The organism is Chryseobacterium sp. RU37D, assembly GCF_900156075.1.
Classification (GTDB): Bacteria; Bacteroidota; Bacteroidia; order Flavobacteriales; family Weeksellaceae; genus Chryseobacterium.
In genome coordinates, this window is sequence record NZ_FTMM01000022.1 from 1 (window position 1) to 54,170 (window position 54,170).

The window sequence follows — 54,170 nt, forward strand, 5'->3', positions numbered from 1 at the left end:
TACTGATGAGTTCCAGATTATTAGTTTTTTAAATTGCAATCCAAAATTGCTAATTTTCTTGGAACTTTTTTGTCTAAATAAGTTTAAACAACTTCTAAGTTTATTTTTAGGAATTATGATTAATGCTCAAAATCAAAGTTTTGTGTATGAATACAAGTACATTTCAGATTCTACCAAAAAAGATGAATCCAAAGTAGAAATGATGTTTCTCGATGTTTCAAAAAAAGGCTCCAAGTTTTACAGCAGGGATATGTTTGTTTCGGATTCATTAGTTCAGATTCAGAATAAAATGGGGAATAGGGATTTTTCAAAAATCAAATTCGGAACAATTTCTTTTGTAGTCGAAAAGTCGTACCCTGATTATAAAACTTTATTCTTTAACCGGCTTGATATGGATCAATATAAAGTTTCAGACGAGAGAAAAATAAGCTGGAATATTCTACCAGAAAAAGAGAAGATTGGTGAATTTAATACACAAAAAGCAAAAGCAGATTTTATTGGAAGACAATGGACAGCTTGGTTTGTTACAGATATTCCTATTCAGGATGGGCCATATAAATTTTACGGCTTACCAGGTTTAATTATAAAAATTGAAGATAAAACAAAATCACATTCTTTTATCTTAAAAGAGATCAGGAATTTGAGAGCAAATGAAGAGTGGATAAGTGAAGAGAACAAACAAAGATTCGGAAACATGATTCAGCTAAATGAAAGAAAATATAAAAAAGCATTCATCGAAAACAGGAATAATCCAACAAAAGGTATACGTCAAATGATGGCTGGCGGAACGAAAATAATGATGACCGATGAAAATGGAAAGCAATTAGATATAGAACAACATCTTAGAAATCAGGAACGAAATGTGAATGAAGAAAATGCAAAAAACAATAATCTCCTGGAGCTTGATCTTTTAAAATAAATTTCGGCGCGGAAGCAAAGCTTCCGCGCCGAAATTTTATCTATATTATAAATTCCTAAGCAAGCTTCTGAGAATCGGCAATAAACTGAGCCAGTCCGGTATCCGTTAAAGGATGCTTTAATAAGCTCAAAATTGGAGGAAGCGGTGAAGTGATTACATCAGCACCAATTTTCGCACAGTCGATAATGTGCATAGAGTGACGGATAGAAGCCGCTAAAATTTCAGTTTCATACATATAATTGTCAAAAATCAATCTGATTTCCTGGATTAAGTTCAATCCGTCTGTTGAAATATCGTCTAATCTTCCCAGGAAAGGAGAAACATAAGTTGCTCCCGCTTTAGCAGCCAAAAGAGCCTGTCCTGCAGAGAAAATCAAAGTACAGTTGGTTTTGATTCCTTTATCGGAAAAATATTTTAAAGCTTTGATTCCGTCTTTAATCATTGGGATTTTTACCACGATATTCGGGTGGATTGCTGCCAGCTCTTCACCTTCTTTAATCATTTCTTCGTACGTAGTAGAAAGTACTTCGGCAGAAATATCACCGTCTACAATTTCGCAGATGGTTTTATAATGATTTTTAATTGCTTCGGCTCCCTGAATTCCTTCTTTAGCCATTAATGAAGGGTTGGTTGTTACTCCGTCAAGGATCCCAAGGTCTTTAGCTTCCTTGATTTGCTCTAGATTAGCAGTGTCAATAAAAAATTTCATTTGTTTTACAGATTTATTTCGTGCAAAGATAGTCATTCCATTTTGAGTGGAAAATTTTGTTTCTAGTTTCTGTTTCCTAGTTCTTGGTTCTTGATTCTTTGCTCTTTATCTTGGGAAGGGTGACAAAATTCAAAGAGTTTTTGACAGGGTGGTTTTATTGTAATAATAATTATTAATTTTAGCCTATTGCATAAAGCCTATAGCCTGTAGCAAAAATCAATGAAAAACTCATTCATAGCCCAACTGAAAATCATCGGAATCAATCCTTTTGTATACATTCCTGAAGAAATTTTAAATGAAATTTTCGAAAGATCGGGGAGAAATAAAAGCCCGATTCCTGTAAAAGGAACGGTAAATGATAAAGAATTCAGGCAGAATTTGATGAAATATATGGGAGAATGGCGGCTGTACATTAATTTAACCATGCTTAAAAACTCTCCAAAAAGGATTGGTGAAATCATCGAGGTTTTTGTGGAGTATGATGATTCAGACAGAATCATTTCTATTCATCCAAAATTGGAAAAAATGATAAAGGAAAGCCCGATGGCATCAGAAAATTTTGAAAAATTGAGTCGTTCCAGAAGGTTGGAATTAATCCGGTATATCAATAATTTAAAAACCGAAGAAAGCATCAACAGGAATATTAAAAAAATCCTCAGTCATCTAAAAGGAGAAACCGATTTTTTCGGTAAAACAATCAAGTAAATTTATTTATATTTAAACTCAAAGGCTCAATTTTAAAACTTGTTTTTAAGCAACTTCCCACCAGTAAACTGGTAATTAAAGCTTCAATTAAAAAGTTTCTAAATTAAACCATAGTTTGTCATACCGAAAGGAATCTAGACTTATTTACTAGCAGTAGAATGGTAAAATCTTACTTTGAAAATATTAACGAAATTAATGATTTTTTTATCTAAATTTTTGATTCGTTGCTCTTTCCGTTATCTTTGTAGTAAATGATTTAAAGAAATATTTTTTTATGAATATAATACTGGCTTCCACTTCCACACTTTTCGGAGGAGAATATTTAGAATATTTAAAAGAAGAATTAATTCAGCTGTATAAAGACATTGACGAGATCATTTTCATCCCGTTTGCACGTCCCGGAGGAATTTGCCATGACGACTATACGGCAAAAGCCCGCTCGTTTTTTGAAACCATTAATATTAAGGTAAGGGGAGTACATGAATTTGAAGATAAAATCGAAGCCCTAAACAATGCAAAAGGTTATTTCACAGGCGGCGGCAATACTTTTTTACTGGTAAAAACATTACACGAAGAAGGCCTGATGTCTGTATTAAAAAAAAATATAGAAGCCGGAAAGCCATATTTAGGATGCAGTGCTGGAAGTAATATCGGTGGCCAGAATATGAAGACCACGAATGATATGCCGATCGTTTATCCGTCAAGTTTTGATTGTATGGGATTAGTTCCGTTTAATATCAACCCGCATTATCTTGATCCTAATCCTGAACTAAAACATAATGGAGAAACCAGGGAAACAAGGATAAAAGAATTTCTGACTCAAAATAATTTAAAGGTTGTCGGACTTCGGGAAGGAAACTGGATTAGGAAAATAGGTGTAAAAATTACCGTTGAAGGAAGTGAATTCACAAGGATTTTTGAAAAAGGAAAAGAACCTTACGAGATTGAGGTCGGTTCTGAACTGTAATTTTATTTTTAATTATATTTGAATTAAAGAATTTAATTAATATTGAAAATGCTTCGACAGGCTTAGTATGACAACGCTAATGCTAACGGTTTCAATTAACGTCGAAGCATCTCCCATGTAAAGTTTATAAAACAAAACGCAATGAGAAAAACATTCGTAGTTTTTGCATTATCAGCGCAAATTATTTTTGCCCAAAATATTACTCAAAAGCTTGATGCGGCTACCAAAGATCTAATGAATTCTTCGGAAGCTGTTTCCTCAAGCTTATCCTTTTATGTTTCTGATGAGAGTGGAAAAATGATCTATGATTATCAGGGAAGTAAAGGCCTTTCTACGGCTTCAACGCAGAAAATATTTACTGCAGCAGCGGCTTTGGAAACTCTAGGAAAAAATTATACTTATAAAACAACTTCAAGCTATTCAGGAACAATTTCAAACGGAAATTTAGAAGGAAATTTATTCGTGACTTCTACAGGAGATCCAACCTTGGGAAGCTGGAGATATGAAGCTTGCAAGCCTGAAAAATTTAAACAAAAATTAATAGAATCCATAAAAAAGTTCGGAATTAAAAAAATCTCCGGAGACCTCATTATTGATGATTCTTATTTTGACCACCAAACCATTCCCGGAGGATGGCCGTGGAACGATCTGGGAAATTATTACGGAGCCGGAGTCTGGGGGATCAATTGGCGTGAAAATCAATTTGATATCAATATTAACGGATCAGAATTCAAGAGCTTTTCTTATCCGCTGGAAGGGGTAAACTGGCTGAATGACCTTAAAGTAGGCGGAAATTCTGACCAGAGCCTGATCTTCACGGCACCGCATTCTAACGTAGCTTTGATCAACGGAACTTTGCCTTCAAAAACGGTTACCGTTTCAGGTTCTACCCCCAATCCACCTTTACAGCTGGGTGTAGAAATCAGAGAATCGCTGAAAGAGGCCGGAATTGATTTTTCAGGTAAAGTAATAACCAATTCCCAACTCGAAATCGAAGGAAAAAAAGCATTAGAAGTTCCAAAAGAAAATGTAATTCTTACCAATGAATCTCCAACTTTAGATAAAATTATTTATTGGCTTTTAAGGAAAAGCATTAATTTTTACGGGGAAACCATTATTAAAACATTAGGTAAGGAGAAAAGTGGAAATCCTAGTTTTAACAGCGGAGTAGCCTTTCTAAAAGACTTCTGGAAATCAAAAGGAATTAACCAGAATATGATTAATTTTGCCGATGGAAGCGGGCTTTCACCACAAAATTATGCATCCGCAAAAGCAGAAGTCCAGGCTTTACTCTACGCAAAGAAACAGCCTTGGTTTGAATCTTATTTTGACGGCTTCCCGATACATGAAAACGGAATGAAAATGAAAAGTGGAACAATGAAAGATACAAAGTCTTTTGCAGGTTATCACACATCAAAAGAAGGAAAAAAATATGTATTTTCAATCATTATCAATAATTATCAGGGAAGCGGAAGTTCAGAGCTGCAGAAAATCCTGAATGTTTTAAAATAAACTGCTTTGAGAAAATCAATATTTGCAAGGCTTAATAACTGGATTATTTTTTCGTTAATGACAATTGTTGTTCTCACGATTGTTATTGCTTTTACCGTTCTTATTAATTTCCTTCGTAAGGAGGAGATTAAAAGGGTTGATATTTTGGTAAGTGCATTAAGGTTTCAACAGGAAGTAGAAAATCCCAATCTGGAAGTCCAGGCATTGCTTCTTCAGATTTATAGCTCGAATACGACGATTCCGTTGATTATTTTGGATAAGAATGATCAGATTATGGTACATAAAAACATTCCTCAGGATATTGAAAATGATCCCGGCCAGATTGTAGCATTAGCAAAGAAAATGTCGAAAAGCTATACACCCATTGAGATTGAAATTGTAAAAGGAAACAAGCAGCTGGTTTTTTATGATAATTCGCGGTTACTAAATAATTTACGCTATTCTCCATATATTCTGGGATTTTTTATTTTGTGTTATTTCCTGTTTTCATTTTGGTTTTTGAGAACAATAAAAAAGACGGATGAAGGTTATCTCTGGGCCGGACTGGCAAAGGAAACGGCACATCAGATTGGGACTCCTTTATCTTCGATGATCGGATGGCTGGAGATTATGAAGCTCGATACTCCTGATTCTGAAGGTGTTCATGAGATAGAAAAAGATATAGAAAGATTAAAGACCATTTCCGAAAGATTTTCAAAAATCGGTTCTGTACCTGAATTAAATGATATGAATTTCAATGAAACAATCCAGGAGAATTATGATTATTTAAAAACAAGAATTTCAAAAAAGATCAACTTTGGGCTGCATTTTCCCAATTATAATATTTTAGTTCCGCACAACAAAATCCTGATGAGCTGGGTAATTGAAAACCTGGTGAAAAACGCTGTAGATGCAATGAAAGGGGAAGGGGCAATTTCGATTTCTGTTTTTGAAAGAAATAAAAATATTTTGATCGAAGTACAGGATACCGGAAGCGGAATGACAAAGCAACAGGCCAGAAATGCCTTTAAACCCGGGTACTCGACGAAAAAACGAGGCTGGGGATTAGGATTGTCTTTAGCAAAAAGAGTAGTGCAGGAATATCATAACGGTGATATCAGGATTGCTCAGACAGAAGTGGGAAAAGGGACTACTTTTAGAATTATTATTAAAAAAGCTTAAGCTTAAATACCAATAATACAAATTATTTTTATCAATAAACACAATTAAATATTCTTGTGATTAGCAAAAAAATATTAGCGATATTCGTGTCTAAAAATAAAAAGCGAAGAAAAAATTCCCCACTTTTCATTGTTTTACTACTTATTTCTTCCCCGTCAGCCACTGATTTTGTAGTTTCTGTTCTTCCGGAGTAGGGTTGGCTTTAAACTGAAATGATATTTCTTCCGTCATTTTATCTAAAATGGCTTTTCCTTTAAGGTCGATTTTATCTGTTTTGTCGCCATTTTTTCTTAAAACGGTTAATGTCACATCCTGTCCTTCCTTAATGGTTTTAGCATAATCAATAAAATTCTGAATATTCTGAATGTCAATTGTTTTACCGTCTAAAGCAACAATTTTGTCTGTGATTTTAAAGCCTATACTTTTTGAGAAAGATGATAATGCAGATTTTTCATCAAATATAAAAGCATTATCCTTATCATCATAAATTGTCTGCTGAGGATTTTTAATAAACCAGAAAATAGATGGAGCTTCCTGTTTTTTTAATTCTACACCTACAATATTCAGGTATTGTGTGTATGGCGTAGGCTGACTTCCTGCTATGTATTTATTGTAAAAATCTCTCACCTGGGGGTAGCCCGTAATGGCAACCAGCTCATCAATCAATTTGTCATCCTTAAAAGGCTTGTTTTCGCCAAATCTTTGAGACAGTTTTCTGATCATGTCACGGTAACCCATCTCTCCGTTTGATAATTTTCTTAGCTCAATATCAAGACACATTGCAAGAAGAGCGCCTTTTTCGTAGACATTTCTATACTGGTTCTTATATTCATCTTTAAGAACATTTTTACTCATTTCCGTGAAAGGCATAGTATCGTTGAAATTCCTGGAATTGCTGATTTTCTCGTTAATTCTTTCAAGAAACTCATCTTTATTAATTAAGCCTTCCTGGATCTGAAATAAATTGGCAAAATATTCGGTTCCTCCTTCATACATCCATAAATGCTGAGACATTTTCGGATCAGCATAATCGAAATAATGAATTTCTTCAGAATGCGTTTTCAAAGGATTTACCGTATGGAAAAACTCGTGGGAAACTACATCCGTAATAGTTTTGTCGATCGCTTCCTTCGGCATTATTTCAGGTAAAACTACACTTGTGGATTCATGGTGCTCCAGTGCTCCGAAACCTGTGACCTTCGGACCGTCACCCCCGGAAAGGTAAAGCAAGATTGCATATTTTTTATTGGTATTCATATCGCCCAAAAATTTTTTTTGAGCCACTACCATTTTTTCCAGATTATCTTTAAAATCAGAAGCCTTATATTTTCCTGTTGGGGAATAAACTCCCAAAACAAGATCCATCCCGCCTGCATTGAATGTGATATAATCGGGTTTTGTATACATCAGCGGTGAGTCGGTAACTTTTGCATAGTTAGCCAGAGTGAAAGTATCTGTAGATTCAGATTTATCCTGGTCTACCAAAGCTGTTGTGCCATAGAAATCTGTTGGCTTCTGAATCACGAGCTGATAAGGTACATCCTGCATATTGTCTATATATCCTATAAATCCGTGAGTATTGATCAGGTAAACCTTCCCGGCTTCAATATCAGTACCCGATGGGGAAAACACGGCTTCATGCTCTGAAGATTCTCTTTCATCGTCAAAACTGTCATTGACTAAATAGGTGATCTTCGTTAGAGCCAGGGCATTTTTAAGAGAGTAGGTATTGTCATTCATTTTTGTGAATGCAAGCTCTTTTCCTTTATTATCAAAAAATTTAATGCCTTCCACGAATCTTCCGTAATCATCTACAGAATATGTTCCGGGAACCGTTTTGGGAAAATGAAATTTTACATCGCCTGATTTCATTTTAGGAAATTCCATAGTAACTGCCACCTTATCGTTCTTTACATGAACGAGGTCGATTGTTGTTTTGATAGATTGGGCATTCACAAGGAAAGCGGCGGCTATCCCTAAGCTTACTGCAATTTTTCTCATTGATTTAAATTATATGCATAAATAGTTGCATATAAATTGGTTTTGTTACAAATATTCAGCAATTAATTACAAAAAATGATATAATATGTTAAAAACAACAACAAATAAAAGATTTAAATAAACAAAAAAATAATAAAAATTTTTAAAATAAATACTGTTGTTAATTATTTAATAAAGTATCCTGTTTTTTTTACTAATAATAAATAATTTTATAGAAATTTAAAGTTATCAATTTTAAATTAACAAATTTTTTATACACAATATAATTTTAAACGGGTCGTTTTACTACCGTAATTAAAATTTAAAATTATGAAAAACAATTTTTTAAAACTCGTACCTGGAGTGGCAAGGTCTGAACTATCAGAAGCTATGGTAAGGCAAAAGATGAAACGATTAATCTTGGCACAAATTTTGACAACAAAAATTAACGTAAAAATACAACAATGAAAAACAATTTTTTAAAGTCTGCTTCTATTGCAGCAAAATCTGCATTATTTGCAGGAGTATTATTAATGGGAGTAACATCTTGCGACAGATCAGACGATACTCCGGAAGTGAACCATAAAATAACATATAAAGCCGAAGTTACCGGAGGTACTATTACAAACGGAAAATATGCGGCATTTCCGCTAGAAAGAAAAAGTGATGGCACACCTGTATTGTCAGATATTCCTGCTGGTGGTGATAAATGGTCTAATGAACAATCAACCTCTTTGCGACAAGGAACTAAAAATCCTGCTATATTACTGGTAAACGCTACAGGAGCTAATGCCTCTTCTAAATTGAAGATTCAAATTTATGTAGATGGGCAGCTAAAATCTGAGAAGGTAGCTACCGGGCAGAATTTGAGCGCAGATACTCAAATAGAATTTGTATACTAAAATTAAAATAAGGAAATAGGCCTCTTTCTTTCATAGAGGCTTTTTATAAACCTGACAGTTTTTAAATTGTCAGGTTTTTATATTCATTTTTGTTTAACATAAAAGATGAATGTGAATTTTTTTTCCATATTAAAAATATTTTTTTTCATATTAATTTATTTTATCGTAAAAATAATTATCGAAATTTTCTTAATTAAATAATAATTATCTAGATTTATATAATTTTATAATAAATTAAGATATTTTGTCTAAATCATAAACTTTCATTAAAATGTGATATAAATGTCCAATGTTTTGTTTCTTTGTGGTAAAATATAAATTATGAGACAAAAATTATTAAGCTCAAGTCTTTTTAGAGGAGCACTGACTGCCGTTGTAGCGGGTGCATTATTCACAACAGCTGTATCGTGTTCAAATGATGACTATCAAGTAACTCCGTCAGCTACCCACAAAATTACCTACAAAGCTGAAATCTTTATGGGAGGTACCATTACAAGCGGAACATACTATGATATTGTAGAAATGTCTGACAAAGCTGTAGTTGCTAATGTTCCAGTATTTTCTACTCAGTATTATACTAATGCCAGTATGGGAACAACAAATACGGCATCATTAAATATAAAAGCTACCGGAACAAATCCTGCATCGATCATCAAAGTACAAATTTATGTAGATGATAAGCTGATGAGTGAAAAAACGGCTATGGGGCAGAATCTTGATGCTTCTACAACGTATAAATTAACTTATTAATAAAAAAGATTATTAAAAAAAGAAAAGACCGTCTCTTCCAAGAAACGGTCTTTTTATTTTATTGAATTTTATTATAATTGATGTAATAAGCTTCATTAAATTTTACAGGGCTGCCCTTTTTCAGCTTGATGGTCTGCCATTGTTCTGTCGGGTTAATAGTTTGCTCACCGTCGATTCTGATAGGCAGCTTCAGATTTTTAATAGTATTGGTATATCGGAACTTCAGATCTTCTCCTTTCTGAGAATATTCTAATATCGGGATTTTTGTCGTTCTTAAATACTGATTAAAAACACTTGAAAAATCAATCCCTGATTTTTTTGAAATGTAATCTTCAATTTGTTTCGTATTTACCGTCTGATGATAAAAATCTTTGTTCAGACCTCTTAAAATTTGCCTGAATTTTTCGTCATTATTGATAACCTGACGAATGGTGTGGATCATGCTTGCGCCTTTTGGATACATATCTCCACTGCCTTCATTTCTCACTCCATATTTTCCGATAATCGGTATATCATTGTTTATGTCTCCTCTAATTCCGACAGCATAGAGATCAGCAGATTTTTTGTCCATATATTTTTCGGTAAATAAAACCTCAGAATAGTTGGTAAAACTCTCATGAATCCACATATCCGCCTGATCTTTTGCCGTAATATTATTGGCAAACCATTCATGCCCACTTTCGTGGATAATAATAAAATCCCAATTCAACCCAACGCCTGTTCCTGAAAGATCCCTACCAAGGTATCCGTTCAAATATTTATTTCCATAAGCCACATTGCTTTGGTGTTCCATTCCTAAGTACGGCGAATCTACCAATTTATAAGAATCTTCGTAAAAAGGATACGGCCCGAACCAGTATTCAAATGCGGAAAGCATTGGTTTTACCTGCTGAAACTGTTTTTTAGCTTTATCTAAATTATAATCCAGCACCCAATAATCAAGATCCAGCTTTCCTTTTTCTCCGTTATAGGTATCTTTAAAATTCACGTATTTTCCTATGTTCGGGATAATAGAGTAGGCGTTGATTGGGTTTTTGACTTCCCAGGTATATGTAGTTTTGTCGCCGTTCGTTTTCTTCTCGGTCAGCCTGCCGTTTCCTACACCTACAAGGTCTTTTGGAGTGATAATTCTCATAATAACACCATTATCCGGTTCATCACTCCAGATATCTTTTGTAGGAAGCCAGATCGAAGCACCGATTCCTTCATCTGCCACACTCATCCACGGGTTTCCTTTTTCATCTTCGGTAAAAACCCATCCTCCGTCCCACGGTGCATTTTTTGCAATGGTTGGGTTTCCGGAATAGGTTACATTAATGGTGTATTTTTCTCCTTTTTTAAAATTTTTATTGGTTTTGATCCAAATAAAATCGCCTTCCTGGTTATATTCTGAAACCGGAAAACTGGCTTCTACTTTATCAGCCTTCATTGGCTGCTGGAGGTCAATTTGGAAAGTAGGGCTGGTAACGTCTCTGATGATCTCAAAGCTAATGATATTGTTTCCTTTTATACTTTTTTGTACAAAGTCGGGTTCTACGGAAAGGTTATATTTCCTGACATCCCAGAAATCTCGGAATGATGTGTTGGAACCCTTTAAGGTGTCCTGTTTTGTAAAGGTCTTATTCTTTTCAAAAAACTGCCCGAAAACCAATCCCGATGCAAACAGAAGTGTATAGGAAAACTTTTTCATTTGAATTTAACTTAATATTTCAAAAATAAAGAATTAATTGATTGTAAAATTTAGAAATATAAATTATTACCGTCTTTTAAATTAGACGAAAAGAATAATTTTTTGTTACAGGTAAACAAACCTTCAAGGCTTCGAAAACCTTGAAGGTTTAAAAAATCCCGCAGAAAAATCTACGGGAAAAATATTTTAAATTTAAAAATTTACTTTTGAACTACTGGTAGATTTCCTGCTGCTTTCTGTACCTTTTTATAGGTATATGAACACATTAAAATACTGAATTCATACAATAAAACCAATGGAAAAGCAGCCATTAGCATACTCAGGACGTCTGCAGGAGTGATAATTGCAGCTACTACCATAATCAATACAATAGCATGCCGACGATAAGTTTTCATAAACATCGGGGTCAGAATCCCAATTGTGGTAAGGAAATAGATAAGTATCGGAAAAAGGAAGATGACTCCCATACCCAAAACGACCTGCAGAAACAAAGTAGTATAATCACTCAGATCGTAAAGAGGAATAATAATATCTGAAATTTTAAAAATAACCCCAAAATTAACAGCAAAAGGAAGGATTAAAAAATATCCGCATAAAACTCCGGTCATAAATAAAATCCAAACAGAATTGATAATAAAAATTGAATTTTTTCTTTCATTGGGATGCAGGGCAGGACTGATAAACCTCCACAGTTCCCAAACAATATATGGAAATGCAGCGACAATTCCGCCAAAAATAGAAACTGCCATCATCACATTAAACTGTTGGTAAAGCTTGCTGGCACGCACCGGGAAATCTTTCGGAAGATGGATGCTCTCTTCTCCTAAAATCAATTTAGAAAAATGATTGACCACTTTAAAGGTTGCAAAATCATTTCTGGTAGGCCCGAAAAAAATGTGGTCCATGATCCAGTTAATATTAAAGCCGATAGCAATTGCAGCAATAATAATAGCAATAATGGATCGGATGAGGTGACCTCTTAATTCTCCAATATGTCCCCAGAAAGACATGTCTTTAGCATCACTCACAGAATTATATTTTTTAAGGCTTCAAATTTATGAAATATTTTATTAGAAGTTAGAAATTAAAGGTTAGCTTGGAATATTTATTACAGCTAAATTGTATACTTACTAACTCTAACTTCTAACCTTTAATCTAGTTTCTAATTAATCCCCTCATCCAGCAGCTTATGGAGATCAATAATCCCGAAATACTTTCCGTTTTCCGTTACAACAAGCTGTCCGATATTGTTTTCTTTTAAAATCTTCATGGCTTCTTTTGCCAGAGTAGTTCTTTCAATCGTTTTTGGATAGGCAGACATGATGTCTTTTGCTAAAACTTTAGAAATATCATCCCCTTTCAGAAGCATTCTTCGAAGGTCTCCGTCGGTAATAACGCCTATAATTTCATTTTCATTGGTCACTACGGTGATCCCGTGCCTGGAACCGCTGATCGAAATAATGACATCTTTCACCGTATCATTTTCCGTTACTTGGGGCTTTTGTGAAGATAAAAAATCATCCACTTTTGAAATGAGGTTTTTTCCCAGACTTCCTCCCGGATGGAATTTTGCAAAATCATTTGCTTTAAAGTTATTCATTTCCATTAAAGAAATTGCTAAAGCATCTCCCAGAGCCATTTGAAGGGTTGTTGAGCTTGTCGGGGCCAGTTTGTTCGGGCAGGCTTCCATATCAACGTGAGTGTCTAATATAATTTCAGAAAATTCTGCCAACTTGCTTGATTTATTTCCTGTCATTCCTATTAATGAAGAAGAATAATCTTTCAGATAAGGAACAAGATTTACAATTTCCGGAGAATTTCCGGAATTTGAAATACACAATACTACATCCTGTTTCTGGATCACTCCCAAATCTCCGTGGATGGCTTCCGAGGCATGAAGAAATTGGGAAGGCGTTCCCGTAGAATTGAGTGTTGCAACAATCTTATTTCCGACGTGGGCAGATTTTCCGATACCTACTACAATGAGCTTTCCTTTTGCGGAATGTATGATTTCTACTGCTTTTGCAAATTGATCATCAAGTCTGTTTTTAAGTTTTTCAAGTTCCGAAATCTCTATTTCTAGAGTAGTTTTCGCAATTGAAATAATGTTGGCTCTTTCCATTTTACTTTTATTGGCTATACAAAAAAAATCTTAAAAAATGTTATATTTTAAAAAGAATAATTAATATAAGTTTTATTTTTATAAACTAAATCACTTTTATTTTAAGTGAAAAATTCATAACTTTGGGTTAGATGCAAATTTAGCAATAGAAAATTAGATGAGCGCAAAAAATGCCAATTTATCAGGCGAACTGAAAAAATATTTCGGGTTTTCTACTTTTAAAGGCCAGCAGGAACAGATCATAGAAAACCTGTTAGATGGTAAGGATATATTTGTCCTGATGCCGACAGGTGGGGGGAAATCTCTCTGTTATCAGCTTCCGGCACTTATTTCCGAAGGTACGGCAATAGTGGTTTCGCCCTTAATAGCGTTAATGAAGAATCAAGTGGATGCAGTAAACGGTCTTTCACCTGATGATGGAGTAGCACACGTTTTAAATTCATCATTAAATAAAACACAGACTAAGCAGGTTTTCGATGACATCAAAAACGGTAAGACAAAGCTCCTTTACGTGGCTCCAGAATCATTAATTAAAGAAGACTATCTTGACTTTCTGAAGGAAGTGAAAATTTCTTTTTTTGCTATTGACGAAGCGCACTGTATTTCAGAATGGGGCCATGATTTTAGGCCGGAATACAGGAATTTAAAATTGATTATTGATAAAATTGCTGATGTTCCGGTAATTGCTTTAACTGCTACTGCAACGCCTAAAGTGCAAGATGATATCCAAAAAACCTTAGGAATGGTAAATGCTTTGATATTTAAAGAAAGCTTCAACAGGCCGAACCTGTATTATGAAGTAAGGCCAAAGATCAATGTCGATAAAGAAATTGTTAAATTTATTAATCAAAATAAAGGAAAATCGGGAATTGTTTATTGTCTAAGCCGAAGAAAAGTTGAAGAGTTTGCCCAGCTTTTACAGGTGAACGGAATTAATGCTCTTCCTTATCATGCAGGTTTAGATCAAAAAATGAGGGTGGCCAATCAGGATAAATTTTTGATGGAGGAAGTAGACGTAATCGTAGCAACCATCGCTTTTGGAATGGGAATCGATAAACCTGATGTACGTTTTGTGATTCATTACGATTTTCCAAAATCCCTGGAAAGCTATTACCAGGAAACAGGCCGCGCAGGCCGGGATGGGGGAGAAGGTCATTGTCTGGCATTTTACGATCCTAAGGATATTGAAAAACTGGAAAAATTCCTGGCACAAAAACCCGTTTCAGAAAGGGAAATCGGATTGCAGCTTTTGAATGAAGTCGTTGGCTATGCCGAAACTTCAATGAGCAGAAGACAGTATATTTTACATTATTTTGGGGAAAATTTTGATCCAGTAAATGGAGAGGGTGCCAAAATGTGTGATAATTCTTCAAACCCACCTAAATTAAAGGATGCCACGGATGATCTGAAAAAAGTTCTTGAACTGATTCGGGATACGGGAGAAAAATTTAAGGCTAAAGATTTGATTTCTGTGATTGCAGGAAAAGAAACTGCGGTATCGAAATCTTACAAGCTGGAACAAAGCTCTTATTTCGGCTTCGGAAAAGAGGAAAAAGATAACCACTGGAAAACTATTTTAAGACAGGCAACGGTTCAGAATTTTTTACAAAAAGATATTGAAATGTATGGTGTTTTAAAAATTGTTCAAAAAGGGAGGCTGGTTTTAAATGGTAAACTGGAACATTCTTTCCTGATTGCGGAAGACAAAGAGTTTGATCTCACTCAGGCTAAAGCAGAAAGTGATCAGACCCAGCAGCAGTCTGGAAGTGGATTAGACAGGAATTTATTTGCATTATTAAAGGATTTACGTAAAAAAGTTGCAAAAAATCACGGAATTCCGCCTTACACGGTTTTCATGGATCCGAGTTTGGAAGATATGACGGTTCAATATCCGATTACAATTGAGGAAATTACAAAGATTTACGGAGTTGGTGAAGGAAAAGCAAAAAAATACGGTAAAGAATTTGCCGATTTTATCAGCAAATATGTAGAAGATAACAATATCGAACGTACTCAGGATATGGTACTGAAGCAGGTTGCGAATAAATCCAGCCATAAAGTTTTCATCATTCAGAGTACCGATAAAAAAATTGATCTTGAGGATATTGCAAGGGCCAAAAATCTTTCAATGGATGAATTATTGAAAGAAATGGAAAGTATTGTATATCAGGGAACTAAAATAAATATTGATTATTATATTGAAGACAATTTTGATGAAGATATTGTGGACGGTTTCATGGAATTCATGACTGAATCTGAAAGTGACAGCATGAAAGTTTTACTGGATGAGTTCGGAGATGAATTGTCTGATGAAGAAGTAAGAATGTTGAGAATAAAATTCATTAGTGATGTAGCGAACTAAAATTATTTTAAATAGTAATGATATAATTTTGAAAGAAATTCTTCCTTGGAAAGAGTTTCTTTTTATTTGAAAGAAATAATGATTTGATGAAATTTGACATATAGTTTGTCATTCCGATTTTTATGACAAGCTTGATGATAGAAAAATTTAAATTGTATTTAGTTTTTTAGTTAAAAATGATTAATTACAAGTTGGGATCAGAAGTTACCAAAACTTTTTATTAATTTTACATTGATGAAAAAGATTTCCGTAATTTTTATTCTGCCGGATTTGGAAACCGGAGGCGCAGAAAGAATTGTAACCACTATTGCAAATCACCTCTCCCGAGATCGATTTGAAGCCAAAATTTTGCTCTTACGCAAGCAGGGAGGTTATCTCAATTTCGTAAAAAAAGATGTGGAAATTATTGATGTAAATACCGAAAGGATCAGGCATTCCTTAAAACCGATTCTACGAGAAATTTATCGAAGAAAACCAGATATTGTTTTTTCAGGATTTGGAGAAGTAAATGCATATTTATCATTGTTTATCAAGCTTTTTTCGAAGACGAAATTTATAGCAAGGGAAACCAATGTCGTTTCGGAGCACGTCACCCGAAAAGAGATAAAATTTTTCTATAATTTTTACAATAATTACGATAAGATTATTGCTCAAAGTGATGATATGATGAAAGATTTAATGAAGAATTTTAGAATTAAATCAAGTAAAATTGTCAAAATAAATAATCCCGTAGATTTTGATTTTATTGATGAAAAGCTGGCTGCTTCGTCTAAACCTGAATGCTTTAAATATAATTATAAACATGTTGTAGCTATCGGGAACTTATCCGCCAGAAAGGGCTTTGATAATTTGCTAAAAGTTTTTTCCAGACTTAAAAATGAGAATATTATGCTTCATATTTTAGGAGATGGTAAAGACCGGGAAATGCTGCATCAGATGAAGGATTTTCTGGATCTTAAAAATGTAATTTTCCATGGAAAACAGGAGAATCCTTACCAGTTTTTGAAGTATGCAGATTTGTTTATCCTTTCCTCCAGATACGAAGGTTTTCCAAATGTTTTACTGGAAGCCGGAGCCTGCGGAACTTATGCCCTGGCCAATAATTGTCCGGGTGGGATTAACGAGATCATCCAGAATGACATCAACGGGGAAATAGCAGACATCGACAACCACGAAGATTTTTCACAAAAGATCATGAGAATACTTCATGGAAATTATGATAAGGAAGCCATCAAAAGTTCTATAAAATCAAGATTTTCTAAGCATATTATTTTAAATAAATACGAAAAGGTTTTATTAGATCTAATGAAATAATTATTCAGGTTTAAATTTTTCTTATACTAAAAAATCGTCAATGAAGAAAATTCCTAGAATAGGATGTGTGTGTGAAAAACCAGATTTATCAGCCGATACCGATTTCAGAAGCTCAGAATTAGGAATACATCATACGAACGGAAGATATGCGAAAGTAAGTATTTTACAGTGTAAACTATGCCAGAGGATATGGATCAATTATCTTGTTGAATATGAGCATTATTCACGCTCCGGAAGATGGTACAGAGGAATAGTTTCCAAAAAAGAACGCCCGGAAATTACTCCCAAAAATGCAATAGAATTCTTAGAAAATCTTGAATGGTATCTGTATGGAGGTTCTTATTTTAACAGTACAGGTATATTCGGGCAGGGAAAATTGAATGTGGATTCGTATATGTTATAGAGACTTCGACAGACTCAGCATGACATCTCTAATACTAACTGCTTAATTCAGCGGCTTAATTGCAGAGGTGTCATGCTGAGCCTGTCGAAGCATGTCAAACTTAGTTTTAATTTAAAATATATAATTTTAAATCATCTCAAAAAAATTGCCAAATCTCACTTTCTCACATGGTAATTAATCGTTAAATTTGTAAGAATTAAAGAGATAATAATAAACAAATTCATAAAATAATATGAGTCAATTCGATGTTACCGTAATCGGTTCTGGTCCTGGTGGTTATGTTGCAGCAATCCGTGCTGCACAATTAGGTTTCACAGTAGCAATTATTGAAAAATATCCAACTTTAGGAGGTACTTGTCTTAACGTAGGATGTATTCCGTCAAAAGCGCTTTTGGATAGTTCTGAGCATTTTGAAAATGCAAAACACAATTTTGCAGATCACGGAATCATTATCAATGAACCTCGAGCTGATATCACAAGAATGATTGAACGTAAAAATGAGGTAATCAAACAAAATACAGACGGGATCAGCTATCTGATGAACAAAAACAAAATCACTGTTTTTGAAGGAGTTGGAAGCTTTGAATCTGCCACTCAGATCAAAGTAACGAAAAACGATAGTTCTACAGAAACGATTGAATCTAAATATACAATTATTGCAACAGGTTCAAAACCATCTACTTTGCCTTTCATCACTTTAGATAAAGAAAGAATAATTACTTCTACGGAAGCTTTAAATCTTAAAGAAATTCCTAAACATTTGGTAGTTATCGGAGGTGGAGTTATCGGTCTTGAGCTTGGTTCAGTTTATTTAAGATTAGGCGCTCAGGTAACTGTGGTTGAGTTTATGGATAAAATTATTCCTACAATGGATGGAGCTTTAAGTAAAGAATTAACTAAAGTTCTTAAAAAACAAGGTATGAAGTTCATGCTTTCTACGGCGGTTTCTGCGGTTGAAAGAAATGGAGATACAGTAAAAATCACAGCAAAAGATAAAAAAGGAGATGAGGTAATAATAGAAGGTGATTACTGTCTGGTTTCTGTAGGTAGAAAGCCTTACACAGACGGGCTTGGACTTGAAAAAGCCGGTGTTGAGCTAGATGAGAGAGGAAGAGTAAAAACAAATGATCACTTACAGACCAATGTTGCAAACATCTACGCGATCGGAGACGTTATCAAAGGGGCAATGCTGGCTCACAAAGCTGAAGAAGAAGGAGTTTTCGTTGCTGAAACTTTGGCTGGACAAAAACCTCATGTTAACTATAATCTAATTCCTGGTGTTGTTTACACTTGGCCTGAAGTTGCCGGAGTTGGTAAAACCGAAGAGCAATTGAAAGAAGAAGGTGTAGCTTACAAAGTTGGAACTTTCCCAATGAGAGCATTAGGAAGAAGCCGTGCAAGTGGTGATGTTGATGGTTTGGTTAAAATTATCGCAGACGGAAATACTGATGAAGTTTTAGGAATGCACATCGTAGGAGCAAGAGCTGCTGATCTTATTGCAGAAGGTGTAATTGCAATGGAATTCCGCGCTAGTGCAGAAGATATCGCAAGAAGTTCTCACGCTCATCCGACGTATGCCGAAGCTATTAAAGAAGCAGCATTGGATGCTACGGAAAAAAGACCAATTCATATGTAATATTCGATTAAAAGGTTTAATCATTTAGATATTTAAAAGTAAGAGAGGCATTTGTCTCTCTTTTTTGTTTTTAAATGGTGGCTTCAAGTGCCTATATCACTAAGATGATTCTGAGTTTGAAAATATCTCGTTGGTGGTTGAGATACTCGAAGCTACATTCCAAAGCTTCTTCACCTTCTTTGCCGTTAGCTTAAAATTTCCGTACCTTTGCAGACTAATTTATCATTCATGAAAATAGGGAAAACTCAGACTTTAAAAATTTCAGACAAAAATAATTCAGGATGGATCTTAACGGACGAATCAGGAGAAAAAGCTTTTCTTTCTAAAATTTTCATTCAGGATGATAAAGAAATTGATGATGAAGTTGATGCTTTTATTTATCAGGATGATAATAAGTTAAAGGCTACAACGGAAATACCTTTAGCGGAAGTAGGTGAATTTGCGGTGATGAGTTGTGTTCAGAGCCTTCCAAGCGGTGCTTTTATGGATTGGGGAATTATTAAAGACTTGTTCATTCCTTACAAGCAGCAGAAAACAAAGATCATTGAAGGTAAAAGATATCTGGTTTATATTTATATTGATGAAGAATTAGAATTAATTACCGGAACAACAAAGTTTAAGCGAAACCCACAATATCAGGATTTGCCATTCAAAAAAGGAGATAAAGTTGATCTGATCATGATGAATGAAAGTGAATTAGGGTGGAATGTGGTGATCAATAAAGAATATATAGGGCTTATCTATGCTTCCGACGTTTTCAAAAAATTATATCCCTTATCTGAAGAAGTGGGTTACATTAAAGAAATCAGGGAAGATGGGAAAATAGATGTCTCTTTACAGCCGCAGGGCTTTGAAAATATTGATGAATTTAAAAAGAAGATCGTAGATAAATTAGAAGAAAACTACGGTCTGCTTTACATTTCAGACAAATCTTCTCCGGAAGAGATTAAAGATGAACTTCAGATGAGTAAAAAGAACTTTAAAAAGGCGATCGGAGGACTTTATAAAGATAAAATCATCGATATTTTAGACGATAAGATTAAATTACTATAAAATAAAAATAGGTAGAAATTTCGGCTATTCAAGTTGTAATGCTTTTTACTTAAGAGGAAAAGATTATTAGGTTACCGAAAAAGATTCCTTGTTGTTTAGTAAATCTTCTTTGTCGATCATAACTATGTAATGGTTAAAAATAATAAAAAGTTATTTCCGTAAAAGTTTTTGAGCTATAAGGGCTCAAAATTTTCCAGAATAACTTTTTAACTTACACAGTTAGGGAGACACTACCCATATATAAAAAAGAAGCCGCCTTATTCCTTTTAACTTTATTTGTCACTTCAAAATTTTTTGTATCTAATTTATTTAGCGAACTCTTCCAAAGAAACCGTTTTCTGTTTGCCAGTCAATAGATCTTTGTAGGTAACCTTTTTATTTTTAATTTCTTCTTCTCCCAGGAAAACAATTTTTTTAATGCCTTTCTTTTCTGCATAAGTGAATTGTTTTCCCAACTTTGCATTTTCAGGATAAATCTCTGCAGAAATACCTTTTTCTCTTAATTGTCTGATCACTTTTAAAGCTTCCACAATTTCATTACCTCCAAAATTTACAAATAAATATTCTACTTTCGAAGTTGCTTCCTCTGGGAAAAGTCCCAACTCTTCCATGACAAGATAAATCCTGTCCAATCCGAAAGAAATCCCTATTCCTGGAATATTTTTCACTCCAAAAACTTCCGTAAGATTATCATATCTACCACCTCCGCCGATTGAGCCCATCTGGACATCATTGGCTTTAACCTCGAAAATCGCTCCGGTGTAATAATCCAGTCCTCTTGCTAAAGTAATATCAAATACAAGATTTTTTATATCCACTCCAAGGTTTAAAGATTGAGTAATCACTGTTTCCAGCTCTTCAACGCCCTTTAATCCTATTTCATTTTCCGCAAACTTTACTTTTAACTGATTAAGATTTTCCAAAACATCATCAGACTGTGTGAACAGGAAGTCAAGCTTATCGATTGATTCCTGAGAAATCTCTCTTTCCAGCAGCTCTTTGATAACTCCTTCTTTTCCTATTTTATCCAGCTTGTCAAGAGCTACCGTGAAATCAATTAATTTGTCAGTAATACCTGCATATTCGGCTAAACCTGAAAGAATTTTTCTGTTGTTGATATGAACAGTTACAGAAAGATTTAAATCTGCAAATGATTTTAAATACAGCTGAATCAGCTCTACCTCCTGCAAAAGACTTTCGCTTCCTACAACATCTGCATCACATTGATAAAACTCTCTGAACCTTCCTTTCTGAGGACGGTCTGCTCTCCAAACCGGCTGAATCTGATAACGTTTGTAAGGAAAGGTCAGCTGCCCGTGATTCATCGCCACAAATCTTGCAAAAGGTACGGTAAGGTCATAGCGAAGGGCTTTATCTGAAATCTGGGCAGTCAACTTTTGATGATGCTTATTTTCCCAGTCTTTCGGATGTACTTTTGAAGTGTAGTCTCCTGAATTTAAAATTTTAAAAATCAGGCGGTCACCTTCTTCCCCATATTTCCCTGTCAATGTTGAAAGATTTTCAAAGCTTGGCGTTTCCAATGGCTGGAACCCGAACAATTCGAAGTTTCTCTGTAAAGTATTTATGATAAATCTTCTTCTTGCAACTTCCAGTGCCGTAAAATCTCTCGTCCCTTTTGCTAAACTTGGCTTCATTTTTATAATAGATAAATGATAATTAATTTATAAGTACTGCAAAAATAAGGAATTGAAAAGACTTAAGTACAAATAACCTGTATTATAATTCATTCAATAAAAGCCAGAGATATTTATTCTCCCCGGCCTTTCTATATTGATTTACTTGTGTTTCCGGCCCCAATCAAATACTTTCTAAAATCTCAAGAATTTCTTCACCATAATTTTCTATTTTATGCTTTCCAAAGCCTTTAATATCACGTAATTCTTCCTTTTTCGCCGGCTTATATTTTACAACAGACATCAACTCTTTGTTGGTTGCAATAAAATAAGACGGGAGGTTCTGCTCTTTTGCTTTCTCAGATCTCCATTCTTTCAGGGCATATAAGATTTTATCCTCATCATTAGAAAGTTCATCGTTATCCGCAGAGTATTTTACTGCTTTAGATTCTTTTACTGTATTTTGTACAACTTTTATTTCATCAAAATACAAGACCACTGACCAATAATTCTCATCATTTACAAAAGCCGTTTCCACTTTTATAATATCGTTGGATTCTAAGAAAGCGTCCAGCGATCTCTGATCATCATAAAGAAAATTTTCTTCCAATCTGATTTTAAAAATTTTTACTTTCATCATTTGCGTTTTTGCCATTATTTGCCTCCTAAAAGAAGAATTTCATCCACCCTTATTTCAGTTATATATTTCTTTACACCATCTTTATCATCATATGATCTGTACGTCAGTTTTCCTTCCACGGCAATTTCCTTTCCTTTTGGGACATACTTTTGAAAGATTTCCGCCGTTTTCCCAAATGCGATTATATTATGCCATTGGGTTTCTTCTACTTTTTCTCCTTTTGCATTGGTATAATGATCGCTGGTAGCCAATGATACACTTGCTTTTATACTTCCGTTATCGAAGTTTACCACTTCTACATCTCTTCCTGTGTACCCGATCAGGGTAACTTTGTTTCTTAGTGACATATTATATTTTTTTAAGTTAAATTAATAGATAAGAGACGCTCACTATTTTCTCAAATCTCTGATGCAAAGATGGTAAGCGTGGGAAGTCTTAACCGGTAGAAAACTATTTAAATTCATTTGTAGTCGTTTGCAAACGGATAATTTTGTATCTTTGAGGCTATATTATATGAAAAAAGACATCAATATTTTTGAGTTTCCGTTTAATCTGGGCCTTATTAAAAAAGAACACGATATTGAACCAGGTGTGAAAAATCCCCGAACTTGGCTTTTGGTATATGGTTTCACCGGTTTTGACGGGCTGTATTATATTATTGCTTGTGGCATTATTTTTTAATAATATTACCTCAAACAGGAGCTATCCTTCTCACTTCAGGTTCAAACAACTGCTTAAGAAAAAACACACTCATCCGCACAAAATGAAAAAATAAAAAAATTATGAATTGTCTCGAATGTGGCGAAAAAATTATTGGCCGGTCAGATAAAAAATTCTGCAACGATGCCTGCCGGAACGCCTATAACAATAAGCAAAATAAGGATTCCAGCAATTTGATGCGAAATATTAATAACAAGCTTCGTAAAAATTACAGAATTTTGGTGGAAATAAATGTAGATGGTAAAACCAAGGTTTCAAAATCTAGACTAGAAGGCTTAGGTTTTGATTTTGAATATTTTACAAATTTAAGAGTTTATAAAAACGGTTCCGAATACAAATTCGTTTATGATTACGGTTATAAACTTTTAGATGACGACTTTGTTTTGATTGTAAAAAATCAAGCATAAAAGTATTTAAACTTAAAATTATTAAGATGAAAGAAAATGTCCTGATCACCGGAGCCGGCGGAATGATTGCCCAAGAGCTTTCAAAGATGCTCGAGAAAGAGTATACCATCCGTTTTCTAACTCGAAAAAAACGCCGGGAGAATGAATTTGAATGGAATATTAAAAATAAAACTGTTGATGAAGCTTCTTTCGACAACGTTTCCCATATTATTCATCTTGCAGGAGCAAATATCGCCGAAAAACGCTGGACTGATGAAAGAAAAAAAGAATTAATCTCGAGCCGTGTAGATTCAGCTGAATTAATTTTAAATATTTTACAAAAAAAGAATATTAAACTAAAATCTTTCATTTCTGCGTCAGGAATAAATTACTACGGTACAAAAACTACAGATAAAATTTTTACAGAAAATGATCCTCCGGGAAATGATTTTCTAAGTGAAGTGGTTGTTCTCTGGGAAAGGGCAGCAGATCAATTTAAGGAACAGAATCTTGCGGAAAGCGTTGTAAAGATACGGACTGCCGTAGTGCTTTCAGAAAAAGAGGGTGCTTTAAAAAAAATGATTCCCACTATAAAAATGGGTATCGGATCACCCTTGGGAAGCGGAAAGCAATATATGCCCTGGATCCATATTAAAGATATTTGCTCTATGTATGAATTTGCTTTAAAAAATTCACATCTTGACGGAGCTTATAATGCTGTTGCGCCTGAGCATATTACCAATGTAGATTTAACCCAAAAAATAGCCACAATTCTAAACAAGCCTTTATTTATACCGAATGTCCCCACGTTTGTTTTAAAAATGATATTCGGAGAGCTAGCGGATGCTTTGCTGGAAGGCTCCAGAGCTTCTTCAGAGAAAATTCAAAAAGCCGGTTTCCGGTTTGAATTTCCTGATCTTGCAATGGCTTTGAAAGATTTGCTTAAAAATAATGGTTGATAAATGATGTTGAATATTCTTCCGAAATGAAAATTGCTGATGGCAGGGACCTTTTTGAGGAAGGGAAAAGATATTAAAGTTCTGCAAATTCCCATTGATTAGGCCTATTCGATGATTGAAAGTGGCAAAATCAAATATGCAAAAATCATTATGGTGCTTCAAAACATCAGAATTTAAAATATTATATAAAAATTATTCAGGTCTTTGTATAAAGTCTTTGTTAAAAATTTTCGATTCGAAAGGATTGGCAAATGCTTTGCTGGAAAAAGAGAAATCCATTTAAAACAAATTGTATGAAGCTGCTACTATCGTTTAGTCTCTCTTTGGCATTATCTTTACCTGCTTTTGGACAAAAAACCGAAAAGCCAGGCCCAAAAGATAAGGCTGTTATTGAACATTTTAACAACAATTATAAAAAGAAAAATTATAAAAAATTTTCAGGAAATATTGCTGTAAAAGATAATCAAGTATTATTTGATACTAAGATTATTAATTATGATAAATCTGATAAAATTACCAAGTTGATATTACAGCAGGGCTTGGTATATCCACAGCTTTTGACGGAATTTCAAATCGATAAATTTGAAAATGAAGACAGTGACAGGACTCAGAAAAGGTTTGCCCGGCTTCAGAAAAACTGGAAAGACGCCTTCGAAGTGAATAATATTAAATTAAGCGATGCTTCTGAACTACTATACTTAAGTCCGGATCCAACAGTAAAAAGATTTAAAATTTTCTGCAAAGACCCAAAATTTCCGAATATGGAGGTTTATTATTTTGAATTGACGAACAAAAATGCAGATAAAAATACTTCTATAGAAAGTTTTATAAAAGATTCGAAGCTAAGTCATATTTATCAGGATTAGTTTATTATTTTAAAAAAAGGCAGAAGTTTTGGAAACTTCTGCCTTTTTTTATTGGAAAGCCATTCTTTCTGTTTCTTTTCCGTTTACCTTTTTTATGAAAATAGCGGTTCTTACTCCATTTACCATTTGAAGAGTACAGCTCCAACCTGGTTGTATATCTACCGAATTGGCCAATGTTTCATCATCAGGACTTTCAAAATGTGCTATGGGTTTTGCTGACAGCTTTATTTTTGAAGCTTCTTCTGAAGACAACTGCCCTCCAAACAGAATATATTCTTCGGTAATAAGCCCATTTTCCCATTTTGCTACAGTAGCCATTTTTTCTTTTCCAGGATATTGGATTCCTACTACTCCTACCCATTTTCCTCTGGCAACATTAGGGCTATGCTGTCCTAGTTTGATGCTGGTTCCCACTTTTTTTATCAATGGCTCAAAACTTTTAATATGGTCATGCAGCCCTACCGTATTTATCCCGCCGGAATTAAAGGCCTTAATGTTCTTAGAATGGTAATATTCCAATGCTTTCATATTAGTATTCCATCCTACGAAATCTACCAGGTGGAACCTAATCATATTTTGCTGTTCGGTTTTATAATCATCTTTTTTATTTTTGAAAGAGAATATTGCAGTAGCCGCTGAAATACATATTACAGCCAAAATCATTACTTTGTTAGACTTTTTAAGTTTCATATCTATGTTCTATTAATGTTAACAGGACAAAGATAGGTTTGCAGAAATCGGAAAAAGTTCGCTTATGCTAATAAATTACTTTTGACTTCTGATACGGCTTAGTGATGATGGTAAAATACCCAAATAGGAGGCTATCAGATATTGAGGGACGCGTTGTATAAGATCTGGATATTTATCCAATAATCCTTTATATTTTGAGGCTGCATCGGTAGAATAGATTTCTGAAATTCTCAGAATTGAATTTGCATATTCTGACTGGAACAGAACCCTTGAAAATTTTTCCATGCTAGGAACAAGCTGATGAATTATTTCAAAATCAGTTTTAGTAATAGTTCATAATTCACAGTCTTCAAGGGACCTAACGCCATAAGGTGTTTTAGGATCAGTCAGAGTACTACATAAAGTAGACATCCAATCTGTTTCTTTAGCAAATTGAATGACCTGTTCTTCTCCATTTTCTAATGTTTTATAGGTATATAAGAATCCTTTTTCAATAAATATCAATTTACCGTTATATTGATTTTCCAATAACAAATCTTTTTTTCTTTTCACAATAAGAGGCTCAAAGAAGGATAATATTTTTGGTATGTCAGATTCTTCTAAATTAATTTTGGATTGTATATTTTTTATCAGTCTTTCTGCATTCATATTATTTTTTATTTACTATATCATTCTCTAGTTATATATTGTAAATATATAAAGTTTAAATGAAGTGGTTAAAAATCTGTAAATAAAAAGCCGTATCTCTTTGATACGGCTTAGGTTAATTAAGATTAGTATTTTAAGCTTCTATAATAGGATCGTCACCTCCCTTTTTCTTGTGATACTCTTCAAATTCTTCAGGATACAATTTTTTCAATCTTTCCTGTTCTTCTGCCTCTTTTTCGGCGTCATGAGCATGTTTTTCCACATATTTTCTTCTTCTGCTGATCTTACGTTTTGAGATAATGTAGAACATTACCGGAACAATGATCAGGGTAAGGAAAGTTGCAAACGAAAGCCCGAAAATAATGGTCCAGGCCAATGGCCCCCAGAACATTACGTTGTCACCACCTACAGAGAAATGCGGATTCAATGTTGTAAGGAAAGAGAATACGTCGAAGTTCAGACCAACTGCTAATGGAATCAAACCTAAGATCGCCGTTGTAGCCGTTAATAATACGGGTCTTAAACGTTCTTTTCCGGATTCTATGATGATTTCTTTTACCTCTTCAAGTTCCAGGTCATCATGTGTCTCAACACCTTTTTTATGAACCAGCTCATCAAGTTTAAGAACAAAGAAGTCCATCAAGACAATACCGTTTTTGACCACAACCCCAGCTAAGGAGATAATACCCATCATTGTCATTAGAATTACGAAGTCCATTCCGAAAATTGATAATCCTAAGAATACTCCTGCAAAACTTAAGAAAATGGTAGTCATAATAATTAAAGTTTTCGAAAGCGAGTTGAACTGGAATACAATAATAGAAGTTACTAATGCCATTGCCAGGAATAATGCAAACAATAGGAAGTTCATGTTTTTACTTTGCTCTTCCTGCTCTCCACCAAAACTATAGGTAATTCCATCTGGGGTTTTATAACTTTTCAATGAAGCTTGAATTTTCTTAACGATCTCATTTGCGTTGTATCCTTTTAATACGTTAGAATAAACCATGATTGTTCTTGTATTATCTTTTCTCTTAATTTTATTGAAAGTGTTTTCTTCTTTCATCGTAGAGAAAGTGGACATCGGAACCTGAATTACAGATCCGTTTGGCCCTTGCAATGTAATCGGCTGATTGAATAATATACTTGTATTTCTCCTCTGATCCTGTTGCAACCTTACAGAAATATCATAATCATCCTTTACATCTTTAAAGGTAGAAATATCTTGTCCAAACAAAGCTCTACGAAGCGTAATTCCTGTATATGCTGTCGTAACCCCCATATTTCCTGCTGCTTCCCTGTCAATATCAATAATAAGTTCCGGGCTTTCCTTATTGATATCAGACTGTAGTTTTTCAATTCCTGAAATACCTTGTTTATTGATATAAGTAATCATCTTATTCGCTTCCGCCAGCAGTTCATCATAATTGTCTCCTTTAAGCTCAATAGAAACCGGATAACCAACAGGCGGACCGTTTGCATCTTTTTCTACCGTAAATGTGAAACCAGGAATATTAGGAATCGCCTTTCTGATCTGCTCCATTACCTCACCTGTATCTACACCGTGACGTTTTGCAAACTCTACAAAAGTGATTGTAGTTTTTGATTTAAAAGGCGTATCAGCTTCTGAACCTGCATCAATTTGGGGGTTGATTGCTCCTTTTCCAACCTGTGTTACCATAGACTCTACAAGGAAGTTTTCACCAGTCTTTTTGTCTTTATATTGTTTAAGAACATTTAAAATTCTTGCTTCAACCTGCTTTGTAGCGCCATTTGTTTTTGCAATATCAGTACCTTGAGGATATTCCATATAGATAATCACCTGTTTAGGAATGTTTTCTGGGAAGAAAAGAACTTTTGAACGTCCTACTCCCATCATCACTCCATACAAAAAGAATGAAAAAATAAGTACCCCAACAACTCCTAAGAATGCATTTCTAGGTTTTTTACCTTGTAGCAGGCCTCTTAAGAATGTCTGGTATTTTTTAGCCAGATTTGGGAAGAATGTATACTGAAAATGCTCAATTCTATCATGGAAAAAGTTTTTATACAACCATATTGCAATAATTGCTAATACGGAAAGGGTAACAATTGCCATAAAAAATTCTACTCCTGTAATTAATCTTAACCCTCCGAAAACAATTGCTAAAATGGCAAAAATAATGGTATATTTTTTGGCCTGAGAGCCAGTAATGTTTTTATTATCCAAAGTCATTCCTCCACCCGTCATGGAAGCATTGATAATTAATGCGACGAAAAGTGAAGCTAAAAGCGTGACACTAATTGTAATCGGGAAATATCTCATAAATTTACCCATAATCCCCGGCCACATCAACATTGGTAAAAATGCACAAACTGTCGTTAAAGTAGACGTAATTACCGGAAAAGCAATCTCACCGATACCGAATTTTGATGCTTCTCTCCTTTTATAACCTTTCTCCATATTGGCGTAAACGTTGTCTACAACCACGATCCCATCATCCACCAACATCCCGAGACCCATTACCATTGCAAAAAGTACCATGGTATTCAATGTAACGCCAAAAGCACTCAGTACAGCAAAGGCGATTAACATTGAAAGCGGAATCGCCGTTCCTACGAATAATGCATTTTTAAGTCCCATTGAGAAACTTAACACGCACATTACTAGAAGGATACCAATAAGGATGTGGTTTGCCAATTCGTTTACCTGATGTTCAACGTCTGTAGACTGATCGGATGTTAATGAAATATCAAGATCTTTTGGAAGGTAAGTTTCCTGAGCTTTTTTAATTTTTTCCTTTGCCTGTTCAATGGCTGCAATCATATTGGTTCCTGATCTTTTCTTTAGATTGATCATTACCACATCTTTTCCGGATTCTCTTGCATAGGTAGTTTTTTCTTTTTCTTTAAACTCTACTTTTGCAATATCCATTATTTTTACTCCCGGCTTTACGATGAAATTGTTGACATCGGTAGGAGTTGAAATTTGTCCTTTAATTCTTACATTTTCACGGTTTCCTTCTGTAATGAGACTCCCTCCGGAAATGGTAATATTTTCGTTTCGGATCGCATTAATAACCTGATCAAAACTTACTCCCGCGGCATTCATTTTATAGATATCCAATGCAACTTCCACTTCATTGTCATCAACCCCCAAAACCGTTGCTTCTTTTACTTCAGGAATGTCTTCAAGATCGTCTTTGATATCATCTGCATATTGTCTTAGCGTAAATTTCGGATAATTTCCTTTTAAATTTACGTTCAGAATAGGCATTTCTTCAGAGATATTAAGATCAAAAACACTAGGTTCTACTTTGGAACCGGAGTCTACTGTTGGCCAGTCCTGATCTCCTTTTGCTTCGTCTACTTTATCTTTAATCCTTTGTTTCGCTTCTGCTAAAGGTACTTTTTCATTAAATTCTACTGTAATAAGACAGTAATCCTGGAATGAATTTGAAGTTACCTTATCTACCCCTGAAACGTTCTTGAATTTATCTTCAAGCTCTTTCGTAATAAGCTTTTCAACATCTTCCGCTGAGTTTCCAGGGTAAACAGAAGAAATATATATTTTGTTTTCTACCACTTCTGGAAAGCTTTCTCTTGGCATTGACATATAAGCAAAGATCCCCAGAATTACAATAATAAATGTAAGTACATATACCGTGGTTCTATTGTCTACCGCCCAGCTGGAAAAGAAAGACTCTTTTTCGTGGTGTTTATTTTCGCCCATAATTATTTATTTATTTCAAATGAGTTTATTTTTAAGAAATTTTAATTTTCTGTCCTTCTATAAGCGTTTTAGAACCATCAGTAATTATCATATCTCCAGATTTAAGACCTTTTGTAATTTCTACACTATTTTCAGACTTTTGTCCGGTTTCTACATAAACTTTTTTAGCAACTCCATTTTCTCCGTTGATGTTGGTTGCAACAAAAACATAGCTCTTGTGTGCCGCATCTTCATAAATATACTGAGCTGGGATCTGTAAGGCGGAAGGATTCACATAATCCTGGATTTTGATCTGGGCCAATAAATTTGGTTTTATATAGCCTCCTTCATTCGAAACAGGAACCTGAATGATGAATGTTCTTGTAGCTGGATCAATATAATTACCAACCAATCTCACGCTAGATTTAACAGATTTATTAAGTGCCGGAAAGTTGATTTCTACACCTGTCCCCGGTTTTACGTTTGCAAGGTATGTTTCAGGAACTTTAGCTTCTACACGCATGACTCCTAGACTTATTAATTTAACAATATCTGTAGCTGGTGCTGCGGATACAGCTTGCCCGTTCTGTGTAATCACTTTATCGATTACACCGCTAAACGGAGCTACGATGGTTGTTTTCACTAAATTTGCTCTTATGGCATCAGCAGCTTTTTGCGTAGCAGCGACTTGGCTTTGAGCGGCAGCAATCTGTTTCTGAGCAGACTCATAATTGGTTTTTGCCTGAAGGTACTGATATTCTGAACCGATTTTTTGTTTCCAAAGAGCACTTTGCTTTTCATAGGTAATTCTTGCCAAATTAGCCTGAGATTTTATCTGCTGAAGCTGTGCATTTGCTGCAGAAACCTGAATTAAAGCTTGTTTATGCTGGTCGTTCAGGCCTCCGTCTGCGATTCTCCCTATTACCTGACCTTTATTTACTCGTTGACCTTCTTTTACATAAAGCGTTAATGTTCCATTAAACTGGGATTGTACTTTTACGTCCTGGTCTGTGATAACACTTCCTTGTATTTCAACATTATGGGCAAATGAAGTTTCTTGTAACTTCAGCACGGACACATATCCTGTAGTCTGATTTACTCCTAATGCCGTAAGATTTTTGTCTACTTCAGACATAATATTGTTCAGACTGTCCAGTTTTGCTTTCTGACGGTCTTTGTATGCTTGTAACCCTTTTACATCTTTAGTTTTGATAAGGGCTTGTAAAGTTTTATTTTGTGTAGCACCTTCCTTTTTGCAGGCTGCAAGAGTAAGTAATAATGCTATTGGAAGAAATATTTTTTTCATGTGTAATATTATTTTATTAAATGATTTAAAGATTGGGAAACTATAACTCTCCTTTTGCTTTATCTAAAGCCACTTTAGCCTGAATTAAATTAATTGCAGATTGATAAAGTAATGATTGAGAATTATATAATTGTGTCTCACTATTCTGAAGATCAAAACTACTACCCAAACCTTCCTTGAATTTGATCTGTTCTTTACGATAGATACTCGATGACAGTTTAATCTGCTCCTGAGCCGTTTTGTAGCTCTCAAAAGCGTTGTTGTAATCAACTGATTTTTCGAAATAATCTTTCTTAAGGCTTTTTTCAGTATCTTCTTTATCCAGCTGAGCTTTGGTTACATCCAGCTGAGCTTGCTGAGTTTGCCAATGTCTTTGTAAACCACTGAAAATAGGAATATCCAATTGTAAACCTAAAATAGATGAGTCAAACCATCTTGTTTTTGTATCAAAAACATTAAACTGATTACTTCCTGTATTAATACCATAGTTTGCAATTCCTGTTAATGAAGGTAATGCTTGAGATTTTTGGTATTTTAACTGTAATTCAGAAACTTTTAATGCATTATTTTTCAATCTCATATCAATATGATTTGTGATATCTACACTTGCATTTTGATCTACCAATACCTGATTTTTCTGAACCATTTCATCAAGAGTGGTAGAAAGCTCAATTTCCTTCTCCAAAGGATAACCCATTAGATATTTAAGAGCCATCAAAAGTTTGGTTCTTGTTCTTTTCAAATTTTCTTTATTGGTTTCCAGGCTTTTATAGCTAAATTCTAATTGTTCTACATTTTGTTCTTCTGTAAGACCTACTTTATAGGTTGCTTTGGTATCATTTAAAGTTTTTTCCGCCACCTTCATATTTTCTTCCAGCGTTTTGATGTTTTCATCGGTGGAAATTACCGCTGCATAAGCCATCATAATACCTTCTTTAATACTTATTTCGGTTTTTTCTTCTGCTAAAGCTGCCGTTTCTTTGTATGCTTTTGCAGATTTTAATCCTACCAAATAAGAACCATTAAAAAGAATTTGGGTCAATGTAACTCCAGCATTAGTATTATGCTTCAATCCCTGCGGGAATTCCTGTATCGAGCCAGCTGGAACACTAGGGTCAAAAACACTTGCATCGATCAGCATAACAGGTGTTTTTAAATAATAATTATACTTTGCTTGCCCGCTAATCTGAGGAAGCCCTATTCCGGTAGTTTCTTTAACCTTCTGAGATGCTTTTATCTGATCAATTCTAGCTTTTTTTACGCTGACATTGTTATTGATAGCATAGTCTAAACTCTGCTCCACAGTAAAGCTTTGCTGAGCCTGTAAAAAGCCGGAAATCACAAATGCAGCAGCTATCCCAATTTTTAGCTTTTTTGCAGTTATACTTTGTTTTTCCATAATTTTTTTATACTTCGTTTATTTTTTTAGTTTAATTTTTTTAATGTTTTATTTCTAAAGAACGAATTACTTTTTAAAATACTTTAATGTTTATTTAATTTTTAAATAACATATTTAGAATAATGTCTTTTCTTGCAGAAATAATTTTATCAAATTTTTTTTCACTAATCATAAGATTTTCCATTAATAAAGGTCTTACTGCACTTGGAAAAACCAATAAAGAAACCATATTTAAGAGAAACTGCACAGGTTCCATTTTTTCAATACTTCCTAGTTCCATTTCAGCTTCTATGTCTTTATAAAGTTTATGAAGTTCGTCTTCTTCGATATCTTTTTTATGACAATTTCCTTTATTGATTTGCGAAACAATATATGTTTCTAGATAGGGATACTGAAGGCTTGTGGATAAACTTCCTTCTATAAACTGACCTATTTTTTCTTTGAAAGGTAGATCAGAATTCATAATAATTTCAGATTTTTCGTGTTCTACTTTTTGCGCTTCATCAAAAATAATCTGGATTAGGTTGTCTCTTGAGCGGAAATAATAGTTTATAAGTGTTCTGTTGACACCGGCTTCATCGGCAATTTCTTGGGTAGTGGCATCAAACTTACCTTTTACAAAGAATAAATTCTTTGCTGTCTCCTTGATCAAGTCTTGTGTTTGGTCTTTTTTTGCTTGATTTGACATTTTTGTTAAACAAATTTGTGCAAATTTATGTCAATTTTTACTTTTGACAAAGCTGTTAAACAAAAAAATTAATGGTGATTATTATGATTTGCATCAGTTTTTCTGAATTTTATGCAGATATTATTGTCATTCTCATCAGATATTCTGTTAAAATATGACCATTATATTAAAAAAAATTCAATTTCTAATTGTTAATTTCTATTTAGGTGAAAATTTATTTATGAGCACAAATAATCAAATACATAACACCAATCTAAAGAATAACCAAAGCATAGACACCATCTGGAACGTCATAAAGAACTCTTCTAAAAACGACTAAAAGTGAAGAGGCATAGAAATAAGTAAAAAAGATGTGAGATGTAGAAACTGTGTTTGTAAGTCTTAAAAACAAGCATCATTTTTAGCAATTTATAGTAAAATTGTAAAAAAAATAGTTTAGCATACAAATTAAAAAAGAAAGTGACATAAAAGGTATATCAATCAAAACAATCATCCTAAAATAATAGGGACAATTTACAAACAAAAAAAACCACCTCAAGGAAAATAAGGCGGCTTCTTTTTTATATATGAATGTTAAAAATAAACTAGTTTTAATTGTTATAGGTTTCCTGTACTTTGTTTTTTAATTCATCAGCTTTCTCCTGAACCTGAGAAGTAACATTATTGGCTTTATCTTTAAGGTCATTTCCCCATTTATTTAGGTTGTCTTTTGCATTATTGATCTTATCTTTTACAGCTTGTTGTTCTTCAGGAGTAGAATTTTTATATTTCCAATATGCTAATGCTCCTAAACCTAGTAGTGCTAATAAGCCCTTTGCTTTGTTTCCCATGATTTCTATTTTTTAAGTGATTAATAATTAAAGTTTGTTATAATGAATCATGTAAAATGTGTGCCAAAAAAAATATCCATACTTATAAAATAATGTTAAAGTTATTTGAAAACTTCAAAATTTTCACCATCAAAATTTGCGAAAACCATAGTAGGATAAGAATCCTGATGGTACATATTTCCATTTTTATCAATAGCAATAGCCCCTGCAAAACCATCGATCGCTTTCAACTCTTCAAAAGTTTTTGAGAATGCATTTTCTAAAGTCATACCATCTGTTACCCGGGTAACAATTTTTGCTGCCGTAGCATTACTCACAATATCTTCTCCAACTCCTGTACAGCTTACCGCACAGAAAGAATTAGCATAATTTCCGGCAACTGTTGCAGAATCAGAAATCCTTCCCGGAATTTCAAAACCCTTTCCTCCGGTAGACGTTGCAACAGCTAATTTTCCGTCTTTGTCAATAGCCACACATCCCACAGTACCTTTTCCGCCGTTTTTTAGTTTTTCTTCATATTCTTTTCTTCTTTGCAGAATTTCGGTTGAAAAATTTTCAAAACCATGTTCTGTAGCATAGTTTTTTGCACCATTTCCACCTAAAACCCTGTCGTCTTCATTCATTAATTCTTTAGCTACCAAAACTGGGTTTTTTACATCCTGAATATTGATAACTCCGCTTAATTTCTGAGTATCACCATTCATTATGGCGGCACTCATCCTGATCACGCCATCACTTTGGATTTGAGAGCCTGTTCCTGCATTGTATAACGGATCATTTTCTAATAGCGAAACGGCATAAGCAACAGTATTAATTGCAGAATTTGACTGAAGGTATTCAAAAGCTTTTTTAGCTATATTTTTTAAAGATTCTTGTTTAGCTGTTTTTACTTCGTTACTTTGGTCACTTTCAGAGAAGAAACCACCGTGGATGATTATTTTCATAATGTTTTGGATATCAATTGTGAATAGTCAGTTGTGAATTTTAAAATTAAGATAAAAATTGAGTTTCACAAAATTCGGACTTTTTAATTTTTACTTTGCTTTTTGCATTTCGTGTAAATTTATCTACATAAAGTTCGTCATTCCGTAAGGACCTAAACTTAGTATTAGATTGATTTATAGAAAGATTCGGGCCTAGATTCCTACAGAATGACAAATTTTACGGATATTTTTAAAAAAATTAATTGATGATTGCGACCCTAGGCCCGTTGTAACGGCATCCTTTTGGGTTACAGACTGCGCTGCGCTGCGCCCGCAACCCAGAAGATATAGTGAGAAGAGGGAAATAGCTTCTAATAAAATTAAAAACTTTTGCACAATCAAAAGCTTGGACCACAAAACTCGTAGGTTTTACCGGTCCTGCGGTATCGGGTTAAATTGAGAATTTTCGATGGTTAACGTCTTTGTAATCAAATCATAATGATCATTCATTGACATAACGTGAACCGTCAAATTATCAATAGAAATAGGCTCACCAAGATTAATATTCGTAAGATTGGTGTCTTTTATAAATCTTCCGTCCACTAAAATTACTAGCCCTGAGCCCACTGCTGTCATTACATCATTATGAATGAAAAGTCCTGTATCTTCTCCCAATCCTATTCCCAACGTTCTCGGATTATTCACAACAGCCTGGAAAAGCCTTCCGATTCTTCCGCGCTGTACGAAATGAGTATCAATAATCACATTATCAATTAAGCCTAAACCCTGGGTAGTTTTAATTTCTCCTTTCAGGAGAGCTTCAGAGCTGCTTCCCTGATAGATCATATTTTCAGATGCAGCAGCAGCTCCGGCAGAAGTCCCGGAATAGATGAAGTCCTGCTCCTGATATTTAAATAAAATAGTATCGTGAAACCTTGTTCCGCCAAGAATTGATGTCAGTCTCAATTGATCTCCTCCGGTAAACATAACTACATCTGCAGCATTGGCTCTGGCAACCATTGCATCAGAATTAGCTTCCTCACGATTATGAATGTCGAGAATATTCACATTTTTTGCACCTAGAAATTCGAATGCTTTTTTATATTCGGTACCTACTATCTGCGGAATTTGAGAGGCTGTGGTTACAATTTCAATGACAGAATCTTCTTTAAGCTTAGATTCATTAATAATTTTTCTTAAAATACCTCTCTCAAAAAAGTTAAGATTTTTTTCAATATTTTGATCAAAATCGGTTTCGGCAAAGCTTCCTTTGTTTACAGCGCCTCCGATTACAATTAATTTTCCAACGGGTTTCATCATAGTGTGCAAATTTAAAAAATATTTAACATTTGGCGAAATTCGTGCCATATTTAGATTGATTCTGAGTATTTTAGAATTGTTAATAAAATTTCTAAAATTTTTACTAAATCTTATGTTATGATATAGTTTCGTTTAGGGTTTTACATTATCTTTGATTTTAAATGGGGTTATTATTAACAGTCAAATGCAAAATTAGTCTATGAAAATCGAAAAAATACAGGCATTGCGAGGCCCGAATATTTGGAGTATCAGAAGAAAAAAGCTGATACAGATGAGGTTGAATCTTGAGGAAATGGAAAATTTTCCTACCAATAAAATTGAAGGTTTTCGGGAAAGAATAGAAAAACTGATCCCATCACTATACACCCACAGATGTTCTGAAGGCGTAGAAGGCGGTTTTTTTCACAGGGTAGAAACAGGAACATGGATGGGGCATGTTATTGAGCATATTGCTCTAGAAATCCAGACGTTAGCCGGAATGGATGTAGGTTTTGGAAGAACCCGCGAAACAAAAACTCCCGGAGTTTATAATGTAGTTTTCAATTATTTGGAAGAAAATGCGGGAATTTATGCTGCTGAGGAGGCCGTGAAAATTGCAGAAACATTAATCAACGATACTGAATATGATTTAAACGCATGTATTCAAAAATTAAAGGAAATTAGGGAAAGGGTTCGTTTAGGACCATCCACAGGAAGTATTGTCGAGGAAGCCGTTTCCAGAAAGATTCCCTGGATCCGGCTGGGAACAAATTCTCTGGTACAGCTCGGATATGGTGTAAATCAACAAAGATTTCAGGCAACGATTACCGGGAAAACCAGCTCTATTGCGGTAGATATTGCCTGTAATAAAGAATTAACGAAAAGAATGCTCCACGATGCAGCAATCCCTGTCCCGATTGGCGATTTGGTAACTCATGAAGAAGAACTGGATGCTGTGGTGAGAAAAATAGGATATCCGGTAGTTATTAAGCCTTTAGACGGAAATCACGGGAAAGGCTCATCAATTAATATTAATGGTTGGGAAGCTGCAAAAGTAGGCTTGGAACATGCTCAGAAATATTCCCGGAAAGTAATCGTCGAAAAATATATTACAGGCTATGATTTCCGGCTCTTGGTCATTAATAATAAAATGGTGGCCGCAGCCCGAAGGGTTCCTGCACACATTGTAGGTGACGGGGAGCGGAACATACGACAGTTAATTGATAAAGAAAATAAAGACCCGAGAAGAGGATACGGGCATGAAAATGTTTTAACCGAAATTGAAGTAGATAAAGATACTACAGAGCTTCTTGAAAAGCTTCAATATACTTTGGAAACGGTTCCTCAAAAAGGAGAAGTGGTATATTTAAAATCAACCGCAAATCTTTCAACGGGAGGAACTTCAATCGACGTTACCGATATGGTTCACCCGGAAAATATCACAATGGCAGAAAGGATCTCAAAGATCATCGGTCTGGATGTCTGCGGGATTGATATTATGGCTGAAAACCTTACCCAGCCTTTAAAGGAAAGTGGAGGGGCTATTATTGAGGTTAATGCAGCACCGGGTTTCAGGATGCATCTTGCTCCGAGCGAAGGACTACCGAGAAATGTTGCTGCACCGGTTGTCGATATGCTGTATCCCCCCGGAAAACCTTTTACAATACCGATTATTGCCGTTACCGGAACAAATGGAAAAACAACGACCACAAGATTAATTTCACATATTGTTAAAAGCAACGGGTACAGGGTAGGATTTACCACTTCAGACGGAATTTATATTCAAAACACCATGCTGTCAAAAGGTGATACTACAGGCCCTCTTTCTGCAGAATTTATCTTAAAAGATCCTACTGTAGAATTTGCTGTTCTAGAAACCGCAAGAGGCGGGATTTTACGTTCCGGGCTTGGTTTTTCGCAATGCGATATCGGGGTTTTAACAAATATTGAGGAGGATCATTTGGGAATGAACGATATCCACAATCTGAAAGATTTAACAAGGGTAAAAAGGGTAGTCCTCGACAGTGTAAAGAAAAATGGATGGAGCGTTCTGAATGCAGATAATGAATATTCTATGAAGATTATAAATGATCTGGATTCTAATGTAGCTATTTTCAGTATGAATGAGAATAATCCTCACATTCAGAAGTTTGCAAAGGAAGGGAAAATCACTTGTGTTTATGAAGAAGGTTTTGTAACCATCAAAAAAGGTGACTGGAAAATCAGGATCGGAAAAGCAAAAGATTTCCCGATTACCATGGAAGGGAAAGCTAAGTTTATGATTGAGAACGTTTTAGCCGCAAGTTTAGGATCTTATTTATACGGTTTCGGGATTGAAGATATTTCAAATTCTTTAAGAACCTTCATTCCGAGTGCGCAATTAACGCCGGGAAGGCTGAATGTTTTTAAGTTCAAAAATTTTAAAGTATTAATTGATTTTGCTCATAATCCGGCAGGCTATCAAGCTATTGAAGATTATCTTAAAAATATAGAATCCAGTAAAAAAATCGGAATTATTTCCGGAGTAGGAGACCGACGTGACAATGATATCAGGGAATGCGGGAAAATTGCCGGCAGAATGTTTGACCATATCATTATCCGAAACGAAAAGCATCTTCGCGGAAGAACGGAAGATGAGATCAACGGCCTTATCATCGAAGGAATGCAGTCCTCAGGAAGAAACGTAAGCTACGAAATTATTCCTAAAGAAATTGAAGCCCTGAAACACGCCATCGGAATGGCTGAAGAGGGGACTTTCATTACCGCTTTAAGCGATGTCATTTCTAATGCCATTGATCTTGTTCAGGAGTATCAAGCGAGAGAATTGCTTGAGGATGAGAAGATGTAAGAATTATGATTTATTAGTTTCGGCGGCGGCGAAGCCGCCGCCGAAACTAATTAGAATTATTGTAAAAAGATGCTTCGACTCCGCTCAGCATGACATTTCTAATACTAACTGTTTTGTTTTGGCAGCTAATTTTTAGCAGTGTCATGCTGAGCGGAGTCGAAGCATCTTTTATTTAATTAAAAATCATTCCTCACCAAAAAACGCATTAGAGCTTCCAATCCAGATTGCATCTTTTTTATTGAAATCTACGTTTACCATTGCGGCTTTCGTCATTCTTCCCAAATTTTCCAATAAAATAGGACGTTCGTCATTTTCGTACCAAATGTACAGCAAACGAATTTCTGCCTTTGAAAATTCTCCGTTAATATCTTCAAAAATCGGTTCGTAATTCACTTTTCTTTGTAAAATATAGTTTTCTTTATCTTCAATAGCGTCTGTGATTTCTTTGGTTGGATTCAAATTAACACCACTTCCGGCGAAAGAAAATAAAGGCTTCAAAACAAAATCTTCAAGGTTTTCAGAACCCGGAAATTCATGTAAAAAATAACTTTTCGGAACAAACTGATGCTGCAAAAGAGGTAGCAAAAACTTGGAAATTTTAAAGAACCAATTCGGGTGTGTAACCCAGGTTACATCGATATCTTCACGGAAGTCAAATTCTGTTTTAAGATCAGGAATTTTGTCTAATTCATCAAAAATTACTCGGTTGTAGATTCTTTTAATTTCAGTTAATTTTCCATTGTTTTCGTAGAATAATTTTTTGCCTTCTTTTTTAATCTTGGTAAGGCACACTGTTTTTATTCCCAGCAATTTTTCAGTTAAAACAAAATCAATGGCAGTCTTTTGTTTTTCAGGATAAATTTCAAGAAGAATTACATTTTCTGGATTTTCATTCCCAAGAATTAAATTTTTTAAGTAATATTTAAAATCTTCATGAGGCATTTTATTTCTGATTTCAGAAAGAAAAGGATAGACTTCGCAAAAAGTATCCTCAAAAACTTTTTGAAAAGCGTATAATGACGGAAAGGCTTGAAGTTCTATCAGTTGCGGTTCTATTTCCCCGTTTTCACTTTTACAAATTCCAAAATCGATGGTAAAAAAATGGGGTTTGTCTGTATCATTCGGGACACGGCAGTTATCTGGAATGGCTTTCTGCAGGGTTTCTGCAGGCAGATTTTTGATCTGATTGATAATGCTTTCGCTGGCGTCAAGCATTTTATTTTCAAATTCTTTACTTAAGAAAAGCGGACTTTCAGAAATCCTGAATGCTGACTCCAAACCGCTTTTTTCTTTTAGAATTTCTTTGAACCGGTTATATTTTTCTTGTGAAAACTCCTGATTAAACTGCTTTCTGTATTTTGAGATCATATTCTTTTTCTTTGTGATTTTAAAAAATCGGACAATTGCTGCCCGATTTTATGTATTGATTTTAATTATAATTAAGCCAAAGCCTTACAGCCCTTCAAAACGTTTTTTTTTGCAAACTGCAAGAATCGCGGAAGAATCTGTGCCTGGGTAAGGATAATTTTATCTTCATCGTCCATTCTGTCTATTGTTTCCAAATATTTTTCCATTCCGAAGCTTTCGATCATGGCCTGCTTATTTTTTTCGTCTTTAAGGTTTTCCACCATACCTTCCGGATTGGCTTCCGGGTGAAATTGTGTGCCGAAGATCTCTTCTGAAAAGCGAATCGCCATCACCGCTCTTTCCAGATTAATATGGGGACGGAATTTTTCGATGGCCACGATTTTCATTCCTAATTCTTCAAAACGCTCATGATTAGGCTCAATGAACTGATACGCTCTTGAATCCACCGCATAGAAAGGATCAGGAAGGTTTTTAAATAAAAATTCTTGTTCGCCTTCTTCCGTTTTATGAACTGGCATTACCCCAAAAGAATACGATTTTCTCTTGCATATATTCCCCAACTCCCAATGTATACTTGCTAATTGGAAAGAATGGCAGATCAGAAACAAATATTTTTTATCCTCATTATATTTATTATGCTCAAAAACCGAATCTAAAAAGCAGGCAAATCTATCTTCCCACTCATGTCCTTCTCTGTGCGGATTTCCGGGGCCTCCCGAAGAAATAAAGATATCGAAATCTTCCACAGCCGGAATTTCATTTTTAAATCTTACATCAAAGGTGGTGATGCTTACATGTCCTTCAGAGCTCTGTTGAAAAGCTTCAGAAATTTCTTTTATATTTCTAAATCCTTGATTCACATGATTGTTATTCATGTCCAGCAATGCGATTCGAATATCTTTCATACTACATTATATTTTTTGCAAAGTTACCAAAATATTATGAAGCATGCTCGCCATGTGTTATACCATACTCTGTTTCTGAGATCATATAATCAACAACTTTCGTCAGATCTCCTGTTTCTTGGAAGATCTGAAGCTGCCTATCTGCGCCGGTTCCGTTTTCTAAAATTTTCCATGCGTATTCCACCTCTTCACGGCATCCGAGATCATCTACAACATCATCTATAAACTCCAGAAGCTCTTTTAATAAGTGAGGATACGGAACGGATTCTTCTTTCCCAAAGTCTATCAGATGAGCTTCGATACCGCTTTTGGAAGCTCTCCATTTATTTTCATTTAATAATAATCTTCGGTAGCTTCTGAAACTTAAATTTTGCTGGTGAAGCTTATATATTTTGGCCACCAAAGCCTGCATAATGGCTGCAAGGCAAACCGTTTCATCAATTCTCAGCGGCATATCACAAATTCTGAATTCAATGGTAGGGTAGAACGGGTGAACCCTCAGATCCCACCAGATTTTCTTGGCATTATCGATGGTTCCGGTCTTTACCAGAAGGTCAACATAGCTGTCGAATTCTGCTAAAGAATTGAAATAGCTGGGAATACCTGTTCTTGGGAACTTAACGAAAATTTCCTGCCTGTAAGATTTAAAGCCGGTATACCTCCCGATCCAGAAAGGTGAATTGGTGGATAAGGCATAAATGTGCGGAAGAAAATACCGCATTACATTCTGAATTCTCACACCTTCTTCACGGTTGGGAATTCCGATGTGGACATGGAGGCCAAAAATTAGGTTTTCGCGGGCCACATCTCCCATATCATCTACGATTTTTATATATCTTTCTCCTTGGGTAATGGTATTTGCAGACCAGTGCGAAAATGGGTGTGTTCCACCTCCGGAAACGCGAAGCCCCTGCTCGTGGGCAGTTTTTATTAAATGTCTTCTTAAATTGGTAAGTTCGGCTCTTGCCTCCTGAATATTCTGGCAGATTCCCGTTTCCATCTCGATCATGGATTCGTGCATTTCGTGTTTTAAGTTTTCGCTTAAAACTGCTTTTCCACCTTCAATAATTTTCGAAACATGAGAGATCAGATCCCTGCTCTCAACATCAATGATTTGATATTCTTCTTCGATTCCTATGGTAAATTGATGCATTTTTTTCGTGCTTTTAATTTCTTTTCAAATAATTATTTTACAGAATCTTTAACGAAAGTTCCCCATGAAATATTAGGTTTTCCGGGAACATATTCTTTAGCCTTTTCTACGGCTAGTTTGGCTGCATGCTCTACGATCCATGCAAAATTTTCTTCACCTACAGAGTTTCTGTCTGCGTCAGGAGCCGGGTTGCAGAAGTCTATGGCATAAGGGATTCCGTCTCTCACTGCAAATTCTACGGTGTTGAAATCATAACCCAGCGCTTCATTCATTTTAATGGTATAGTCGTGAATAGTTTTTAATAATTTCTCCAGCTCCGCACCCTGAGTCTGATGGGTGGTGGCATATCTCAAATGGTGTGCATTTCTTGGTTCGTAAGGCATGATGTGAACATATTTCTTGCCTAAACAATAGACTCTGTAATAATCTTCAAAGACAATTTCTTCCTGAACCATCATTACCAGCTGTTCTGTTTCTCCGAGTTTATTCCAAAGATCTTCAGGGTTTTCTACTCTGTAAACGTTTCTCCAGCCGCCGCCATCATGCGGTTTCATATAAGCCGGAAAACCAATATAATTGAATATATAATCCCAATCGTGAGGAAATTTCAGGTTTCTGAAAGAAGTTTCCGAAGTATTGGCCGGTCTTTCGTGTGACGGCAGCAAAACGGTTTTAGGAAGAGGAATCCCGAGTTTTATCATTAAAGCATTATTAAAAAACTTTTCGTCTGCACTCCACCAGAATGGGTTGTTAATCACATAAGTTCCGTTTAAGGCTGCATTTTTAAGATAGGCTCTGTAGAAAGGAACGTCCTGTGAAATCCTGTCGATAATTACTGCATATCCGTAATCTGCACCTTGCTCCAGCTTATCAATGGTTACGGGTTCGGCAACGATCTCTCCGCCTCCCAGCTCATTTACTTTATCGATAAACGCCCAGGGAAATGTGTCTTCCATACCGAATAGGATTCCTACTTTTTTTGTCATAATTGATGTTTTTGATGTTATATTACTATTTGATTAATTTGAGGTTGAGATTTTATTTTCATTAAGATATTTAATCTAAATCTAAGCCTTAGTTTTATTTTACTTAGGAAAAGAACGCTCCGATAAATGTCGGGAAAACCATTCTCCAAAGCGGCCAGTCGTGATTGATCCATTTTCTTTCGTCGTACCAGAAATCAATTCCTTTTGAGCTTAAAATTTCGGCCATTTCTATATTTTTGTCTTTGCAGATGTCCTGATCAGAAGTGCTTAAAACGATGTGCATATGCTTGTATTTCCAGGCTTCATCATTTTTTACATATTCTCTCGGGCAGTTAAAGTAAACCAGCTCATCAGAAAATCCATCCATAAAATTTCTGATGCTGAAAGCTCCTGACAAACAGAATAAATGGGAGACTATATCAGGAAATCTAAATGCAAAATTTGCGGCGTGATATCCTCCGAAACTTGCTCCTGCAACGGCTACACGGTGAGTTTTGTGAATTTTCTGAATATAAGGTACAAACTCCTGAATCAGAAACTGCATATATCTTTCATAATTTTTGATCCTCTGCTGCGGAGAGATATTATTGTCATAAAAGCTCCAGCTGTCAATGGTCTGAATGTTATATAATTTTACTTTTCCCTGCTCTATAAACCAATTGATGCTTCCGTTTAAATGGAAATCATGGTTTTGGGTATATTGTCCCTGAGAAGTAGGGAACATGATGATTGGATATCCGTAATGTCCTGTTACTTCTACCTTAAGACTTGTTCCTAAAATATGTGAATAATAATCTGTATGTTCTATCTGAGGCATTTTTTTATAATTGATGAATGAATGATATTTGAATTGGTTGCTAGTTATCAGTTATGAGTTATGAGTAATTTTGCTAACTTCTAACTTGTCGGCTTCTCTTTCGGAGGAAGAATGTTCAGCATTTCCGCATGAATTTTTTCTGCAGCCATGTCCAGTCTTTCCTGAATAATTATTGAGTCATTCGACTTATACACAATTCCTACGTGATAATCAATAGGTAAAAACTTTACTACTTCTTTGCTCTCAAACTGGCTGTAATTGGGTTCTTTATCTTTAATCAAAGCTATAATCAATCCTGAATAATAGCCTGTAGGTTTAGAAATTTCATAGTTGATTCCTTTTAATAAAGCATCTTCAATCCTTGCCCATTCTCTCCAGATATTGATATTGCTTGAAGCTTCTACCAGGTCAGGAATGTGGGCACCTCCAACACGGGAAGATGTTTCAAGGAAATAATACTTTCCATCTTCTCTGCTTCGGATAAATTCTGTGTGAGTAGCTCCGTTAATAAGTCCAAAATTAGAAAGTACTTTTGCATTTACCTCTTCAAGTGCTTTGAATTCATCAGAATATCTTCCTAATGTTTTTGATCTGAAAACGCCCCCTTCATGCGAAACCTGCATCGGCGGTGCAAGATATTTGGATGCTGAAGTAAAAACGATTTCTTTATTAAAAGTCAGGCTGTCAACATGATAAACGTCGCCCGGCTTGAAGCTTTCCAGAAGGAATAAATGGCGTTCTTCGCCAAGCGTGTTCAGGGCATTCCAAAGCTCATTTTTAGAAGATATTTTTTTAATTCCCGAGGCAGATGCTTCGGAACGTGGCTTTAAAACCCACGGAGCCGGCACTTCATCTGCAAAGCGGTTCACCTCATCATTATTGAAAACCGCAGTAAATTCCGGAACGTTAATGCCAGAATCTTTTGCTTTCTGGCGCATGGCGAGCTTGTCCCTGAAATACCTGTGGGTAGTTTGTCCCATCCCTGGGATCCTGAAATTTTCCCTGATCAGAGCTGCTTTTTCTACATCATAATCATCAAGAGCTACCACGGCATCCACTTTTCTGGTTTGCATTAGATGAGAAAAACCTTGCACAAGATGATCAAGATTCCATACAGAAGGTTGGATTTCCGGCATATAGAATATCTCGTCGATGGCATGCCAAGGCCAGTTTTTTTCTTTAAGGTTTTCGGATGTCACTAAGATTATTTTATTACCAAGCTTTTTCATTTCATCCATGAAATCATAGCCTTTGTAATAGCACGAAATACATACTATAGTTTTTTTCTCCATATAATGTTTTTTTAATATTTATGAATTATCAAAAATAAAAGCTAATTAATATTAATTATATAATATCAAAATCTAAGATAAAGTGCGTTTTTGAAAATTCCTCTATCAATTATACAGAGAATTTTTGTAATAAACTAATTTTTAGTGATAATTTTCAATTAAATCTGTTAATAATTGTACTCCAAACCCTGTTGCAGCCTTTTCTTTGGCATATCCCACACTCCCGAAAGCTACCCCGGCAATATCTAGATGTGCCCATTTCGGATGATTTTCAATGAACTGTTCCAGGAATTTTGCCGCTATAATGCAGTCGCCGATTGGCTTCATCGAAATATTTTTCAGATCTGCCACATCAGATTGGATGTCATCTTTCCAAACATCCCACAAAGGAAGATTCCAAAGCCTTTGATTGGTTTTATCGCCTGTATTTATCAAGAGATTTTTTAGTTCTTCGTTATTGGAAAACAAGGCACCGCAGGTATCCCCAAACATCCTCACCGCACTTCCCGTCAGGGTGGCAAGGTCGATCAGGAAATCTGTCTTAAAGTTTCTTGCCATATAAGAAAGGCCGTCTGCCAGGATCATTCTGCCTTCTGCATCCGTGTTGAGAACTTCAATTGTTTTCCCGTTATAAGCCGTAATGACATCACTCGGAAGGAAAGCATTTTCGGAAATAGCATTATCTGTAATAGGTAAGATGGCAACAATATTCACTTGAAGCTGCATTTCTGCAGCATACATTAAAGTTCCCAGAACAGCCGTTGCACCTCCCATATCCGATTTCATATAATGCATATTGTCAGGGTTTTTCAGAGAAATTCCTCCGGTGTCAAATAATACGCATTTCCCGACCAGACCGAAAGTTTTGGCGTTTTTTGCCGTTGTTTTATATTCTAATATGGTGAAAGCAGCCTCATAAGCACTTCCCTGATTGACGGAAAGATACGCTCCCAAACCAAGTTCTTCACACTTTTTCCTGTTGAAAACAGTGTATTTTAAATTGTATTTTTTTGCTAAATTTTTTAAATATAGGCTTAAAGCATCAGGCTTTTTCAGGTTTGCCGGCTTATTCAGCCATTCCTGACAGGCAATTTGGGCATTGCTTAAAGCTTCTGCTTTTTGACTGATACTATCTAATTTTTTCTGACTTAAATTTTCAAAATGAAGCTCAAATTTTGCATTCCAGAAGACGTGGGTTCTTTCGAAGGGGTAGTTGTACGTACCAATTAAAAGTCCTTTTACAAATTCTTCAAATTGTTTTTCATTCATAAAATCACATAAAACTAATGTAGGGGCAGCTTCAAGCTTTCCTTTTTGTGTCTGTGAAAATTTTACGGCAGCCTGTTGGATTTCAAAATTCTGTACACTGGATTTTCCTAAGCCTATAAAATAAGTAATCCCTTCTTCATGGGCATTCACGAAGACTTCATATTTTTTTCCTGTGAAAAAAGTGGAAATATTTTTATTGAAGTTTTTATTTGTTTTTGTCCATTCCTCTTCAGTGAATAGATGAAGAATCTGAGTGTAATTTTTATTTTTTTTGTTGATTAGCTTCATAGTTTTAATCTTTAATGCTTTTTTGATGAGGTTTTACTTCTACAGGATTTTCTCTGTTATCATAAAACAGCCATTCGATGGCTCTCGGGAACTCCTGGGACCAATAAAATTCATTGTGAGTGCCTTCAGGATTAATATTCGTCCTGAACTCGAAATCAAACAGATTTTTCTTTTCCCATTGCTTTAAATATTCTTCGAAAATATGAATTCTTTTGACCATTTTTGAACCTTCCTGGCCACCTCCATAAAGATAGATTTTTGTTTTAAAAGGAACCCGGAAATTCATCATTGGGAAATTATTATTTGGCTCCACCCAAAGTGATGGGGAAAAAATTAACAATTTTGAATATACTTCAGGATAAAGAAATCCGCTGTAGATGCTAATTAGCGCACCCAGTGAGCTTCCCCCGATTCCTGTATTGTCGCGGTCTTTTTTGGTGCGGTAGTTTTCGTCTACGAAGGGTTTTAAAGTATCGGTGATAAAACGGATGTACTTTTTCCCTTCAGATCCGTTCGCGACATTGTCATTATCAAAAATATATTCTTTGATTCTTTCTTCACTTCCGTGTTCTACGGCAATGATAATTACGTCTCCACGTCCGTATTCTGCTAAAATAGAAAGTTTTTTGTCGATTTCCCAATTTCCGTAGCCGCTGCCATCATTGAAGAGGTTTTGGGCATCCTGAAGGTATAAAACGGGATAGCTTTTATTGGAAATATAATAATCATAAGGCAAAAGCGCCCAGACTTTTCTGTAACGTTCAAGCTGGGGAATGTAAAATTCTTCCGAAATAATCTCTACAATAGGAAAATACTCTTTTTTGAAAGGGCCCCAGTTCAATCTCCATTTTTCAACGGTATCAGAAGTTTTTTTTGCAGATTTTAAAGCTTTCCTGTTAGGGGTAATGTTTCCGAATTTATCTAGCTCTACGTTTTCCCATCCACCTTTGGTGAATTTATATTCAATCTCATTAGGTAGAAGTGACTCGTCTATTTCGATAAAATATCTATTGGGATCGGATTGATTAAGCTGGTAATTATCATCTTTAGGGTTCCAGCTGTTGAAATTCCCTGTAATGTAGATGACTCTGTTATCAATTTCTTCACTATAAAGTTCAAACCTCATCATGTGTTTAATTTTCTAACGGCTAAATTTATAAAAAACTTTTTATATCAAATTATTTTTAAAATCATAATAGAGTGATAAAAATTATTATATATTTGATAAAAGCAAGTGATGGAACAGAATTAGCATGCATATTACTTCAATAGAATTAATATTTTTTGTTAATTTTTTTTGTAGTTTCAAAGAAAATATAAAATTAAATTAAAGCCGTGATGAATTCGGTTAAAACATATACACTTTTTACGGATCATGATATTTATCTTTTTAAAGAAGGTAAACATTATAAGCTATATGACAAATTTGGTGCACATTCTGCTGAAAAGGATGGTGTAGTTGGTGTTTATTTTTCGGTTTGGGCACCAAATGCAAAAAAAGTTTCAGTAATCGGAAATTTTAATAACTGGAATCACAAAGACCATATTTTATTCCCTCGGTGGGATGGATCGGGAATTTGGGAAGGGTTTATTGCTGGGCTGACGTGGGGAACACTGTATAAATATGCGATTGAAACTGGAAGGGGAGAAATTTTAGAAAAAAGTGATCCTTATGCACTGAGCTGGGAACAGAATATTCAGGCTGCGTCGCTAGTTTCAACGACCTGGTATGAATGGAATGATAAAGAATGGCTTGAAAACCGCTGGAAAAAAAACACACTGAATGCCCCGATTTCAGTCTATGAGATTCATTTGGGCTCATGGGTAAGGGAAGGCAGTGATCCGAAAAGATTCCTGAATTACCGCGAAGTGGCAAAAAAACTAGTTCCTTATGTAAAAGAAATGGGTTTCACCCATGTAGAGTTTATGCCAGTGATGGAATACCCTTACGATCCCAGCTGGGGTTACCAGATCACAGGATTTTTCGCGGCGACCTCACGCTTTGGGTCACCACAAGATTTGATGTTTTTAATTGATGAGCTTCACAGAAATGATGTTGGTGTGATTTTAGATTGGGTACCTTCTCATTTTCCTGGTGATGCTAATGGGTTGCATCGTTTTGACGGTACTTATCTTTATGAGCATGAAGATCCGCGGAAAGGCTTTCATCCGGATTGGAAATCTTATATTTTCAATTATGGGAGAAATGAAGTAAAATCTTTTTTAATTTCAAATGCCATGTTTTGGCTGGAACGTTATCATGTCGACGGATTGCGTGTAGATGCAGTAACTTCAATGCTTCATCTGGATTATTCAAGGAATGAAGGGGAATGGGAACCAAATATTTATGGAGGAAATGTTAATCTTGAAGCAAAAGTTTTTTTGCAGGATTTTAATAAGGCTGTTTACAAAAAATTTGGAGATAATATCATTACGATTGCAGAAGAAAGCTCTGATTTTCCTATGCTGACAAAACCTGTACACGATGATGGGATAGGATTTGGAATGAAATGGATGATGGGATGGATGCATGATACATTGGATTATTTTAAAGAAGAACACGAGAACAGAAAATTTCATCATCATAAGCTGACTTTTGCTTCAATGTATATGCATAATGAAAATTATATGATGCCTTTGTCGCACGATGAGGTCGTTCACGGAAAAGCAAGTCTCATCTATAAAATGAAAGGAGATGAATGGCAGAAATTTGCTAATCTTCGGGCACTATATGTATATATGTTTACGCACCCCGGCGCAAAACTTTTGTTTATGGGGGATGAATTCGGGCAGACCAATGAATGGAATTTTACCCGGAGTTTAGACTGGCATCTGCTGCAGTATCCTGTTCATAAAGGATTGCAGAGTCTAGTTAAAGATTTAAATCATCTTTACAGATCAGAAACAGCAATGTATGAAAATCAGTTTAATCATTGTGGTTTTGAGTGGGTAGAAGCCGATGATATTGAAAATTCTGTTTATGTATATAAAAGGAACGGTAAAAAACAGGATGATGTTTTAATTGTTGTTTTAAATCTTACTCCAAGAGTTTTAGATTATAAAATCGGGGTGCCAGCCGGAAGCCATTGGCAGATTATTTTTAATTCTGACGATGGAAAATATGCAGGAAGCGGTATAAGGTCAGATATTTTTAAAGAACAGAACGAGGATTATATGTATCATCCGAAATCAATTAGCCTGAATCTGCCCCCATTGGCAGGAGTTATTTTAAAAAAGACAAAAGAAAAAAAATATAAATTACAAAGAATCAAGCAACACAAAAGATAATAGCAAAAATGGTAGTTTATCATCTAAGTACGGAGTGTTATCCGGTCGCAAAAGTAGGAGGTCTGGCAGATGTTGTGGGTGCTTTGCCGAAATATCAGAATAAAATAAAAGGAGTTGATGCTAAGGTAATAATGCCGTGGTACAATAAATCTTTCATTCATGATCATGAGTTTGACTTGGTTTTTAATGGTTTTATCCATCAGGGGCCGAATATGCTTCAGGTACAGGTTTTGAAGGGGAAAACCAATGTCCTGGGATTTGAGCTGTATATGGTAAAAGTTCCTGGGCTGCTGGATCGGGAGAACCCTTACGGGTATCAGGATGAAAACTTCCAGTTTCTGGCTTTTCAGCATGGTGCATTGCATTGGTTGAGCGCGATGCAGATTCGTCCGGATGTATTGCACTGCCATGATTATCACACGGGACTTATACCTTTTATGATTGAATACTGTCCGGAATTTTCCTTTTTAAAAGGGGTAAAAACTATAGCGACAATCCATAACGGGGAATACCAGGGAATGATGAGCTGGGAAATGGCCAATTATATGCCGTCTTTTGATGCCTACAAATGGGGATTGATGGATTGGAACGGTTTGATAAATCCTTTAGCAAGTATGATCAAATGTGCAAGTGCTTTTACTACAGTTTCACAAGGTTATCTTGAAGAGCTGTTCGTAAGCTTTCGCGGATTGGAGAGCCTCGTTCGCGATGAGTTTGGAAAGGCTTATGGCATCATCAATGGTATTGACACGGAAGTCTGGAACCCGGAAACAGATCCGATGCTTGATTTTAATTTCAATGTTAAAAATGCAGTAGAACAAAAGAAAAAAAATAAAGAAAAGCTGTGCAAAGAATATGGCTTAAAGCCTGAACTTCCATTGTTTGCCTTCATTGGAAGATTTGCGACGGAAAAAGGGGCGGATTTGCTTCCTGATGTAGTTTGGAGGAGCATAAAACAAAGTTATGGAGCTTTAAATATCATGATTTTAGGATCAGGAAATGCTTATATTGAGAATAAACTGAAAGAATATAATTACACTTATACCAATTTCGCTTTAGATTTAGGATATAAAGAACATCTTTCACATAAAATATATGCTTCAGCGGATTTTTTGCTCATGCCTTCCAGAGTTGAGCCCTGCGGGTTGAATCAGATGTACTCCATGAGGTATGGGACAGTTCCCGTTGTGCGATACACCGGTGGATTGAGAGATACAGTGGAGGATATTTCCACAGGAGGTGCAGGGATTAATTTTACCTATCCGGGAGTTGATGATATCATGCACGCAATGAACAGGGCTATATTGATTTACAATCAAAAAGATGTAATGGAAAATCTGATTCGGGCTAATATGAATTTTGATTTTGCCTGGGAAAAATCGGCGGAGAAATATATAGCTTTATATAATAATTAAAATTTAAAGAATAAAATAAATAAATTGGTTATGAATTAAAATTATTAATAAAATAACTTAATTTCTTAATGTTTGAAAATAAATTCAAATAAATTTTAATCAACAGTAAATTTAATAAAATAAACGCAAAATAATTTATGAACAGCAATGTTATTTCCATTGTTTTGGGGGGAGGTAGAGGAACAAGGTTGTTCCCACTTACGTATTCAAGATCAAAACCTGCTGTACCGATCGCAGGAAAATACAGATTGGTAGATATTCCTATTTCAAATTGCTTAAACTCAGGGTTGAATAAAATTTTGGTTTTAACGCAATTCAACTCTGCGTCACTGAATTCTCACATCAAAAACTCTTATCATTTTGATATTTTCAGTAAAGGTTTCGTTGATATTCTTGCGGCTGAACAGAATGTTGAAAATGACAACTGGTATCAGGGAACTGCGGATGCCGTACGCCAGTCGATGAAGCACTTAGAAAAATATGACTATGATTATATCCTGATTCTTTCAGGTGACCAGCTCTACCAGATGGATTTCAGGGAAATGCTGGATTTCCATATTGAAAAAGGTGGTGATGTGACCATCGCAACCATTCCCGTAAATGCCAAAGATGCAACAGGCTTTGGAATTTTAAGCTCTGACGATGAAGGCAATATCACTTCTTTTGTGGAAAAACCAAGCTATGAGATGCTTAATGGCTTGCAATCTGAGGTTTCGGAAGAAAACAAACAAAAAGGAAAAGAATACCTCGCTTCAATGGGGATTTATATCTTTACCAAAAGCATTCTTAAAAAAATGTTTGATGAAGGAGCGGGAGATGATTTCGGGAAAGACATTATTCCGAGTTCAATAGGAAAATATACCACTTTAAGTTATCAATTTGAAGGATACTGGACAGATATTGGTACCATAGAATCCTTCTACGAAGCCAATCTGGATTTGTGTCAGGATTTTCCACAGTTTAATCTTTTCTCTTCGTCGCCGGTTTATACAAGAGCAAGGATGCTTCCGCCATCAAAGATCAACGGCTCTTATGTCAGTAAAGCGGTTTTCGGTGACGGGTGCATCATTATGGCTGATAAAATTGAGAATTCCGTTATCGGAAACAGAACACGGATTGACAAGGGAAGCACCATCGTAAATTCTTACGTAATGGGTGCCGATTTCTATCAAAATACCACGGAAATTGTACACAATGACAGGAAAGGCGAGCCTAACATGGGTATCGGGAAGTACTGCTATATCGAAAAAGCGATTTTAGACAAAAACTGCTATATTGGTGATAATGTAAGGATCATCGGCGGAAAACATCTTGCAGACGGAGATTACGGAACACATTCTGTTCAGGACGGTATTGTTGTTGTGAAAAAGGGGGCGGTGCTGCCACCGGGAACGCATATTGGGTAAAATCTATATATCCTTAAAAAATTCGCTCATTGAAATTTCAAGAGCATCGGTAATTTTCATAAGATTAAGAACAGAGGTATTGATGATACCTCTTTCTATTCTTGTGATTTGAGAGATTTCTACATCTACCATGAAGGCAAGTTCTTTCTGTGTAAGATTCTTTTGCTGACGTAGTTTGGATATACTAATTTAGCTTCCAGTTAGAGTTAAGCATAAAACCTTAATTTTAACGTATGAAACAAGGGCGAAAAATCTATGATCCAGCTTTTAA

48 protein-coding genes are annotated in these 54,170 nt (G+C 35.2%); 21 read left to right on the plus strand and 27 right to left on the minus strand.

All coding sequences use genetic code 11. From position 1 onward, the window contains the following. The coding region (locus tag BW926_RS10830; RefSeq protein WP_143756540.1) for a GLPGLI family protein at nucleotides 1-919 on the plus strand (919 nt) is incomplete at its 5' end. A 55-nt stretch (nucleotides 920-974) separates the two neighbouring features. Here BW926_RS10830 and fsa read toward each other — a convergent pair. Continuing rightward, nucleotides 975-1,628 (minus strand): fructose-6-phosphate aldolase, encoded by a 654-nt coding sequence (fsa, locus tag BW926_RS10835; protein WP_076447021.1) that lies wholly within the window; start codon nucleotides 1,626-1,628, stop codon nucleotides 975-977. 219 nt (nucleotides 1,629-1,847) lie between these two features. Here fsa and BW926_RS10840 point away from each other — a divergent pair, with 219 nt between their 5' ends. From BW926_RS10840 to BW926_RS10855, 4 genes are all read left to right on the plus strand, one after another. Next, nucleotides 1,848-2,333, plus strand: a complete 486-nt coding sequence (locus tag BW926_RS10840) for a YdeI/OmpD-associated family protein (protein WP_076447023.1) — start codon at nucleotides 1,848-1,850, stop codon at nucleotides 2,331-2,333. A gap of 274 nt (nucleotides 2,334-2,607) precedes the next feature. After that, nucleotides 2,608-3,300 carry a dipeptidase PepE gene (gene pepE, locus BW926_RS10845; protein WP_076447025.1) on the plus strand — a complete coding sequence of 231 codons (693 nt, stop codon included), beginning with the start codon at nucleotides 2,608-2,610 and terminating at the stop codon, nucleotides 3,298-3,300. Nucleotides 3,301-3,441: 141 nt separating this feature from the next. Beyond that, entirely contained in the window at nucleotides 3,442-4,812 is a 1,371-nt protein-coding gene (gene dacB / locus BW926_RS10850) for a D-alanyl-D-alanine carboxypeptidase/D-alanyl-D-alanine endopeptidase (RefSeq protein WP_076447026.1), read from the plus strand. Between the two features lie 6 nt (nucleotides 4,813-4,818). Next, the gene (locus BW926_RS10855; protein WP_410493255.1) at nucleotides 4,819-5,973 is read left to right on the plus strand and encodes a sensor histidine kinase; all 1,155 of its coding nucleotides are present in this window, start codon (nucleotides 4,819-4,821) and stop codon (nucleotides 5,971-5,973) included. A gap of 141 nt (nucleotides 5,974-6,114) precedes the next feature. Here the strand turns inward: BW926_RS10855 and BW926_RS10860 are convergent, their stop codons facing one another. After that, nucleotides 6,115-7,974 (minus strand): M61 family metallopeptidase, encoded by a 1,860-nt coding sequence (locus tag BW926_RS10860; protein ID WP_076447030.1) that lies wholly within the window; start codon nucleotides 7,972-7,974, stop codon nucleotides 6,115-6,117. A 443-nt stretch (nucleotides 7,975-8,417) separates the two neighbouring features. Here BW926_RS10860 and BW926_RS10865 point away from each other — a divergent pair, with 443 nt between their 5' ends. After that, complete coding sequence (locus BW926_RS10865; protein ID WP_076447031.1) at nucleotides 8,418-8,855, plus strand: hypothetical protein; 438 nt, start codon at nucleotides 8,418-8,420, stop codon at nucleotides 8,853-8,855. 321 nt (nucleotides 8,856-9,176) lie between these two features. Beyond that, nucleotides 9,177-9,605, plus strand: a complete 429-nt coding sequence (locus BW926_RS10870) for a hypothetical protein (protein ID WP_076447033.1) — start codon at nucleotides 9,177-9,179, stop codon at nucleotides 9,603-9,605. Nucleotides 9,606-9,663: 58 nt separating this feature from the next. On the opposite strand, the gene BW926_RS10875 is transcribed toward BW926_RS10870, so the two are convergent. From BW926_RS10875 to BW926_RS10885, 3 genes are all read right to left on the minus strand, one after another. Next, nucleotides 9,664-11,295 carry a M1 family metallopeptidase gene (locus tag BW926_RS10875; RefSeq protein WP_076447035.1) on the minus strand — a complete coding sequence of 544 codons (1,632 nt, stop codon included), beginning with the start codon at nucleotides 11,293-11,295 and terminating at the stop codon, nucleotides 9,664-9,666. Between the two features lie 200 nt (nucleotides 11,296-11,495). Beyond that, nucleotides 11,496-12,323 carry a twin-arginine translocase subunit TatC gene (gene tatC / locus BW926_RS10880; protein WP_179078009.1) on the minus strand — a complete coding sequence of 276 codons (828 nt, stop codon included), beginning with the start codon at nucleotides 12,321-12,323 and terminating at the stop codon, nucleotides 11,496-11,498. Nucleotides 12,324-12,457: 134 nt separating this feature from the next. After that, on the minus strand, nucleotides 12,458-13,417 hold the full coding sequence (locus BW926_RS10885; protein ID WP_076447036.1) for a KpsF/GutQ family sugar-phosphate isomerase: 960 nt from the start codon (nucleotides 13,415-13,417) through the stop codon (nucleotides 12,458-12,460). Between the two features lie 157 nt (nucleotides 13,418-13,574). Here BW926_RS10885 and recQ point away from each other — a divergent pair, with 157 nt between their 5' ends. The 5 genes from recQ (at nucleotide 13,575) to BW926_RS10910 (ending at nucleotide 20,185) form a co-directional block, all read left to right on the plus strand. Next, complete coding sequence (gene recQ / locus BW926_RS10890) at nucleotides 13,575-15,779, plus strand: DNA helicase RecQ (protein ID WP_076447038.1); 2,205 nt, start codon at nucleotides 13,575-13,577, stop codon at nucleotides 15,777-15,779. Between the two features lie 234 nt (nucleotides 15,780-16,013). Beyond that, nucleotides 16,014-17,093 (plus strand): glycosyltransferase, encoded by a 1,080-nt coding sequence (locus BW926_RS10895; RefSeq protein WP_076447040.1) that lies wholly within the window; start codon nucleotides 16,014-16,016, stop codon nucleotides 17,091-17,093. A gap of 40 nt (nucleotides 17,094-17,133) precedes the next feature. Beyond that, nucleotides 17,134-17,496, plus strand: a complete 363-nt coding sequence (locus BW926_RS10900) for a hypothetical protein (RefSeq protein ID WP_076447041.1) — start codon at nucleotides 17,134-17,136, stop codon at nucleotides 17,494-17,496. Between the two features lie 232 nt (nucleotides 17,497-17,728). Then, nucleotides 17,729-19,132 (plus strand): dihydrolipoyl dehydrogenase, encoded by a 1,404-nt coding sequence (gene lpdA / locus BW926_RS10905; RefSeq protein WP_076447043.1) that lies wholly within the window; start codon nucleotides 17,729-17,731, stop codon nucleotides 19,130-19,132. A 228-nt stretch (nucleotides 19,133-19,360) separates the two neighbouring features. Next, on the plus strand, nucleotides 19,361-20,185 hold the full coding sequence (locus BW926_RS10910) for a CvfB family protein (protein ID WP_076447044.1): 825 nt from the start codon (nucleotides 19,361-19,363) through the stop codon (nucleotides 20,183-20,185). 305 nt (nucleotides 20,186-20,490) lie between these two features. Here the strand turns inward: BW926_RS10910 and hisS are convergent, their stop codons facing one another. The 3 genes from hisS to BW926_RS10925 form a co-directional block, all read right to left on the minus strand. Then, on the minus strand, nucleotides 20,491-21,840 hold the full coding sequence (hisS, locus tag BW926_RS10915; protein WP_076447046.1) for a histidine--tRNA ligase: 1,350 nt from the start codon (nucleotides 21,838-21,840) through the stop codon (nucleotides 20,491-20,493). 163 nt (nucleotides 21,841-22,003) lie between these two features. Beyond that, nucleotides 22,004-22,474, minus strand: a complete 471-nt coding sequence (locus BW926_RS10920; protein WP_228403438.1) for an HRDC domain-containing protein — start codon at nucleotides 22,472-22,474, stop codon at nucleotides 22,004-22,006. Continuing rightward, complete coding sequence (locus BW926_RS10925; protein ID WP_076447047.1) at nucleotides 22,474-22,806, minus strand: single-stranded DNA-binding protein; 333 nt, start codon at nucleotides 22,804-22,806, stop codon at nucleotides 22,474-22,476. Before BW926_RS10925 ends, BW926_RS10920 begins: the two co-directional genes overlap by 1 nt. A 166-nt stretch (nucleotides 22,807-22,972) precedes the next feature. Here BW926_RS10925 and BW926_RS14685 point away from each other — a divergent pair, with 166 nt between their 5' ends. From BW926_RS14685 to BW926_RS10945, 5 genes are all read left to right on the plus strand, one after another. Further along, nucleotides 22,973-23,140 carry a hypothetical protein gene (locus BW926_RS14685; protein WP_317043268.1) on the plus strand — a complete coding sequence of 56 codons (168 nt, stop codon included), beginning with the start codon at nucleotides 22,973-22,975 and terminating at the stop codon, nucleotides 23,138-23,140. Further along, nucleotides 23,082-23,234, plus strand: coding sequence for an HPP family protein (locus tag BW926_RS10930; protein WP_083672309.1), 153 nt, complete (start codon nucleotides 23,082-23,084; stop codon nucleotides 23,232-23,234). Before BW926_RS14685 ends, BW926_RS10930 begins: the two co-directional genes overlap by 59 nt. A 7-nt stretch (nucleotides 23,235-23,241) precedes the next feature. Next, the gene (locus BW926_RS10935; protein WP_076447049.1) at nucleotides 23,242-23,586 is read left to right on the plus strand and encodes a hypothetical protein; all 345 of its coding nucleotides are present in this window, start codon (nucleotides 23,242-23,244) and stop codon (nucleotides 23,584-23,586) included. A gap of 26 nt (nucleotides 23,587-23,612) precedes the next feature. Then, nucleotides 23,613-24,524: a TIGR01777 family oxidoreductase gene (locus tag BW926_RS10940; RefSeq protein ID WP_076447050.1), complete on the plus strand. Its 912-nt coding sequence runs from the start codon at nucleotides 23,613-23,615 to the stop codon at nucleotides 24,522-24,524. A 293-nt stretch (nucleotides 24,525-24,817) separates the two neighbouring features. Continuing rightward, on the plus strand, nucleotides 24,818-25,390 hold the full coding sequence (locus tag BW926_RS10945) for a hypothetical protein (protein WP_143756541.1): 573 nt from the start codon (nucleotides 24,818-24,820) through the stop codon (nucleotides 25,388-25,390). A 48-nt stretch (nucleotides 25,391-25,438) separates the two neighbouring features. On the opposite strand, the gene BW926_RS10950 is transcribed toward BW926_RS10945, so the two are convergent. The 10 genes from BW926_RS10950 to BW926_RS10995 all read right to left on the minus strand — a co-directional run bounded on the left by BW926_RS10950 (nucleotide 25,439) and on the right by BW926_RS10995 (nucleotide 36,882). Further along, the gene (locus BW926_RS10950) at nucleotides 25,439-26,080 is read right to left on the minus strand and encodes a hypothetical protein (protein ID WP_076447053.1); all 642 of its coding nucleotides are present in this window, start codon (nucleotides 26,078-26,080) and stop codon (nucleotides 25,439-25,441) included. A gap of 75 nt (nucleotides 26,081-26,155) precedes the next feature. Then, nucleotides 26,156-26,365, minus strand: a complete 210-nt coding sequence (locus BW926_RS10955) for a cyclic nucleotide-binding domain-containing protein (RefSeq protein ID WP_076447055.1) — start codon at nucleotides 26,363-26,365, stop codon at nucleotides 26,156-26,158. A gap of 48 nt (nucleotides 26,366-26,413) precedes the next feature. After that, nucleotides 26,414-26,728, minus strand: a complete 315-nt coding sequence (locus BW926_RS10960) for a Crp/Fnr family transcriptional regulator (RefSeq protein ID WP_076447056.1) — start codon at nucleotides 26,726-26,728, stop codon at nucleotides 26,414-26,416. A gap of 133 nt (nucleotides 26,729-26,861) precedes the next feature. Further along, entirely contained in the window at nucleotides 26,862-30,440 is a 3,579-nt protein-coding gene (locus BW926_RS10965) for an efflux RND transporter permease subunit (RefSeq protein WP_076447058.1), read from the minus strand. A gap of 31 nt (nucleotides 30,441-30,471) precedes the next feature. Continuing rightward, nucleotides 30,472-31,725 (minus strand): efflux RND transporter periplasmic adaptor subunit, encoded by a 1,254-nt coding sequence (locus BW926_RS10970; RefSeq protein WP_076447059.1) that lies wholly within the window; start codon nucleotides 31,723-31,725, stop codon nucleotides 30,472-30,474. A gap of 40 nt (nucleotides 31,726-31,765) precedes the next feature. After that, the gene (locus BW926_RS10975) at nucleotides 31,766-33,124 is read right to left on the minus strand and encodes a TolC family protein (RefSeq protein WP_076447061.1); all 1,359 of its coding nucleotides are present in this window, start codon (nucleotides 33,122-33,124) and stop codon (nucleotides 31,766-31,768) included. Nucleotides 33,125-33,218: 94 nt separating this feature from the next. Then, nucleotides 33,219-33,812 (minus strand): TetR/AcrR family transcriptional regulator, encoded by a 594-nt coding sequence (locus BW926_RS10980; RefSeq protein WP_076447062.1) that lies wholly within the window; start codon nucleotides 33,810-33,812, stop codon nucleotides 33,219-33,221. Between the two features lie 590 nt (nucleotides 33,813-34,402). Next, entirely contained in the window at nucleotides 34,403-34,642 is a 240-nt protein-coding gene (locus BW926_RS10985; RefSeq protein WP_076447064.1) for a YtxH domain-containing protein, read from the minus strand. Nucleotides 34,643-34,743: 101 nt separating this feature from the next. Then, entirely contained in the window at nucleotides 34,744-35,586 is an 843-nt protein-coding gene (locus BW926_RS10990; protein WP_076447065.1) for an isoaspartyl peptidase/L-asparaginase, read from the minus strand. Nucleotides 35,587-35,994: 408 nt separating this feature from the next. Next, on the minus strand, nucleotides 35,995-36,882 hold the full coding sequence (locus BW926_RS10995) for a cyanophycinase (RefSeq protein ID WP_076447085.1): 888 nt from the start codon (nucleotides 36,880-36,882) through the stop codon (nucleotides 35,995-35,997). A gap of 202 nt (nucleotides 36,883-37,084) precedes the next feature. Here BW926_RS10995 and cphA point away from each other — a divergent pair, with 202 nt between their 5' ends. Beyond that, nucleotides 37,085-39,712 carry a cyanophycin synthetase gene (gene cphA, locus BW926_RS11000; protein ID WP_076447067.1) on the plus strand — a complete coding sequence of 876 codons (2,628 nt, stop codon included), beginning with the start codon at nucleotides 37,085-37,087 and terminating at the stop codon, nucleotides 39,710-39,712. A 183-nt stretch (nucleotides 39,713-39,895) separates the two neighbouring features. Here cphA and BW926_RS11005 read toward each other — a convergent pair whose 3' ends face one another. From BW926_RS11005 to BW926_RS11040, 8 genes are all read right to left on the minus strand, one after another. Then, nucleotides 39,896-41,080, minus strand: coding sequence for a hypothetical protein (locus BW926_RS11005; RefSeq protein ID WP_076447068.1), 1,185 nt, complete (start codon nucleotides 41,078-41,080; stop codon nucleotides 39,896-39,898). Nucleotides 41,081-41,151: 71 nt separating this feature from the next. Then, the gene (locus BW926_RS11010; protein ID WP_076447070.1) at nucleotides 41,152-41,985 is read right to left on the minus strand and encodes a type 1 glutamine amidotransferase; all 834 of its coding nucleotides are present in this window, start codon (nucleotides 41,983-41,985) and stop codon (nucleotides 41,152-41,154) included. A gap of 34 nt (nucleotides 41,986-42,019) precedes the next feature. Continuing rightward, entirely contained in the window at nucleotides 42,020-43,138 is a 1,119-nt protein-coding gene (locus tag BW926_RS11015; RefSeq protein WP_076447071.1) for a carboxylate-amine ligase, read from the minus strand. A 32-nt stretch (nucleotides 43,139-43,170) separates the two neighbouring features. Then, the gene (locus tag BW926_RS11020) at nucleotides 43,171-44,124 is read right to left on the minus strand and encodes an ATP-grasp domain-containing protein (RefSeq protein WP_076447073.1); all 954 of its coding nucleotides are present in this window, start codon (nucleotides 44,122-44,124) and stop codon (nucleotides 43,171-43,173) included. Nucleotides 44,125-44,227: 103 nt separating this feature from the next. Beyond that, nucleotides 44,228-44,941 (minus strand): alpha/beta hydrolase-fold protein, encoded by a 714-nt coding sequence (locus BW926_RS11025; RefSeq protein WP_076447074.1) that lies wholly within the window; start codon nucleotides 44,939-44,941, stop codon nucleotides 44,228-44,230. 80 nt (nucleotides 44,942-45,021) lie between these two features. Beyond that, complete coding sequence (locus BW926_RS11030) at nucleotides 45,022-46,233, minus strand: ATP-grasp domain-containing protein (protein ID WP_076447076.1); 1,212 nt, start codon at nucleotides 46,231-46,233, stop codon at nucleotides 45,022-45,024. Between the two features lie 141 nt (nucleotides 46,234-46,374). Beyond that, complete coding sequence (locus tag BW926_RS11035; protein ID WP_076447078.1) at nucleotides 46,375-47,790, minus strand: leucyl aminopeptidase family protein; 1,416 nt, start codon at nucleotides 47,788-47,790, stop codon at nucleotides 46,375-46,377. A 4-nt stretch (nucleotides 47,791-47,794) separates the two neighbouring features. Further along, a complete protein-coding gene (locus BW926_RS11040) occupies nucleotides 47,795-48,916 on the minus strand; it encodes an alpha/beta hydrolase-fold protein (RefSeq protein WP_076447087.1) in 1,122 nt (373 codons plus the stop codon). A gap of 212 nt (nucleotides 48,917-49,128) precedes the next feature. Between BW926_RS11040 and glgB the strand changes: the two genes are divergently transcribed. The 3 genes from glgB to BW926_RS11055 all read left to right on the plus strand — a co-directional run bounded on the left by glgB (nucleotide 49,129) and on the right by BW926_RS11055 (nucleotide 53,899). Continuing rightward, complete coding sequence (gene glgB / locus BW926_RS11045; protein ID WP_076447088.1) at nucleotides 49,129-51,078, plus strand: 1,4-alpha-glucan branching protein GlgB; 1,950 nt, start codon at nucleotides 49,129-49,131, stop codon at nucleotides 51,076-51,078. A gap of 8 nt (nucleotides 51,079-51,086) precedes the next feature. Then, nucleotides 51,087-52,493 carry a glycogen synthase gene (locus BW926_RS11050; protein WP_076447079.1) on the plus strand — a complete coding sequence of 469 codons (1,407 nt, stop codon included), beginning with the start codon at nucleotides 51,087-51,089 and terminating at the stop codon, nucleotides 52,491-52,493. 137 nt (nucleotides 52,494-52,630) lie between these two features. After that, nucleotides 52,631-53,899: a glucose-1-phosphate adenylyltransferase gene (locus tag BW926_RS11055; RefSeq protein WP_076447081.1), complete on the plus strand. Its 1,269-nt coding sequence runs from the start codon at nucleotides 52,631-52,633 to the stop codon at nucleotides 53,897-53,899. Between the two features lie 3 nt (nucleotides 53,900-53,902). On the opposite strand, the gene BW926_RS11060 is transcribed toward BW926_RS11055, so the two are convergent. Next, the gene (locus BW926_RS11060; protein WP_083672310.1) at nucleotides 53,903-54,088 is read right to left on the minus strand and encodes a helix-turn-helix domain-containing protein; all 186 of its coding nucleotides are present in this window, start codon (nucleotides 54,086-54,088) and stop codon (nucleotides 53,903-53,905) included. Nucleotides 54,089-54,170 lie beyond the last annotated feature (82 nt).

Bases quoted from the DNA above. Each gene is read 5' to 3' on its own strand.
- fsa (WP_076447021.1), bottom strand. From the start codon at position 1,628: ATGAAATTTTTTATTGACACTGCTAATCTAGAGCAAATCAAGGAAGCT.
- BW926_RS10840 (WP_076447023.1), top strand. From the start codon at position 1,848: ATGAAAAACTCATTCATAGCCCAACTGAAAATCATCGGAATCAATCCT.
- pepE (WP_076447025.1), top strand. From the start codon at position 2,608: ATGAATATAATACTGGCTTCCACTTCCACACTTTTCGGAGGAGAATAT.
- dacB (WP_076447026.1), top strand. From the start codon at position 3,442: ATGAGAAAAACATTCGTAGTTTTTGCATTATCAGCGCAAATTATTTTT.
- BW926_RS10860 (WP_076447030.1), bottom strand. From the start codon at position 7,974: ATGAGAAAAATTGCAGTAAGCTTAGGGATAGCCGCCGCTTTCCTTGTG.
- BW926_RS10865 (WP_076447031.1), top strand. From the start codon at position 8,418: ATGAAAAACAATTTTTTAAAGTCTGCTTCTATTGCAGCAAAATCTGCA.
- BW926_RS10870 (WP_076447033.1), top strand. From the start codon at position 9,177: ATGAGACAAAAATTATTAAGCTCAAGTCTTTTTAGAGGAGCACTGACT.
- BW926_RS10875 (WP_076447035.1), bottom strand. From the start codon at position 11,295: ATGAAAAAGTTTTCCTATACACTTCTGTTTGCATCGGGATTGGTTTTC.
- BW926_RS10885 (WP_076447036.1), bottom strand. From the start codon at position 13,417: ATGGAAAGAGCCAACATTATTTCAATTGCGAAAACTACTCTAGAAATA.
- recQ (WP_076447038.1), top strand. From the start codon at position 13,575: ATGAGCGCAAAAAATGCCAATTTATCAGGCGAACTGAAAAAATATTTC.
- BW926_RS10895 (WP_076447040.1), top strand. From the start codon at position 16,014: ATGAAAAAGATTTCCGTAATTTTTATTCTGCCGGATTTGGAAACCGGA.
- BW926_RS10900 (WP_076447041.1), top strand. From the start codon at position 17,134: ATGAAGAAAATTCCTAGAATAGGATGTGTGTGTGAAAAACCAGATTTA.
- lpdA (WP_076447043.1), top strand. From the start codon at position 17,729: ATGAGTCAATTCGATGTTACCGTAATCGGTTCTGGTCCTGGTGGTTAT.
- BW926_RS10910 (WP_076447044.1), top strand. From the start codon at position 19,361: ATGAAAATAGGGAAAACTCAGACTTTAAAAATTTCAGACAAAAATAAT.
- hisS (WP_076447046.1), bottom strand. From the start codon at position 21,840: ATGAAGCCAAGTTTAGCAAAAGGGACGAGAGATTTTACGGCACTGGAA.
- BW926_RS10920 (WP_228403438.1), bottom strand. From the start codon at position 22,474: ATGGCAAAAACGCAAATGATGAAAGTAAAAATTTTTAAAATCAGATTG.
- BW926_RS10925 (WP_076447047.1), bottom strand. From the start codon at position 22,806: ATGTCACTAAGAAACAAAGTTACCCTGATCGGGTACACAGGAAGAGAT.
- BW926_RS14685 (WP_317043268.1), top strand. From the start codon at position 22,973: ATGAAAAAAGACATCAATATTTTTGAGTTTCCGTTTAATCTGGGCCTT.
- BW926_RS10930 (WP_083672309.1), top strand. From the start codon at position 23,082: ATGGTTTCACCGGTTTTGACGGGCTGTATTATATTATTGCTTGTGGCA.
- BW926_RS10935 (WP_076447049.1), top strand. From the start codon at position 23,242: ATGAATTGTCTCGAATGTGGCGAAAAAATTATTGGCCGGTCAGATAAA.
- BW926_RS10940 (WP_076447050.1), top strand. From the start codon at position 23,613: ATGAAAGAAAATGTCCTGATCACCGGAGCCGGCGGAATGATTGCCCAA.
- BW926_RS10945 (WP_143756541.1), top strand. From the start codon at position 24,818: ATGAAGCTGCTACTATCGTTTAGTCTCTCTTTGGCATTATCTTTACCT.
- BW926_RS10950 (WP_076447053.1), bottom strand. From the start codon at position 26,080: ATGAAACTTAAAAAGTCTAACAAAGTAATGATTTTGGCTGTAATATGT.
- BW926_RS10955 (WP_076447055.1), bottom strand. From the start codon at position 26,365: ATGGAAAAATTTTCAAGGGTTCTGTTCCAGTCAGAATATGCAAATTCA.
- BW926_RS10960 (WP_076447056.1), bottom strand. From the start codon at position 26,728: ATGAATGCAGAAAGACTGATAAAAAATATACAATCCAAAATTAATTTA.
- BW926_RS10965 (WP_076447058.1), bottom strand. From the start codon at position 30,440: ATGGGCGAAAATAAACACCACGAAAAAGAGTCTTTCTTTTCCAGCTGG.
- BW926_RS10970 (WP_076447059.1), bottom strand. From the start codon at position 31,725: ATGAAAAAAATATTTCTTCCAATAGCATTATTACTTACTCTTGCAGCC.
- BW926_RS10975 (WP_076447061.1), bottom strand. From the start codon at position 33,124: ATGGAAAAACAAAGTATAACTGCAAAAAAGCTAAAAATTGGGATAGCT.
- BW926_RS10980 (WP_076447062.1), bottom strand. From the start codon at position 33,812: ATGTCAAATCAAGCAAAAAAAGACCAAACACAAGACTTGATCAAGGAG.
- BW926_RS10985 (WP_076447064.1), bottom strand. From the start codon at position 34,642: ATGGGAAACAAAGCAAAGGGCTTATTAGCACTACTAGGTTTAGGAGCA.
- BW926_RS10990 (WP_076447065.1), bottom strand. From the start codon at position 35,586: ATGAAAATAATCATCCACGGTGGTTTCTTCTCTGAAAGTGACCAAAGT.
- BW926_RS10995 (WP_076447085.1), bottom strand. From the start codon at position 36,882: ATGAAACCCGTTGGAAAATTAATTGTAATCGGAGGCGCTGTAAACAAA.
- cphA (WP_076447067.1), top strand. From the start codon at position 37,085: ATGAAAATCGAAAAAATACAGGCATTGCGAGGCCCGAATATTTGGAGT.
- BW926_RS11005 (WP_076447068.1), bottom strand. From the start codon at position 41,080: ATGATCTCAAAATACAGAAAGCAGTTTAATCAGGAGTTTTCACAAGAA.
- BW926_RS11010 (WP_076447070.1), bottom strand. From the start codon at position 41,985: ATGAAAGATATTCGAATCGCATTGCTGGACATGAATAACAATCATGTG.
- BW926_RS11015 (WP_076447071.1), bottom strand. From the start codon at position 43,138: ATGCATCAATTTACCATAGGAATCGAAGAAGAATATCAAATCATTGAT.
- BW926_RS11020 (WP_076447073.1), bottom strand. From the start codon at position 44,124: ATGACAAAAAAAGTAGGAATCCTATTCGGTATGGAAGACACATTTCCC.
- BW926_RS11025 (WP_076447074.1), bottom strand. From the start codon at position 44,941: ATGCCTCAGATAGAACATACAGATTATTATTCACATATTTTAGGAACA.
- BW926_RS11030 (WP_076447076.1), bottom strand. From the start codon at position 46,233: ATGGAGAAAAAAACTATAGTATGTATTTCGTGCTATTACAAAGGCTAT.
- BW926_RS11035 (WP_076447078.1), bottom strand. From the start codon at position 47,790: ATGAAGCTAATCAACAAAAAAAATAAAAATTACACTCAGATTCTTCAT.
- BW926_RS11040 (WP_076447087.1), bottom strand. From the start codon at position 48,916: ATGAGGTTTGAACTTTATAGTGAAGAAATTGATAACAGAGTCATCTAC.
- glgB (WP_076447088.1), top strand. From the start codon at position 49,129: ATGAATTCGGTTAAAACATATACACTTTTTACGGATCATGATATTTAT.
- BW926_RS11050 (WP_076447079.1), top strand. From the start codon at position 51,087: ATGGTAGTTTATCATCTAAGTACGGAGTGTTATCCGGTCGCAAAAGTA.
- BW926_RS11055 (WP_076447081.1), top strand. From the start codon at position 52,631: ATGAACAGCAATGTTATTTCCATTGTTTTGGGGGGAGGTAGAGGAACA.